This is a genomic window from Roseiarcus fermentans (genome assembly GCF_003315135.1).
Lineage (GTDB): Bacteria > Pseudomonadota > Alphaproteobacteria > Rhizobiales > Beijerinckiaceae > Roseiarcus > Roseiarcus fermentans.
In genome coordinates, this window is record NZ_QNRK01000051.1 from 1 (window position 1) to 45409 (window position 45409).

The 45409-nt window shown below is 68.8% G+C and carries 50 protein-coding genes; 28 read left to right on the forward strand and 22 right to left on the reverse strand.

Annotated elements, in window-relative coordinates; translation table 11 throughout:
• On the forward strand, positions 1-218 hold a 218-nt coding region (locus DFR50_RS32390), incomplete at its 5' end, for a hypothetical protein (RefSeq protein ID WP_170153435.1).
• Between the two features lie 113 nt (positions 219-331).
• Here DFR50_RS32390 and DFR50_RS28810 read toward each other — a convergent pair.
• From DFR50_RS28810 to DFR50_RS28835, 6 genes are all read right to left on the reverse strand, one after another.
• Positions 332-535: a DNA gyrase inhibitor YacG gene (locus DFR50_RS28810; RefSeq protein ID WP_113893364.1), complete on the reverse strand. Its 204-nt coding sequence runs from the start codon at positions 533-535 to the stop codon at positions 332-334.
• Complete coding sequence (locus tag DFR50_RS28815) at positions 532-1167, reverse strand: Maf family nucleotide pyrophosphatase (protein ID WP_245428202.1); 636 nt, start codon at positions 1165-1167, stop codon at positions 532-534. The genes DFR50_RS28810 and DFR50_RS28815 overlap by 4 nt, the downstream gene beginning before the upstream one ends.
• Before the next feature lie 31 nt (positions 1168-1198).
• A complete protein-coding gene (gene infA / locus DFR50_RS28820; protein ID WP_113893366.1) occupies positions 1199-1417 on the reverse strand; it encodes a translation initiation factor IF-1 in 219 nt (72 codons plus the stop codon).
• A 334-nt stretch (positions 1418-1751) separates the two neighbouring features.
• Positions 1752-2561 (reverse strand): CDP-alcohol phosphatidyltransferase family protein, encoded by an 810-nt coding sequence (locus DFR50_RS28825; RefSeq protein WP_113893368.1) that lies wholly within the window; start codon positions 2559-2561, stop codon positions 1752-1754.
• Between the two features lie 6 nt (positions 2562-2567).
• Positions 2568-3266, reverse strand: coding sequence for a phosphatidylserine decarboxylase (locus tag DFR50_RS28830; RefSeq protein ID WP_113893370.1), 699 nt, complete (start codon positions 3264-3266; stop codon positions 2568-2570).
• A gap of 56 nt (positions 3267-3322) precedes the next feature.
• On the reverse strand, positions 3323-5242 hold the full coding sequence (locus DFR50_RS28835; protein WP_113893372.1) for an ABCB family ABC transporter ATP-binding protein/permease: 1920 nt from the start codon (positions 5240-5242) through the stop codon (positions 3323-3325).
• Positions 5243-5738: 496 nt separating this feature from the next.
• Between DFR50_RS28835 and DFR50_RS28840 the strand changes: the two genes are divergently transcribed.
• Positions 5739-6155, forward strand: coding sequence for a Ros/MucR family transcriptional regulator (locus DFR50_RS28840; RefSeq protein ID WP_113893448.1), 417 nt, complete (start codon positions 5739-5741; stop codon positions 6153-6155).
• 164 nt (positions 6156-6319) lie between these two features.
• Here DFR50_RS28840 and upp read toward each other — a convergent pair whose 3' ends face one another.
• The gene (gene upp / locus DFR50_RS28845; protein ID WP_113893374.1) at positions 6320-6955 is read right to left on the reverse strand and encodes a uracil phosphoribosyltransferase; all 636 of its coding nucleotides are present in this window, start codon (positions 6953-6955) and stop codon (positions 6320-6322) included.
• A 170-nt stretch (positions 6956-7125) separates the two neighbouring features.
• Between upp and pgsA the strand changes: the two genes are divergently transcribed.
• The 3 genes from pgsA to DFR50_RS28860 are packed head-to-tail and all read left to right on the forward strand — an operon-like array spanning position 7126 to position 8447.
• Positions 7126-7719: a CDP-diacylglycerol--glycerol-3-phosphate 3-phosphatidyltransferase gene (gene pgsA, locus DFR50_RS28850; protein ID WP_113893376.1), complete on the forward strand. Its 594-nt coding sequence runs from the start codon at positions 7126-7128 to the stop codon at positions 7717-7719.
• A 5-nt stretch (positions 7720-7724) separates the two neighbouring features.
• The gene (moaD, locus tag DFR50_RS28855; RefSeq protein ID WP_113893378.1) at positions 7725-7976 is read left to right on the forward strand and encodes a molybdopterin converting factor subunit 1; all 252 of its coding nucleotides are present in this window, start codon (positions 7725-7727) and stop codon (positions 7974-7976) included.
• A 6-nt stretch (positions 7977-7982) separates the two neighbouring features.
• A complete protein-coding gene (locus DFR50_RS28860) occupies positions 7983-8447 on the forward strand; it encodes a molybdenum cofactor biosynthesis protein MoaE (protein ID WP_113893380.1) in 465 nt (154 codons plus the stop codon).
• A gap of 5 nt (positions 8448-8452) precedes the next feature.
• Here DFR50_RS28860 and DFR50_RS28865 read toward each other — a convergent pair whose 3' ends face one another.
• Positions 8453-8707, reverse strand: coding sequence for a GlsB/YeaQ/YmgE family stress response membrane protein (locus DFR50_RS28865; RefSeq protein WP_113893382.1), 255 nt, complete (start codon positions 8705-8707; stop codon positions 8453-8455).
• Positions 8708-8899: 192 nt separating this feature from the next.
• Here DFR50_RS28865 and DFR50_RS28870 point away from each other — a divergent pair, with 192 nt between their 5' ends.
• The 5 genes from DFR50_RS28870 (at position 8900) to DFR50_RS28890 (ending at position 12202) form a co-directional block, all read left to right on the forward strand.
• Positions 8900-9355 carry a YidB family protein gene (locus DFR50_RS28870; RefSeq protein WP_113893384.1) on the forward strand — a complete coding sequence of 152 codons (456 nt, stop codon included), beginning with the start codon at positions 8900-8902 and terminating at the stop codon, positions 9353-9355.
• Positions 9356-9772: 417 nt separating this feature from the next.
• Positions 9773-10393, forward strand: coding sequence for a PEP-CTERM sorting domain-containing protein (locus tag DFR50_RS28875; RefSeq protein ID WP_113893386.1), 621 nt, complete (start codon positions 9773-9775; stop codon positions 10391-10393).
• Positions 10394-10479: 86 nt separating this feature from the next.
• On the forward strand, positions 10480-11034 hold the full coding sequence (locus DFR50_RS28880; RefSeq protein ID WP_170153436.1) for a 3'-5' exoribonuclease domain-containing protein: 555 nt from the start codon (positions 10480-10482) through the stop codon (positions 11032-11034).
• Between the two features lie 367 nt (positions 11035-11401).
• Positions 11402-11584, forward strand: coding sequence for a hypothetical protein (locus DFR50_RS28885; protein ID WP_113893390.1), 183 nt, complete (start codon positions 11402-11404; stop codon positions 11582-11584).
• 135 nt (positions 11585-11719) lie between these two features.
• A complete protein-coding gene (locus tag DFR50_RS28890; RefSeq protein ID WP_113893392.1) occupies positions 11720-12202 on the forward strand; it encodes a phasin family protein in 483 nt (160 codons plus the stop codon).
• Between the two features lie 76 nt (positions 12203-12278).
• On the opposite strand, the gene DFR50_RS28895 is transcribed toward DFR50_RS28890, so the two are convergent.
• Positions 12279-12581, reverse strand: a complete 303-nt coding sequence (locus DFR50_RS28895; RefSeq protein ID WP_113893394.1) for a hypothetical protein — start codon at positions 12579-12581, stop codon at positions 12279-12281.
• Positions 12582-12771: 190 nt separating this feature from the next.
• On the opposite strand from DFR50_RS28895, the gene DFR50_RS28900 reads away from it, so the two are divergent.
• The 5 genes from DFR50_RS28900 to DFR50_RS33485 all read left to right on the forward strand — a co-directional run bounded on the left by DFR50_RS28900 (position 12772) and on the right by DFR50_RS33485 (position 16519).
• Positions 12772-13800: an adenylate/guanylate cyclase domain-containing protein gene (locus tag DFR50_RS28900; protein WP_113893396.1), complete on the forward strand. Its 1029-nt coding sequence runs from the start codon at positions 12772-12774 to the stop codon at positions 13798-13800.
• 20 nt (positions 13801-13820) lie between these two features.
• Positions 13821-14882, forward strand: a complete 1062-nt coding sequence (locus tag DFR50_RS28905) for an adenylate/guanylate cyclase domain-containing protein (RefSeq protein ID WP_170153437.1) — start codon at positions 13821-13823, stop codon at positions 14880-14882.
• A 261-nt stretch (positions 14883-15143) separates the two neighbouring features.
• On the forward strand, positions 15144-15524 hold the full coding sequence (locus DFR50_RS28910) for a hypothetical protein (protein ID WP_113893400.1): 381 nt from the start codon (positions 15144-15146) through the stop codon (positions 15522-15524).
• A gap of 210 nt (positions 15525-15734) precedes the next feature.
• Positions 15735-15926 (forward strand): hypothetical protein, encoded by a 192-nt coding sequence (locus tag DFR50_RS28915; RefSeq protein ID WP_113893402.1) that lies wholly within the window; start codon positions 15735-15737, stop codon positions 15924-15926.
• Positions 15927-15988: 62 nt separating this feature from the next.
• A complete protein-coding gene (locus DFR50_RS33485; RefSeq protein ID WP_425376099.1) occupies positions 15989-16519 on the forward strand; it encodes an endonuclease domain-containing protein in 531 nt (176 codons plus the stop codon).
• Between the two features lie 868 nt (positions 16520-17387).
• Here DFR50_RS33485 and DFR50_RS28930 read toward each other — a convergent pair.
• From DFR50_RS28930 to DFR50_RS28945, 4 genes are all read right to left on the reverse strand, one after another.
• Positions 17388-19913, reverse strand: coding sequence for an FtsK/SpoIIIE family DNA translocase (locus DFR50_RS28930; RefSeq protein WP_113893404.1), 2526 nt, complete (start codon positions 19911-19913; stop codon positions 17388-17390).
• A gap of 213 nt (positions 19914-20126) precedes the next feature.
• Complete coding sequence (locus tag DFR50_RS28935) at positions 20127-21620, reverse strand: ammonium transporter (RefSeq protein ID WP_425376100.1); 1494 nt, start codon at positions 21618-21620, stop codon at positions 20127-20129.
• Positions 21621-21660: 40 nt separating this feature from the next.
• Positions 21661-21999 carry a P-II family nitrogen regulator gene (locus DFR50_RS28940; protein WP_113893406.1) on the reverse strand — a complete coding sequence of 113 codons (339 nt, stop codon included), beginning with the start codon at positions 21997-21999 and terminating at the stop codon, positions 21661-21663.
• Positions 22000-22298: 299 nt separating this feature from the next.
• On the reverse strand, positions 22299-23285 hold the full coding sequence (locus DFR50_RS28945) for a LacI family DNA-binding transcriptional regulator (RefSeq protein WP_113893452.1): 987 nt from the start codon (positions 23283-23285) through the stop codon (positions 22299-22301).
• Between the two features lie 347 nt (positions 23286-23632).
• Between DFR50_RS28945 and DFR50_RS28950 the strand changes: the two genes are divergently transcribed.
• From DFR50_RS28950 to DFR50_RS28965, 4 genes are all read left to right on the forward strand, one after another.
• The gene (locus DFR50_RS28950) at positions 23633-24610 is read left to right on the forward strand and encodes an ABC transporter substrate-binding protein (RefSeq protein ID WP_113893408.1); all 978 of its coding nucleotides are present in this window, start codon (positions 23633-23635) and stop codon (positions 24608-24610) included.
• Positions 24611-24705: 95 nt separating this feature from the next.
• Positions 24706-26247 carry a sugar ABC transporter ATP-binding protein gene (locus DFR50_RS28955; RefSeq protein WP_113893410.1) on the forward strand — a complete coding sequence of 514 codons (1542 nt, stop codon included), beginning with the start codon at positions 24706-24708 and terminating at the stop codon, positions 26245-26247.
• On the forward strand, positions 26240-27232 hold the full coding sequence (locus tag DFR50_RS28960; protein WP_113893412.1) for an ABC transporter permease: 993 nt from the start codon (positions 26240-26242) through the stop codon (positions 27230-27232). The genes DFR50_RS28955 and DFR50_RS28960 overlap by 8 nt, the downstream gene beginning before the upstream one ends.
• Positions 27229-28227, forward strand: a complete 999-nt coding sequence (locus tag DFR50_RS28965; protein ID WP_113893414.1) for an ABC transporter permease — start codon at positions 27229-27231, stop codon at positions 28225-28227. Before DFR50_RS28960 ends, DFR50_RS28965 begins: the two co-directional genes overlap by 4 nt.
• A 1156-nt stretch (positions 28228-29383) precedes the next feature.
• Here DFR50_RS28965 and DFR50_RS28970 read toward each other — a convergent pair.
• Complete coding sequence (locus DFR50_RS28970) at positions 29384-30022, reverse strand: TetR/AcrR family transcriptional regulator (protein WP_113893454.1); 639 nt, start codon at positions 30020-30022, stop codon at positions 29384-29386.
• A 143-nt stretch (positions 30023-30165) separates the two neighbouring features.
• Here DFR50_RS28970 and DFR50_RS28975 point away from each other — a divergent pair, with 143 nt between their 5' ends.
• Genes DFR50_RS28975 through DFR50_RS28985 form a run of 3 tightly spaced genes read left to right on the forward strand, consistent with a single transcriptional unit; the run spans position 30166 to position 33019 of the window.
• On the forward strand, positions 30166-31092 hold the full coding sequence (locus tag DFR50_RS28975) for an NADP-dependent oxidoreductase (protein WP_113893416.1): 927 nt from the start codon (positions 30166-30168) through the stop codon (positions 31090-31092).
• The gene (locus DFR50_RS28980; RefSeq protein ID WP_113893418.1) at positions 31089-31826 is read left to right on the forward strand and encodes an SDR family NAD(P)-dependent oxidoreductase; all 738 of its coding nucleotides are present in this window, start codon (positions 31089-31091) and stop codon (positions 31824-31826) included. The genes DFR50_RS28975 and DFR50_RS28980 overlap by 4 nt, the downstream gene beginning before the upstream one ends.
• Positions 31823-33019: a TCR/Tet family MFS transporter gene (locus tag DFR50_RS28985; RefSeq protein WP_113893420.1), complete on the forward strand. Its 1197-nt coding sequence runs from the start codon at positions 31823-31825 to the stop codon at positions 33017-33019. Before DFR50_RS28980 ends, DFR50_RS28985 begins: the two co-directional genes overlap by 4 nt.
• A gap of 199 nt (positions 33020-33218) precedes the next feature.
• On the opposite strand, the gene rbsK is transcribed toward DFR50_RS28985, so the two are convergent.
• Positions 33219-34151, reverse strand: coding sequence for a ribokinase (gene rbsK, locus DFR50_RS28990; RefSeq protein WP_113893422.1), 933 nt, complete (start codon positions 34149-34151; stop codon positions 33219-33221).
• A 159-nt stretch (positions 34152-34310) separates the two neighbouring features.
• Here rbsK and DFR50_RS28995 point away from each other — a divergent pair, with 159 nt between their 5' ends.
• Entirely contained in the window at positions 34311-34940 is a 630-nt protein-coding gene (locus DFR50_RS28995; RefSeq protein ID WP_245428205.1) for a hypothetical protein, read from the forward strand.
• Positions 34941-34968: 28 nt separating this feature from the next.
• On the opposite strand, the gene DFR50_RS29000 is transcribed toward DFR50_RS28995, so the two are convergent.
• Positions 34969-35619, reverse strand: coding sequence for a 2'-5' RNA ligase family protein (locus tag DFR50_RS29000; RefSeq protein WP_113893426.1), 651 nt, complete (start codon positions 35617-35619; stop codon positions 34969-34971).
• A gap of 251 nt (positions 35620-35870) precedes the next feature.
• Positions 35871-36953 (reverse strand): zinc-binding dehydrogenase, encoded by a 1083-nt coding sequence (locus DFR50_RS29005; RefSeq protein ID WP_113893428.1) that lies wholly within the window; start codon positions 36951-36953, stop codon positions 35871-35873.
• A gap of 99 nt (positions 36954-37052) precedes the next feature.
• Between DFR50_RS29005 and DFR50_RS29010 the strand changes: the two genes are divergently transcribed.
• Positions 37053-37874 (forward strand): helix-turn-helix transcriptional regulator, encoded by an 822-nt coding sequence (locus DFR50_RS29010; protein WP_113893430.1) that lies wholly within the window; start codon positions 37053-37055, stop codon positions 37872-37874.
• Positions 37875-38095: 221 nt separating this feature from the next.
• Positions 38096-39484, forward strand: a complete 1389-nt coding sequence (locus DFR50_RS29015) for a DegQ family serine endoprotease (RefSeq protein WP_425376101.1) — start codon at positions 38096-38098, stop codon at positions 39482-39484.
• A gap of 238 nt (positions 39485-39722) precedes the next feature.
• Here DFR50_RS29015 and DFR50_RS29020 read toward each other — a convergent pair whose 3' ends face one another.
• The 3 genes from DFR50_RS29020 to DFR50_RS29030 form a co-directional block, all read right to left on the reverse strand.
• Complete coding sequence (locus tag DFR50_RS29020; RefSeq protein WP_281017899.1) at positions 39723-39986, reverse strand: exodeoxyribonuclease VII small subunit; 264 nt, start codon at positions 39984-39986, stop codon at positions 39723-39725.
• Between the two features lie 30 nt (positions 39987-40016).
• A complete protein-coding gene (locus tag DFR50_RS29025; RefSeq protein ID WP_113893434.1) occupies positions 40017-40880 on the reverse strand; it encodes an amino acid ABC transporter substrate-binding protein in 864 nt (287 codons plus the stop codon).
• A gap of 86 nt (positions 40881-40966) precedes the next feature.
• The gene (locus DFR50_RS29030; RefSeq protein ID WP_113893436.1) at positions 40967-41428 is read right to left on the reverse strand and encodes an Lrp/AsnC family transcriptional regulator; all 462 of its coding nucleotides are present in this window, start codon (positions 41426-41428) and stop codon (positions 40967-40969) included.
• Positions 41429-41564: 136 nt separating this feature from the next.
• On the opposite strand from DFR50_RS29030, the gene ald reads away from it, so the two are divergent.
• The 3 genes from ald (at position 41565) to DFR50_RS29045 (ending at position 43455) form a co-directional block, all read left to right on the forward strand.
• Positions 41565-42680 (forward strand): alanine dehydrogenase, encoded by a 1116-nt coding sequence (ald, locus tag DFR50_RS29035; protein WP_113893438.1) that lies wholly within the window; start codon positions 41565-41567, stop codon positions 42678-42680.
• Between the two features lie 256 nt (positions 42681-42936).
• The gene (locus tag DFR50_RS29040) at positions 42937-43212 is read left to right on the forward strand and encodes a ribbon-helix-helix domain-containing protein (protein ID WP_113893440.1); all 276 of its coding nucleotides are present in this window, start codon (positions 42937-42939) and stop codon (positions 43210-43212) included.
• A 9-nt stretch (positions 43213-43221) separates the two neighbouring features.
• A complete protein-coding gene (locus DFR50_RS29045; RefSeq protein WP_342634589.1) occupies positions 43222-43455 on the forward strand; it encodes a type II toxin-antitoxin system RelE/ParE family toxin in 234 nt (77 codons plus the stop codon).
• Between the two features lie 93 nt (positions 43456-43548).
• On the opposite strand, the gene DFR50_RS29050 is transcribed toward DFR50_RS29045, so the two are convergent.
• Positions 43549-43914 carry a gamma-glutamylcyclotransferase family protein gene (locus DFR50_RS29050; protein WP_113893442.1) on the reverse strand — a complete coding sequence of 122 codons (366 nt, stop codon included), beginning with the start codon at positions 43912-43914 and terminating at the stop codon, positions 43549-43551.
• A 62-nt stretch (positions 43915-43976) separates the two neighbouring features.
• Positions 43977-45149, reverse strand: a complete 1173-nt coding sequence (locus tag DFR50_RS29055) for a cell wall hydrolase (protein WP_113893444.1) — start codon at positions 45147-45149, stop codon at positions 43977-43979.
• Positions 45150-45409: the final 260 nt, after the last annotated feature.

Sequence of the window (45409 nt, forward strand, 5' to 3'; positions counted from 1 at the left end):
CGGGCCACAACGCCGACCTGCTGCAGCTGCGCGCCGCCGACTACGCCTATCTCACCCCCGCCATGACGCAGGCCCAGGACGTCGCCGCGGTGCTCGGGCAGTCGGTCGGGACGGCGAATTCGGTTACTGTCTTCGACAGCGTCGGCGACAGCCTTACGCTTCAGGGCGTCACGGCGGCGACGCTGGCCGCGCAGCCCAACGCCGTCCAGTTCGTGTGACGAAAGGTCGTAGAGCGCGCCGCTGAGACCTGAAACCGGAGGTCTGCTTTCGTCCGCTGGAGCCCGAAACCGGGAGCCGCACTTCGGCGACGAAAGCCGCTTCCGGTCGTCGGTCAGACGTCGTCCGGCGGCTCGCCCCGCTCACGCTCCGATCCGGGTATCACGTAGCCGCCCTTGAGCCATTTGTACAAATCGACGTCGGCGCATCGCCTGGAGCAGAATGGGTCGTAGCGCTCGCTCCTGGGCTTTCCGCAGATCGGACAGACCGGCGCCTTCGCCGGCGGCGGCTTCGCAGCATCGCTGTCGTTCGCGCTCATTCGAGAACAGTCCCGCTCCAGAGCCGGTGCGGATGATACCCCTCGCCGTTGAGCAGCGCAGCGGTCTCCGCGAGCGGCAACCCGACGACGTTGGTGTAAGACCCGACGATTCGGATGACAAAGCCGCCGGCGAGGCCCTGGATGGCGTAGCCGCCGGCCTTGCCGCGCCATTCGCCGCTCTGGACATAGGCGTCGATTTCGTCCCGCGACAGGCGCTTGAAGCGCACGCGCGTCTCCACCAGCCTTTTTCGCAGTCTCCCTTCGGTCGCCAGCGCCACGCCGGTGTAGACACGGTGGCCGCGGCCGGAGAGCAGGGCGAGGCAGGCTTCCGCCTGGTCGGCGGTTTCGCACTTGGGCAGAATTCGCCGACCGACCGCGACCACGGTGTCGGCCGCCAGCGCGAGGCAGGCGGCGCGGCCGCCACCTCCGGCGTCGCCTGCAGCGGAGGCCTCGGCCTTTTCCGCCGCGAGCCGCTCGGCCAGCGCCCTCGGCGCCTCCCCGGGTCGCGGCGTCTCGTCGATCTCCGACGGCGCCACGCAGTCTGGGGCGACGCCGATCTGGGCGAGCAGGGCGAGGCGGCGGGGCGAGCCCGAGGCGAGCACGAGCCGCGGACGGGCGGGCGCAATCATCATGTCGTCCAGCGCCCGCGCGCGAGCGCCGGCCTCACTTGAAGCGGTAGGTGATTCGGCCCTTGGTCAGATCGTAGGGCGTCATCTCGACCAGGACCTTGTCGCCGGCGAGCACGCGGATTCGATTCTTGCGCATTTTGCCGGCCGTGTGAGCAATAATCTCGTGATCGTTCTCCAGTTTGACCCGGAAGGTCGCATTCGGGAGCAATTCGACCACGAATCCCGGAAACTCGAGCAGTTCTTCTTTGGACATAGGGCTCCTTCTAGAGTCGGCTCGCAGGCGTTGGCAAGCATGCAGACACCGACGCCGCCCCGAATGTCCGGAGCCGCTCGGCCAATCGCCGGACGACACGCGTCGCCCGGCCCCTTGTCGCAGGAGCCGGGCGACGCCGGCCTTCTAGCGCATTTCGCCGCGAAAGGGAAAAGTACAAAAGGCGCCGCCGCGAGCGCGATCCATGAGGCGGCGGGTCGGCGGTACGCCGGTCCCTCGTCTCCGGCGGGAGCGATCGAGGGAATGCTCCCGCTCCGAGGTCTCGGTGGCGCGCGCGGCTTGCGAAAGGCCCGCGTCCGGTTCGCCGCCGCGCCCGCTAGGTCACGCCGCCGAGGTCGTGCGCGCGGTAGCGCCGAACCGCGAACGGAATCGAGGCGAGGTAGGCGAGGGTGACGGCGATCAGGGTTTCCATCGGGAATACGAAGACGAGCAGGAGCATCGCGGCGACGCCGACCAGAAAGACCGTGAGATACTCCCGCGGCACGCGACCGATCGACTTGCCGGAGAAATGCGGCACCCGACTGGCCATGAGGAACGCGACCGCAACCACGTACACGCTCTCGATCAAGGCGACGCGGGGACTGGTCGAGCCGAGGTCGAGCGCGAAGCGGATGTAGATCGGCAGCAGGACGACGATCGCGCCCGCCGGGGCGGGCATGCCGACGAAGAAGGTCTTTCGCCACGACGGCTGGTCGGGGTCGTCCAGCATGACGTTGAAACGGGCGAGCCTCAGCGCGCAGGCGATGGCGAACAGAAGGGTCACGATCCAGCCGAAGCTCTTGGCCGCGTGCAGATCGGCGACGAACAGGACGAGCGCCGGCGCGACCCCGAAATCGACGAAATCGGCGAGCGAATCGAGTTCGGCCCCAAACCGCGACGTTCCCTTGAGGGCGCGCGCGATCCGGCCGTCCAGCCCGTCGAGCACGGCGGCCCCGACGATCGCGATGACCGCCCACTCGATCAACCCGTCCATGGCGAGGCGGATGGCGGTCAGGCCGAGGCAGAGCGCCAGCAGGGTCACGATGTTGGGCAGCAGGAGCCGCAACGGCACCCTGCGAAAACGGCGCCGCGGCGGCTGGACGGCGGAAGGCGACGGCCCTTCGCTCGGCGAAGTCGACTCGTCCATGGGCCGTCAGCTCCTCTGGAACGGCAGCGGCGCAGTGGCGGCCGAGAGCCGGGCGATCACCGTCTCCCCCGCAATCGCCCGCGATTCGAGGCCGACGACGATCCGGGCGTCGGCCGGAAGGTAGAGGTCGACCCGCGAGCCGAAGCGGATCAGACCGATTCGCTCTCCGGCCGCGAGCCCGGCGCCCTCCCGGGTGAAACAGACGATCCGGCGCGCGATCAGGCCGGCGATCTGCACCACCCCGTACCGGCCCGAGAGCGCATCGATCACGATGCTGTTGCGCTCGTTGTCCTGGCTCGCCTTGTCGAGGTCGGCGCTGAGGAACAGTCCCGGATGATAGACGATCCGCTCGACCCGCCCCGCGACGGGGGCGCGGTTCACATGGCAGTCGAACACCGACATGAAGATGGAGACGCGCTGCAGCGGCCCCAGCCCGAGCCCGAGTTCGGGCGGCGGGGCGGCGAGCCCTGCGAAGCTGACCAGCCCGTCGGCGGGCGCGATCACCAGGTCGGGGCTGACCGGCGTTACGCGCGCGGGATCGCGAAAGAAATACCCGCACCAGAGCGTGGCGATGAGCCCGATCCAGCCGAGCGGTCCCCACAACCACCCGAGAACCAGGCTCGCAACCGCGAATCCCGCCACGAACGGATAGCCCTCGGGATGGATCGGCGCGAGGCTGCGCCGGAGAGAGTTGATGACGCTCATGAACGAGAGACCTGGTTGCTGAGGCTGGCGCTTGATGGCGCCAACGGCTGCAAAAGTCACGGCGCGTCGGGCGAAATGATCGTCTCGGGGAGGGCGAACGCGTCGCGATCGCTGCGCTCGTCGTCGCGATAGCCCGCGCGCTGCAGCGTCTCCTCCGCCGCGTCCGCCTCGCGCTGCCGGCTCCACAGCGCGGCGTAGACGCCGCCCCGCTCGATCAGCGCGTCGTGGGTTCCGCGCTCGACGATGACGCCCTTGTCGAGCACCAGGATCTCGTCGGCGTCGACGACCGTCGACAGCCGATGCGCGATCACGATCGTGGTTCGCCCGCGCGAGACGCGCTCCAGCGCCGACTGGATTTCGCGCTCGGTGAACGTGTCGAGCGCCGATGTCGCCTCGTCCAGCACCAGGATCGGCGGCGCCTTCAGCATGGTGCGGGCGATCGCCACCCGCTGTTTCTCGCCTCCCGACAGCTTCAGCCCGCGTTCGCCGACGGCCGCGTCGTAGCCGTGCGGCAGCGACCGGATGAAGGCGTCGATCTGGGCGTTCTCGGCCGCCGTGTCGACGTCGGCGTCGCTCGCGCCCTCGCGGCCGTAACGGATGTTGTAGAGAATCGAGTCGTTGAACAGCACCGTATCCTGCGGAACCATGCCGATGGCGGCGCGCAGCGAAGTCTGCGTGACCTGCCGGATGTCCTGGCCGTCGATCAGGATGCGGCCGCCGGTCGGCTCGTAGAACCGGAACAGGAGCCGCGAGATCGTCGACTTGCCGGCGCCCGAGGGGCCGACGAGCGCAATGGTCTGTCCGGGCCGGGCCTCGAACGAGATTCCGCGCAGGATTGGCCGTTCCGAGTCGTAAGCGAACTCGACGTCCTCGAAGCGCACGTCGCCCGCGGTCACGCGCAGCGCCTGCGCGCCGGGCAGGTCGTCGATTTCCGGATTCTGGCCCAGGATCGCGAACATCGCCTCGATGTCGACGATCGCCTGCTTGATGTCGCGATAGACCATGCCCATGAAATTGAGCGGCTGGTAGAGCTGAAGCATCATCAGGTTGATGAACACGAAGTCGCCGACCGTCTTGCGCCCCTCCTTGATCTCGGCCACGCACATCATCAGGACGGCGGTCAGCCCGAGCGTGAAGACGATCGCCTGCCCGGCGTTGAGCACCGCCAGCGACACATAGGTTCTGACGCTCATGCGCTCGTAGCGCGCCATCGCCTTGTCGTAACGGGCGGTCTCGCGCGCCTCGGCGCCGAAATACTTGACCGTCTCGAAGTTGAGCAGGCTGTCGATCGCCTTGGTGTTGGCGTCGGTGTCGCTCTCGTTCATCGAGCGGCGGATGCCGATGCGCCAGTTGGTCGCGACCGTCGTGAAGGCCAGATAGGCCGCGACCGTCACGCTGATCGCCACGACATAGCGCCAGTCGAACGAGAACAGCATGGCGCCGACGATCAGCGCGAATTCGACGATCGTCGGGACCGCCGTCAGCATCGAGGTGCGAATGATCGTCTCGATCGCGTTTCGGCCGCGCTCCAGCACGCGCGTCAGCCCGCCGGTCTTCCGTTCCAGATGAAACCGCAGCGACAGGTGATGCAGGTGCTCGAACACCTCGATCGCGAGTTTGCGTACGGCGTTCATCGCGACCGCTGCGAAGAAGGCGTCGCGACCCTGCTGCGTCAGCGCCATCACGATGCGCAGGGCGCCGTACAGCACGGTCAGCGCCCCCGCGCCGACGACGACGTGACCGAGCGGAAAAGGCGTCGACGGGAGGTTTCCCGCCAGCGAATCGGTGACCCATTTGAAGGCGTAGGGAATGGCGATCGTGGCCAGCTTGGACAAGAGCATCATGGCGATCGCGAGCGCCACCCGCACCTTCAGGTCGGTTCGATTCGTGGGCCAGATGTAGGGCCACAGGAGCCTGACGGTGCTCGTCAAGGTGGCCCGTTCACGCCCCCGCGGAGACTGATTCTTCGAGGTCATTTGGCCACGCGTCGGTCTCTGCGGAGACGGTTGATGGATGGGATCGCATATAGTCGTTCAGGCCGGCGCGCGACATCCTCGCCAATCTCTTTTTTGGCTTCGTTCTCCCTTGCGTGAGACGTATTGCCGCAGGATCCCGGCAAATCTCGGCGCGGCGTTCCGTCTCGCTTTCGCCGCGACGGGCAATCGGCGCGAATCAATTCGCCGGTTATCAGCGGCTAACTGAGCGTTGCGCCGAGTCAAGCGATATCGACTGTGTCCGCGCCGCGTCCAACATGGGTTCAGGGAGGGGCGCTGAGTATTCAACCGAAGACTCGCGCTCGCGTAGCTAAAAAAAGTCTGAGAACAACTTGTGCCATGTCTACGGATGCGCTATACGCGAGCGCGCCCAAGTCGCTGCTTGGCCGTAACAAAAGATCAGCGCCGTCCCGGTCAGGCGGCGACAATGACCTGTGAGTTGTTCGCCGGTCGCGTTCGTCTCGGGGCATCCGGAGTCATGATAGAAATGAGCGAATCCAGCAATCACGTCGAGCTCGCAGCGGAAATCGTTTCGGCTTACGTCTCCAACAATTCCGTGCCGGCGAGCGAGCTTCCGACGCTGCTCAACGATGTTCATGCGGCGATCGTCCGAGTGGCCTCGGGCGCGCAGCCGATCGTCGTCGAGGCGGCGAAGCCGGCCGTCCCGCCGAAGAAGTCGATCACCAACGACTACATCGTCTGTCTCGAGGACGGGCGGAAATTCAAGTCCTTGAAGCGGCACCTGCGCACCCAGTACAATCTCTCGCCCGAGGAATACCGGGAGAAGTGGGGTCTCCCCGCCGATTACCCGATGGTCGCTCCGGCTTACGCTAAGGCGCGCTCGGCGCTCGCCAAGCAGATGGGGCTGGGACAGCAACGCCGTCGCCGCAAGTAAGGCCCGACTGGCTTTCTGGGGGGTTATGTCGGGGAAGCAGGCCGCCGCCGTGACCGGCGCGGCGCCTCGGGCGCAGGTCGCGATCGCTGGCCGCGCGCGGTCGGCTGGGGCGAATCCGTCGGGCCCCGCGCGGCGACAACGCCGCGCGGGGCCGTTTCTGGCGGCTATTTGGTTCCAAACATCCGATCGCCCGCGTCGCCCAGTCCCGGCACGATATAGCCGTGGTCATTGAGTTTCTCGTCGATCGCGGCGGTCCAGATCTCGACGTCCGGATGCGCGTTGGTGAGCCTCTCGACGCCCTCGGGCGCCGCCAGCAGGCACACGAAGCGCATGTCCCTCACGCCGCGCCGCTTCAGTCGGTCGAGCGCGGCGATCGCCGAATTGCCGGTCGCCAGCATCGGGTCCATCACGATGACCAGCCGCTCGGCGACGTCGGTGGGCGCCTTGAAGTAGTACTCGACCGCCTCGAGCGTCTGCGGGTCGCGATAGAGCCCGACGTGGGCGACGCGCGCGCTCGGCACCAGATTGAGCATGCCGTCGAGAAAACCGGTTCCCGCGCGAAGGATGGGCGCGAAAACGAGCTTCTTGCCGGCGATGGTCGGCTGCATGGTCTTGGCCAGCGGCGTCTCGACTTCGATCAGTTCGATCGGCAGGTCGCGGGTGACCTCGTAGGCCAGCAGCATCCCGATTTCGTTGAGGAGCTGGCGGAACCCCTTGGTCGAGACCGTCTTGTCGCGCATCAGCGTCAGCTTGTGCTGCACGAGGGGGTGGCTGACGACGTGGACGTTCGACATGGGCAATGCTCCTGGCCATTCTGGCTCGGGCAATTCTAGACCGAACCGGACCGGGTTGCGCCGGGAAAGGCGGCGACGGTCGACCCGTCCCCAGCTTTGAGCCCGGGCGCCGCGCGCTGCGGCCACGTCAACCGGTATTGACGGGGGCCGGACGACGATGTCAGGTGCGTCTGCACATGGCCTCCTCGATGACCCCTCCGATCAGCCGCAACTGGTCCCTGCCCAACGTGTTGACCTACGCCCGGGTCGCCGCGGTTCCGGTCGTCGCCGGACTGCTGTTCTGGCCGCAGGACGCATGGGCCCGCTGGAGCGCGCTGGCGCTGTTCATCGCCGCCGCGCTCACCGATTTCTTCGACGGCTATCTCGCGCGGGCGTGGTCGCAGCAGTCCTCGCTCGGGCGGATGCTCGATCCGATCGCCGACAAGCTGCTCGTCTCCGCCGCGATCCTGATGCTCGCCGCCGTCCAGACGATCTCAGGGGCCACGCTCTGGGCGGCGATCGTCATTCTGTGCCGGGAAATCCTCGTGTCCGGCCTGCGCGAATATCTGGCCGAGCTCAGGGTGCCGATGCCGGTGACGGCGGTGGCGAAATGGAAGACCACCGCCCAGCTCGTCGCGCTCGGCTTCCTGATTGCGGGCCCGGCGGGCGAGGCCGTGCTGCCCGGGTCGGTCACGATCGGCGTCGTCCTGCTGTGGCTCGCCGCGATTTTGACGCTCTACACCGGCTGGGACTACATGAAGGCGAGCCTGGACCACGTCGGCGGCGATTGAGGCCCATGAAACTGATCTATTTCGCCTGGGTGCGCGAACGGGTGGGTAAGGGCGAGGAGGAGCTCGACCTTCCCCCCGACGTCGTGACCGTCGGCGACCTGATCGCCTGGCTGGCGAGCCGCGGCGAGGAATACGCCTACGCCTTCGAGAAGCCGATGGCGGTGCGGGCGGCGCTCGACAAGGTGCACGCCGGCCGCGGGGCGGCGATCGCGGGGGCGAAGGAGGTCGCCTTCTTCCCGCCGATGACGGGAGGCTGACCCGGCATGGCGACGGTCCGGGTCCAGCGCGAGGATTTCGACGCCGGCGCCGAGGCGGCCGCGCTCGCCCGGGGGCGCGCCGATGTCGGCGCCGTCGTCAGCTTCGTGGGCTTTTGCCGCGACGACGGCGGGAGGCTGGCCGCGCTCGAACTCGAACACTATCCCGGCATGGCGGAAGCGGAGATGGCGCGGGCCGCGGCGGAGGCGGAGGCGCGATGGCCGCTCCTCGGCGTGACCGCGATCCACCGTTTCGGCCGGATCGCGCCCGGCGAACAGATCGTTCTGGTCGCGGTCGCCTCCGCCCATCGCGGCGAAGCGTTCGCGGCGGCGGAAATGCTGATGGATTTCCTGAAGACCCGGGCGCCGTTCTGGAAGCGCGCGCTGATGCGCGACGGAACGGTCGGCGGCTGGGTCGAGGCCAGGGAGGCCGACGACGCGTCGGCAGCGCGCTGGAGCGCCGCCGACCGCTGAAGAGGTCAGACGCGCCGGCCGGCGAACCGGTCGTAGAGCCAGACGACGACGATGGCGCCGATCACGGAGACGATGATGCTCCAGATGTTGATCCCGGTGACGCCGGTCCCGAAGACCGCGCTGGCGAGGAACCCGCCGACGACCGCGCCGATGACGCCGAGCGCGAGATTCTGAAATATTCCGGAGGTCGGCTTGTTGACGAACCACCCGGCGAGCCAACCTGCGATCAGCCCGAGAATGATCCAGCTGATGACGCCCATGGCAAACACTCCTTCCGCGGGCCCGGGCAAGGTCCGCAATCCCCGATCGCGGCCCGGGCGCGCGGATTGTTGCGGGATGGACGCGGAAAACGCAAGCCGGTAGGCTGGCGCGTCTTTACCTGGGCGTACGCGACATCACATGGCGGCGACGGCGCCGCAGCGGGCGCGGCCGGCCTCATTGAGGAGGAAGCGATGGGAATGTTTGACGATACGGTGAAGAACTCGGTGCCCGGCGGCAGCCTGGCGACGCCGATCGCGGTCGCGGTCGGCGCCCTGATCCTCGGCAAGCTGTTCGGCGGGAGCTCGTCGCAGGCGTCCGCGCCGCCCCAGCCGATTCCGGCGCAGATCCCGGTCAACCCGCCGACGACCAGCGTGGTCGGCGGCCTCGGCGATCTGATCGGCAAGCTGACCAACGGCGGGCTCGGTCAGCAGGTCAATTCCTGGGTCGGCCATGGGCCGAACGAGCCGGTCCAGCCCGGCCAACTCGGCGGCGCGCTCGGCGGCGGCATTCTCGACCAGCTTTCGAAAAGCACCGGCCTTAGCCAGCAGGAACTCCTGAACCAGCTCGCGCTCGCCCTGCCGGCGGTCATCAACGGTCTGACCCCGAAGGGCCGCGTGCCGACCGTCGCCGATCTCGAGCAGAAGTAAGCGCCAGGGAGAGGCCCTTCACGCCCGTCCGCGAGCGCGCCGCGTTTCCCCGCGGCGCTGGGCATTGCGATCGCGCGTGGAAGGGAGGGGCCGCCGTCGACGGCGACGCTCAGCCTTTTCGTGTGCTCCGAACGGCGGCGCGGACGCCCGGGGTCGGCGGCGGCTGTGCAAGCAGACACGGCGCCGTCGGGTTCATGATCATCGCGACCGCCGCCCTGCGGCGCGCGGCTCGCGACGCGACGCGCCGGCGGGGACGAGCGTCGGCCCGTCCAGCCCGCCCGCGCCCCCTCCAAGAAGCCGCGCATTCGCCTCAATTGGGCGCTCAACTCGGCCAACGGGACAGGAGTGGCAGGAGCGGCGCAAGTCGGCGCCCGCCGGCCGGAACGGAGCCGCGGGGGGCGCAACCCGAGGTGTGACATGCGCAGTGTCCTTCTGGCGACCGCCGCCCTGTCGGCCTTCGCGGCGGCGGGCGTCGCCCGCGCCGCCACCATCGATGTGTTCGATTTCACCCAGGTCGGTTGGGCCCTCGCGTCCGTCGACCCCACGACCCGCGCAGTGTCGGTCGGCGCAGCCGTGCCCGGCGGCGTTCTGTCCGGTTCGTTCACCGGCGTCGTCGGGGCTCGCGGCCTGATCGACCTCGCCGACCTCAGCGCGTTCTCCGCGACCTTCAGCGATACGCGCGGCGACACGATCCGGCAGACCCTGATGTCGACCACCCTGTTCTCCTACGACACGACGGGCGGCGCGCCGTCCCTCGCCATCGGGGGAATCGGCGGCCGCGAGCAGACCTGCGTCGGCGACGGCGTTGCGCTCGCCGCCGGATGCTCGCAGAATTTCGACATCGTCTATCCGTCGGGAATCCTCGGCGCGGCGCTTTTCCCGTTGGGGCCGTACGCCGTGACGATGGATCTGCCGACAGTGACGCTGGTGTCCAGCACGCCGGCCGTCCCCGAGCCGCCCACCGTCGCGCTCGTCCTCTCCGCCCTGGCCGCGGCCCTCGGCTTCGCCCGATGGAGGCGTCCCGCCGCCGCCGTCTAGGCCCGCCCGGGCCCGGAAACGCGCGGTTGCCGCCGAGGGCGTTCGCTGCGAACATTCGCCCCCGCGCCTATGCGCCGGGGGCCCCCATGAAATACTGGATCGACACCGAGTTCATCGCCAAACCCTTCACCATCGACCTCGTCAGCGTCGCCGTCGTCGCCGAGGACGGGCGCGAGTTCTACGTGGAAAGCGACCAGGTCGACTGGTCGAAGGCGAGCCCGTGGACGCTCGAACACGTGCGTCCGCAGCTCGCGGGCGGGGGCATGAGCCTGGAAACCATGAGTTACGCGCTGATGGACTTCACGCATGGCGACGAGCATCCCGTGTTCTGGGGCTATTTCCCGGCCTGGGACTGGTTCGCGCTGGTCGGGCTGTTCGGCGGGCTGGAAGAACTGCCGTTCCACTATCCGCAGCTCTGCCTCGACATCAAGCAATGGGCGATCGAACTCGGGGACCCGTCGTTGCCGGAGCAGACGAGCCCGCTTCATCACGCGCTGAACGATGCGCGCTGGACCAGAGACGCGTGGACGTTCCTCGCCACTCTGCATCCGGAAGGCGCCCCGCGCCGCGCCCACGGCCGCAAGCATTTCGGCCCGCTCGCCGCCGCGCCGAAGGGCGCGCCGCCGGAGGGCGTCCTCTGACGTCGGGGCGGTTTTCGAGGGCGCGGGGGGTGAAAGATTTTGCAACGCGCTCGACGCCGGGGCCGCTGCCCGGGCGCCGACGCCCCGGCAGCGGCGTTCGCTGAGCGCGGACGACGCCCCGACCGACCGCCTCCACGCCGGCGTCCGCCCGAAAGCCTCTGAAGAAAGCGACATTCAGACGACGGGATCGAAGCAAGGGCGAAGAGGCCGGGACGCGGCCCCGCCGGGTTCGCGCAGCGGCGGGCCGGCGTGCGACGGCGGAATGCCCCGGCCCGGCCCACTCGCGCCGCGATCTTCGGCTATCTGTGCTGCGCCGCGCGAGCCCGGCCGGGGTGTCGGTTGGGCGCCAAGCGCGGGGAGGTCGCCCATGGAAGAGACCGCGATCATCGAATACGCCCGGCAACTCATGGAGGCGCACGGCGAATCCGCGCTCGCCGAGGCGGCGCAGCGCGCCGTGCGATGCGAGCGCGACAACGACAAGGAAGGCGCCGAGACCTGGCGGAAGGTCGAATCCGCGCTTCAGACCCTGCGCGGGCCGCGGGCGACCTGAACGGCCGGCGTCTCTCCGAGCGGGACGAGGGCGCCCGACATCGGCCGCGCGTTCCTCTCCCGACCGCCGGGACCCGCGGACCCCGGGCGGCGCCCTGGCGTTTTGTCCATCACCGGCGGCGGCAGGAGGTCCATCATGGCGCAAGAAGTCGACAACGCTGCAAACGCGACCGAGCAGGCCGCGAACGTCGTCGCCGAGACGGCGAAGGCGGGCGAGGCGGCCGGCGAGCGGGCGGCGAAGGCCGGCAAACGCTACGCGGTCGAAACGGCGAAGGCCGGCGGTCAGGCGGGGAGGGTCGGCGAACGATTCGTCGCCGACACGGCGGAACGGATCGAGAGCGCCTCGAGGACCTACGGCGGCGCCGTGGAGGCCGTGTTCAAGGCCGTGCAGGACTACAACGCGAAGCTCCTCCAGATCTTCCAGAGCAACGCGGAGGCCAATCTGCGCCTCGGGCAGACGCTGATGCAGGCCCGCTCACCCGCGGATTTCGTCGAGACCATGGGCAGGGCCATGCGCGACGGCGTCGAACTCGTCGCCGGACAGGCGAAAGATCTGGCCGCGATCAGGCGCGATGCGGCGCGCCGGGTGATGGAAGCGATGACGACGTCGGGGCGGTGAGGTCGGCGTCCCCCTCCGGCTTGCCGGGGAAGGCGAACCCGCGACCCGGAGCGTGTCCGGGTCGCAGCGCCAGGCGCTAGTCGGCTTCGACCGGCACGCCTTCGCCGTCCTCGACGGTGTCGAGGTCGTCGTCCCTGTCGTCGCCTTCGACATAGGCGACGCGGGTGCGCTCAGCGGCCAGACGTCGCGCGAGATCGGCCCAGGTTCCCTCGTGGTCGTCGATCACGCCCTGATAGTCCGCGTGCGCCTCCAGCAGGTCGAGCGGCTCGCCGCCGACCAGCGCGAGTTCGGCGTTGAGCGAGCGGGTGAAGCGTTTCAGGCGCTCCATCCGTTCGTCGGTAAAGCCCTTGATCCTGATCTCGTGTCTGCCGTTGCCCATCGGGCGCCTCAAAATTCGAACCGTTTTCCTGCTTTCGCCGTGAGGGTGAGAGCCAAGTCTGAACCGCCGCGTTCGTCAATGGCGCGCGGTGTCGCACGGGAATCGGGCGAGGCGCGCCCGAACGGCTGTCGGGCGGGGAGTCGCCGGTGTTTTTCGGGGATATCGCCCGCCGACCGGCTATGATGCGGCCATGACCCGAGCCTCCGCCGGATACGCCATCGTTCGGATCGCCGCCGCGGCCGCCGCGGTCAGCGCGATCTACAGCGAGATCGCCCACGGCGAATTCCTGCCCGGCGCGGTGATCGGCTTCGTCAACGGGGCGACGATGTCCTGGGTCGAACTGGTCGTGATCCGCGCCTGGGCGGAGCCGGTTCTGCGGCGGCTGCCGTTCCTGGTCACGCTCTGCGCGCGCGCCGCGCTGCTGTTCGCCGTCGCCCTTCTCGTCAACGCGATCTTCGTGCCGCTGTTCAACGGCTTCTCGCTGGCGCAGGTCGCGGAACTGCGCGACATCGTCTTCGCGCTGTCGGTCAGCCTCGTCCTGAGCGTCGTCCTCGGCGTCGCCGACCTGCTCGGCCTCGACGTGCTGCTCGGCATCGTCGTCGGCCGCTACCATCGGCCGCGGCTGGAGGAGCGCGCGCTGCTGTTCATCGACCTGTGCGCCTCGACCGCGACCGCCGAGCGGCTCGGCGGACCCCGGTTCCTCGATTTTCTCAACGCTGTCTTCGCCGATCTCTCGGGCGCGATCGTCGACAACGGCGGCGAGATCCACAAATACGTCGGCGACGAGATCATCGCCGCCTGGCGCCTCGCCCCCGGCCGCAACGAGCCGCGCATCCTGCTCGCCTGGGCCGCCGCGCGGGCCCGGCTCGCCGCGGGCGCCGAACGCTACCGCCGCGACTTCGGGCTCGCCCCCGATTTCCGCGCCGCGCTGCACGCCGGCGAGGTCGTGGTGGGCGAACTCGGCTCGCGCAAGAAGGAGATCGCGCTGATCGGGGACCCGATGAACACCGCCGCCCGCATGCTCGACGCCTGCCGCGATCTCGACCGGCCGGCGCTCGCTTCCATCGCGCTGATGGAGCGGCTCGCCGCGCCGCCCGGGGGCTTTCAGACCGAGACGATCGCGCCTCTGCCCTTGCGCGGCAAGGCCGTTCCGCTCGCCCTCGTGTCGTTGGCGCTCGAGGGTGCGCCCGCGGCCGTCGTCGCTCCGGTCTGCGCCTGATGCGAGCCCGCCCTTCCCATATGGGGCCTGCGGTCGGCGAACGCGGCGCTCCGACCTGGCTCACCCCGCGCCTCGTCCGCATCGCGCTCATCAGCGCCGCTCTCAGCGCCCTCTCCGGCGCGACCTACGGTTATCTGGTGCATGACGCGCTCGCGACCGGCCTCCTGTTCGGCGGCGGGTTGGGCGCGCTTCTGGCTTTGCTCGAGGGCGGCGTTTTTCACGGCGTCGCCGGCGCGGGGCTGCGCCGCGCGCCATTCGTCGTCTATTTCGGGGTGAGGGCGGGCGCCTATGTGGTCCTCATCGTCGCGACGCTCGGGCTGGTGGTGTGGCTCCTCAACGGTCCGGCGGCCCTCCGCGCGATCAGCGCCGTCGACATCCTTTTCACCATGCTCGCTTCCGTCGTCGCCAACCTCGGGTTCGCGATTTCCGATCTGCTCGGTCCCGGGGTGCTGTTGTCGTTTGCGGCGGGGCGCTACCATCGTCCGCAGCGGGAGGAGCGCGCGTTTCTGTTTATCGACCTCAAGGGCTCGACCGCCCTGGCCGAGCGTCTTGGCGAAGCGGGTTTCCTGCGCTTTCTCGACGCCTTCATTGTCGACGTGTCGCGCGAGATCGTCGACCACGGCGGCGAGATCCACAAATATGTCGGCGACGAGATCATCGCGACCTGGCGACTGAAGCCCGGCCGCAACGATGTCGGGATCGTGCGCGCCTGGGCCGCCGCCTCCGGGCGGCTCGCGGACCGCCGCGCGGCCTACCAGCGGGAATTCGGCGACGGCGCCGAGTTTCGCGCCGCGCTGCACGCGGGCTTCGTCATGGTGGGGGAGATCGGCTCGTTCAAGAAGGAGATCGCCTTGATAGGCGATGCGATGAACACCGCCGCGCGCATGCTCGACGCCTGCCGGGCGCTCGGCCGCGTCGCGCTCGCTTCGGCGGCGCTGATCGATCGGCTGCCCGCCTTGCCGGACGGCGTCGAGCTCGCGCCCATCGCCTCGCTGCCCCTGCGCGGCAAGGCCGAGGCGCTCGCGCTCGTTGCGCTGGCGCTCGCCCAGGAAACGCCCCGCCCGCTGGAGGCCGCAATTTAGGGCGTGGGCGCCTGCGCCGGGTGCGCGCTCGCCTGCAATTTCGTCAAGGATCGCCATGCGCGCGCCGCGGGTTCCGCTGAGATCGGCAGGATCGCTGGGAAAGGCGCGGGTCGACGCTTTCCGCCCACTATCGGCACGGATCTTGCGTTGGGCGAGTGGGTCGCGGTCGCTCTGCGGCAGGCGGGTTGGTGACAGCGCGGTTCAAAGGGTTCGGTCTGGAGAGGAAGGCGACGAGCGGGCGTCCGGTCGAAGGAGGTCCTCATGACGAGCATGCGTGTGCTGGCGATCGCCGCCGCCCTGACGTCCCTGTCGCCGGCGGCTTACGCGAATGACGCGTCCCGCTGCGTCGACGTCTCCGTGCCCAGGAAGGCCGTCGAGGCCGGCAAGGGCCAGTGGATCGAACTGACCGCGGACCAGTGGGAGTTTCTTCGCGGGGTGTACGCGATGAATCCGTTGACGCCGCCGGGCCTTCCTTACGGAGACAAGGCGGCGCTGGCGAGGGTCGAGGGGAACGACGGCGGGCTCGTGTTCTTCCTCGACGGAAATTTGGCCTGCACGCCGATGGCGGCGCCGAAAGCGCTGCTGGCCCTGCTCGACGCGGTGGCGACGGCGACGATCGCCCATGAGGGCAGCGGGCTGTGACGAGCTCGAGCGCGGCAGGGAGACGTTCGCGAGCGCAAGAGGGGCGTTCGCGAACGAGAACGGCGGTCTCCCGGCCGCGCTCGACCCAAAGGCCGACGGGTCGCGCATGTCGAGACTTGATTCCACGATTCCCCGGCCCCTTGCTGCATTCGCCCGGCGTGACATTGTAAGGTCGCAGTCCAGCGCCGAGTCGGCGCGGAGGGGCGGCGCATGCGGTCCGTCGATAATCCGGTCATCACGTCGCCGGTTGATCGCAAGCACGTCGCCGAATGGCGCAAACTGCCGCCGGGGCAATGGGGTGTCACGCCGGAAACGCAACGCCTCCTCGAGCAATCCTCGCCGAATGCGGCCCACGAATCCCTTCTCCCCTTGCGGGAGAAGGTGGCGCGAAGCGCCGGATGAGGGGTTCGCTCGCTCCGTCGCGTTATCCCGTTTCCCCAACCGCCAAGGCGAACGCCCGCGCGATGCGCAAGGCGCCGACGGAGGCGGAACGGGCGCTTTGGCATATGCTGCGCAGCCGGCGTCTCGCGGCGATGAAATGGCGCCGCCAGGTCCCGCTCGGTCCGTTCATCGTCGATTTCGTCTCGTTCGAACACCGGCTGATCGTCGAGTGCGACCGCGCCCAACATGCGGACAATCCGCATGACGCCGCCCGCGACGCGTGGCTGCGCGCGCAGGGCTTCGCTATCCAGCGTTTCTGGAACCACGAGATTCTCCAGCAGGCCGCGCACGTGGCCGACACGATTCTCGCTCGCTGCGGGTTGCCGTGGTGCGCGGCCGACCCCTCATCCGTCGTCGCTTCGCGACGCCACCTTCTCCCGCAAGGGGAGAAGGGATGCGCCGCCGAGACGGCGTGGGAGGAGGTCAACTCAACTTTCTCCGTCCGTTCGCGAGGCCCGACTCCAGCCGGATTTGCATCAAGGTCATCAACCACTTCGGCGACGAGGTGCAGAAGGTTTTTCGGGTGTGAGGGTTCGCCTCAGGCGGTCCCCTGACATCTCCAATCGAGGACGAATGAATTCTCTTTATCAGAACATTTCCTTGCCGATATTCTTCAGTTCCCGTATTCTCCCTGTCTGAACGCCCGACAGGAGAAGCCCCATGCCCGAAATCGCCGACCGCCCGACCGTCCTCCCCGGACCGATCGCATGCGGCGCAGGAACCAGGTCGACCGTGAGGCGCGGGTGGGCGGCCTGCTCAACCGCGGCAACTGCGTGGCGAAAATCACGGACTGGGAATGCGTGTCGCTGATGCGCATGCGCAACTGCGTCCGGGAATTGCTCGAGCGGCGCGCGCGGCAACCCCCCGCCGGGACGCGTCGCGGTATGGTACTATTAGACACTAATGGAATGTCTTAAATGCCGAGCTACGGCCTCCCTCTCCCATATGGGAGAGGGAAAGCCGGGCGAAGCCCGGCAGGGTGAGGGTCCGGAACACCGACGGTCGGCGTGGCGAACCCTCACCCGGCCGCTTCGCGGCCTGCCTCTCCCCAAGAGGGGAGAGGGGAATCAGCGCGGCTGGCGGCTACAAAGTGAAAGCGTGATGTAACTCCCAAGCCGGCAGCGAACAGCGCCGTCATCGCGAGCGAAGCGAAGCGATCCAGGGCCGCTGGGCCGCTGTTGCGCCCTCTGATCGTCCCGCCGCCCTTCGTTGCGAGCAGAAGACGGAGCGATTTTTTCCGCAGGAGGCAAGCGGCGGCATGGGTTGCTTCGTCGCTTCGCTCCTCGCAATGACGGGGTTGGGAGTAACAACGTGACAGGTTTGGGCGCCCAAGTCCTTGAAAGGATGCGTCGCCTGCCAGACCTGGCAGGCTGGACCCGGAGGGCGCGACCGACAGGCGGGCCCGCGCTCCAGGCGCCGCCCTCAGTCCTCTTCGAGGTCCTCGAACGCGCCGCGGTCGCCCTCGGCGCCGACCAGAATCTCGCGTTTCCCCGAATGGTTGGGGGCGCTGACGACGCCCTCCTTCTCCATCCGCTCGACCAGCGAGGCCGCCTTGTTGTAGCCGACCGACAGGCGGCGCTGGATGTAGCTGGTGGAGACCTTTCGGTCGCGCAGCACGATGGCGACCGCGCGGTCGTAATAATCGGCCGATTCGTCGGCGTCCATCGAGCCGGGGGCGGCGGGCGGGCCGTCGTCGCTGTCCTCGGGCTCGTCGTCCTCGGTGATGGCGTGCAGGTATTCCGGGGCGCCCTGCTTCTTGAGGTGGGCGACCACCTTCTCGACCTCGGGGTCGGACACGAACGGCCCGTGGACGCGGGAGATGCGGCCGCCGCCGGCCATGTAGAGCATGTCGCCCTGGCCGAGCAGCTGCTCGGCGCCCTGTTCGCCGAGAATGGTGCGGCTGTCGATCTTGCTCGTCACCTGGAACGAGATCCGGGTCGGAAAGTTGGCCTTGATCGTGCCGGTGACGACGTCGACCGAGGGGCGCTGGGTCGCCATGATCAGGTGGATGCCGGCCGCCCGCGCCATCTGCGCCAGGCGCTGGATCGCCCCTTCGATGTCCTTGCCGGCGACCATCATCAGGTCCGCCATCTCGTCGACCACCAGCACGATGTAGGGCAGCTCCTCGAGCGCCAGCTCCTCGCGCTCGTAGACGGCCTCGCCCGTTTCGCGGTCGAAGCCGGTCTGAACGGTGCGCGACAGCATCTCGCCCTTGGCGCGCGCCTCGCTGACCCGGGCGTTGAAGCCGTCGATGTTGCGAACGGACACCTTCGACATCTTCTTGTAGCGGTCCTCCATCTCACGCACCGCCCATTTGAGCGCGACCACCGCCTTCTTCGGGTCGGTGACGACCGGCGTCAGAAGGTGCGGAATGCCGTCGTAGGTCGAGAGTTCGAGCATCTTGGGGTCGACCATGATCAGCCGGCACTGCTCGGGCTTCAGCCGGTAGACGAGCGACAGGATCATGGTGTTGATCGCCACCGACTTGCCCGATCCCGTGGTGCCCGCGACCAGGAGGTGCGGCATGCGGGCGAGGTCGACAATGACCGGCTCGCCGCCGATGGTCTTGCCGAGCGCGATCGCGAGGCGGTGCTTCGACTTCTCGAAGTCCTCGCTTCCCAAGAGCTCCCGCAGGTACACCATCTCGCGCCGCTGGTTCGGCAGCTCGATGCCGATCGCGTTGCGCCCCTGCACGACCGCGACGCGGGCCGAGACCGCGGACATCGAGCGCGCGATGTCGTCGGCCAGACCGATGACGCGCGAGGACTTCACCCCCGGCGCCGGCTCGAGCTCGTACAGGGTCACGACCGGTCCGGGGCGAATGTTGATGATCTCGCCCTTGACGCCGAAGTCGTCGAGAACGCCCTCGAGCATGCGGGCGTTCTGCTCGAGCGCGTCGTTGGAGACGCGCCCGACCTGCTTCTTCGGCTCGGCGAGCACGGCGAGCGGCGGCATGGCGTAGTCGCCGCGCGGCGAGAGGGCGAACTTGAGCTGCGAATCGGCGGCGGCGCGCGGACCGGGTTTCAAAGGCCCTGCGGGCGCGGCCACGCGCGGCCCGGCGGCGGGCGGCTCGGGCGCGGATTGCGCGGGCGGCGCCGGCGTGGGTCTCGGGCGCGGCGCGTAGGCGGATGGATTGGTCAGCCCGCCATCGTCGGCCTGGAGCCCGGACCACGCCGGCCGGGGCTCCGCCGGCCGGGCCTTGCCCGCTGGCTTCGCCGGCCGCCGGACGAGGCGCCGGATGGCGGCCCGCGTGGTCAGCAGCGCGTGGAGGACGGCGCCGATCGACACGATCCCGAGGCCCGGCCGGTCCTCGCCGTCTTCGTCGTCCGCGCGCCCAGGCGAACGGCCCGCCGGTTTGGGCTTCTCCGGCGCCTCGTCGGCGTTCGGCTGTCCCGCGACGCCGGCGGCCGCCGTCAGCGCGAGAATCGCGACGGCGGCGAAGGCCGCGGCGGTCGCGGCCATCCCCCAGCCGGCGGTGGCGCCGACCCGTCGCGGCAGGGCGAGCAGCGCGTCGCCGACGACTCCGCCGAGGCCGGTCGGCAGAGGCCAGCTTCCGGGCGCGGGCAGGAGCGAGGCGAGCGCCGCCGTCGCCGCGACCCCGACGAGATAGTAGGCAGCCTTACGGTGCGCGTTGGCGAGCCGGCGGTCGGTCAGGAGCCGCCAGCCCCAGAAAGCGGGCGGCAGGAGCGTTGCGACGCAGGCGAGGCCGAGCATCTGCATGACGATGTCGGCGGCGACCGCGCCAGGTCCGCCGAGGAGATTGTGGACGCGCGCGCTGGTGGCGTGGGTGAGGCTCGGATCCTCGACCGACCAGGTGAGGAGGGCGAGGCCGAGGCCTCCGACGCCGGCGAGCGCGGCCAGGCCGAGAATCTCGGCCGCCCGGCGTTGCGGAAACTCCCGCAGCGCGCTGGGCAGGTAGTCGAACACCGAGAAGGTCGTGGTACGCATCGCTCGCTCGCCCGGTCGCGCGGCGAGGTCCGCGCGCCGCTCTGGTGGAGACCCTATGAGGCCCGAGTTAATGCGCGCCTAACCATACCGGCCGGCCTCGGGCGACCGGTCGGCGCGGCTGGCGCCGCGCAAAAAAGAGGGCGCCCCGAGAGGCGCCCAGTTTCCACGGGAGGAAGAGGAAACCGGCGGCGCTTGCGCCGCCAGGAGATCATGTCATTGAACGACCTCGCCGTGCAGGGCGTAGTCGAGACCGTCGCGCTCGACATCGTCGCTGACGCGCAGGCCGATCGTCGCCTTGATGACGGCGAGGATGATGATGGTGACGATGGCGTCGTAGACGATGACGGTGCCGACGCCGATGCACTGGTTGATGAACTGGCCCGCGTTGCCCTCGAGCACGCCGGCGGTGCCGCCGTATTGCTGGACGGCGAACACGCCGGTCAGCAGCGCGCCGATGATGCCGCCGACGCCGTGGACGCCGAAGCAGTCGAGCGCGTCGTCATAGCCGAACGCCTTCTTGAGCGCGGTGGCGCCGAGGTAGCAGCCGACGCCGCAGGCGACGCCGATCACGAACGCGCCGAGCGGACCGACGAAGCCCGAGGCCGGGGTGATGGCCACGAGACCGGCGACCGCGCCCGAGCAGATGCCGATGACCGTCGGCTTGCCGTGGTGCGCCCATTCGATGAACATCCAGGTCAGGGCAGCGACCGCGGTCGCGATCTGGGTGACGGTCATCGCCATGCCGGCCTGCACGCCCGCGCTGACCGCCGAGCCCGCGTTGAAGCCGAACCAGCCGACCCACAGCAGGCCAGCGCCGATGAAGGTCAGGACCATGTTGTGTCCCGGGCCGCTGTCGCGCCGCTTGCCGACCATGATCGCCGCGATCAGCCCCGCGACGCCCGCGTCGATGTGCACGACCGTGCCGCCGGCGAAATCGAGAACCTTGAACCAGGCCGCGTCGTTGGCCGAGTTGAAGATGCCGTCGGGTCCCCACAGCCAATGCGCGACCGGGGCGTAGACGAGGATCGACCACAGGCCCATGAACCACAGCATGGCAGAGAACTTCATGCGCTCCGCGAACGCGCCGGCGATGAGCGCGGGCGTGATGATCGCGAAGGTCATCTGGAAGCACATGTAGACGGTCTCGGGGATCGTCGGCGCGAGTGCGTTCGGGTTGCCGATGCCGCCGTTGTTGACGTCGCTGAGGATGCCCTGCAGGAACGCCCGGCTCAGGCCGCCGATGAAGGGCGTGCCGCCGGTGAACGACAGCGAGTAGGTGACGACCGCATAGATGACCGTCACCAGGCAGGTGATGGCGAAGCTGGTCATCACGGTGTCGCCGACGTTCTTCTTGCGCACCATGCCGCCGTAGAAGAGCCCGAGGCCGGGGATCGTCATCATCAGCACGAGGGCGACCGAGGTCAGCATCCACGCCGTGTCGCCGCCGCTCGGCGTGCAGTTGGTCAGGACGGCGGGAACCGCGGGAACGGCCGCGTACTTGTCGGTCTCGGGAACGGCAGCGACTGCGGCCGCGCACGCCGGGGTCGCCGGCGGGGCGGGCTTCGCTGCCGGGGCGGGCGCCGGGGCTGCGGCCGGGGCTGCGGCTGGCGCGGCGGGCGTGTTTTGCGCGTAAGAGGCTCCGGGCGCGGCGAAGCCGACCAGTGCGGCTATCGCCAACGCCGGAGCGAGGCGGGAGAAAATACGTATCATTGGACAGGAACTCCGATTGGAAAGGATAGCGCGCAGGTCAGAGGGCGTCTTTGTCCTTCTCGCCCGTGCGGATGCGGACCGCCGAGTCGAGGCTGTAGACAAAGATCTTGCCGTCGCCGATCTGGCCGGTGCGCGCAGCCGCGACAATCGCGTCGACGACCTTGTCAGCGACGTCGGCGTTGACCGCGACTTCGATCTTCAGCTTCGGCAGAAAGCTGACCGCGTATTCCGCGCCGCGATAGATTTCCGTATGGCCCTTTTGACGGCCATATCCCTTGACTTCCGTGACTGTCAGGCCGTGCACGCCGATGGCGGTCAGCGCGTCGCGCACCTCCTCCAGCTTGAACGGCTTTATGATCGCCATGACAATTTTCATCGGCCTCGCCCCAATTGCACGCAGGACGGCAGGCGTGCTGCCGTCCGCTGTCTGCGGTGAAGTCGGAGCGCTGGGGCGCCCCGCCGACGTCCGTCTTACAAAGCGCGTGCCATGGCGAGATCGGCGCGAAAGACGCGGCGACTCGCCGGATTGTCTCGCAATCCCGAGCGATTTCCGCGGCCTCGAGGGACGCTCCGACAGATCTGCTCAAAAACAGGGCGCCCAGAAAATGACCGATTCGACTGATTGTGTTGCGGCGCCGCAGAGCAGGCCGACGACGACCGGGTTCGTCCTCGCGGCTACACCGACTTCCTGGCCACGATCGGACACTCGACCTTGACCTGTCGCGGTCGCAGCGGCGCGCCGCCGGCTGCGTCGATCAGCCATTCCGCGGCGACGGCGCCCATTTCGAGATGCGGCAGCAGCACGGTCGAGAGCGGCGGGTGCAGGTGCTGGGCGATCTCGCGGTCGTCATAGCCCATCACGGCGACATCGTCCGGGATCTCGAGGCCGAGCTCGCGCAAGGCCTCGTAACACCCGACCGCCATCAGGTCGTTGGCGCAGAAGATCGCGGTCGGCGGCGTCGCGAGCGCCATCAGCGCGCGGGTCGCTTCGTAGCCCGACGACGCCTGCCAGTTGCCCTCGCGCAGGAGTTCTGGATCGAACGGCAGGTCCGCCGTGGCGAGCGCCTGGCGGTAGCCGCGCAGCCGATGGCGTGCGGCCTCCATGGCCGCTTCGCCGTTGATGTAGCCAATGCGCTTGTGGCCGGCACGGATCAGGACGTCGGCGGCCGCGTGGCCGCCGGCGACCTCGCCGGGAACGACCGATGCCAGCGTCCCGCCGGGGGCGTGGCAGTTGAGAAGCACGATCGGCGCCGGCGACCGCCAGACGGGCGGTTCGATCAGCCGCGTGTTGATCGTCGCATAGACCAGCCCGGCGATCGGCAGCGAGGAAAGCTGAGCGAGCGCCGCGGCCTCCATGTCGGCGTCGCCGCGCGTCGCCATGACCGTCACCGTCAAGCCGTGCGCCCAGGCCTTCTCCCGCACGCCGTCGAGGGCGATCGCGGTCCAGGGGTCGGTCGAGATCTCGTCGCAAATGAAGCCGATGGTGGCGGCCGCCGAGACGGCCGCCCCGCCGCCCCGCCGCGCCTGCTGATAGCCGAGCTTGGCGGCCGACTTGATCACGCGCTGGCGGGTCTCGTGCGACAGGCGCGCGCCGTCGGCGTGGTTGAGCACCAGCGAGACCGTCGTCTGCGACACGCGCGCCTCGTTGGCGACGTCGTTCATGGTCGGGCGCCGCGCCGGCGCCTTGCGCCGACCCCGCTTTTGCGTCGAGGCGCGGTTTGGCGAGCCTCCGGCGGCGCTGTCTTCGTCCTGCATCCCTCCCCTCGAGATGGCGGCCATGCAAATATTATTAGCAGGGCAACATCCTGAAAACCATCCAAAAAGTCAATTTGCTTCGGTTTCCCCATTGACAAGCTTTAGCGCCTTATTATCCTCCGGCGCGCTCGGGTTCAAACGTGAGGAAGGGCGCGGCGTCATCGCCGCGGGGAACCGTCCCGCGCCTGGAAGCCGAACGGCAGCCGCACCGCGACGCGTCTACGACGCGCGGTCGCGGGGAGGAGGAAACACATATGCTCATTACACGCAGACACGTGCTGATCGGGACGGCCGGCGCCGCCGCCTTCGGGATCGTTCCGGCCTTCGGACAGGTCCCGCCGCTGAAGAAGAAGGACCACTACAAGGTCGGTTTCGCCCAGACGGAAAGCAACAATCCCTGGCGGCTCGCCCAGACCGCGAGCATGAAGGACGAGGCCGCCAAGCGCGGGGATCAGCTCGTCTATACCGACGCCGCGGGCTCCGCCGCCAAGCAGGTCGCCGATGTCAACAGCATGATCGCGCAGGGCGTCGATTTCATTTTCCTCGCGCCACGGGAGGAGAAGCCGCTGGCGACCGCCGTCCTGAACGCCCGGAGGGCCGGCATCCCGGTGCTGGCGATCGATCGCGACCTCGATCAGGCGATCGCCAAGAGGGGTCAGGACTACCTCGCGTTCATCGGCTCGAACTTCATTCAGGAGGGCCAACGGGTCGGCGACTGGACGATCGCCAAGACCGGCGGCAAAGGCAAGATCATCGAACTCGAAGGCACGATCGGGTCATCGCCGGCCAACGACCGCAAGAAGGGCTTCGACGACACGATCAAGGCCAAGGCGCCCGACATGGTGATCCTCGCCAGCCAGTCCGGCGACTTCGCCCGCGACAAGGGCCGGCAGGTCGCGGAGACGCTGTTGCAGGCGCATCCGGACGCGACCATCGTCTATGCTCACAACGACGAGATGGCGCTCGGCGCGATCGCCGCCATCGAGGCGGCCGGCAAGGTCCCCGGCAAGGATATCCTCGTGGTCTCGATCGACGGGGAAAAGGACGCGCTCCAGGCGATCGTCGACGGAAAGCTCGGCTGCTCCTGCGAGTGCAATCCGCGCTTCGGGCCCGCGGCCTTCGACATCCTCTACAAGTACGCCGCCGGCGAGACGATCCCGCCCTCGATCATCAATCCCGACCACTTCTACGACGCCAGCAACGCGGCCGCCGCCCTGCCAACCGCCTACTGAACCGTCGCTTGCCCAGTCCCCTCCCGCCTGCTTTGATGTCGGCGGGAGGGGCGCGGCGCACCGCGCGCGAGCCGAAACCGGAGCCAAAGAACGCAATGCCGACGTCGGCGCCGCTCCTCGTCATGCGCGACATCGAGAAGCGCTTCCAGGGCGTGCACGCCCTCGCCAAGGCCTCGCTCGAGGTCCAGCCCGCCGAGATCATGGCGCTCGTCGGCCAGAACGGGGCCGGCAAGTCGACGCTGATCAAGGTGCTCACCGGCGCCTACGGCCGCGACGCCGGCTCGATCGACTTCAGCGGCCGGCCGATCGCCTTCGCTTCGCCCCAGGAGGCGCAGCGGGGCGGCATCAGCACCATCTACCAGGAGATCAATCTCGTCCCGTTCCGCTCGGTCACGGAGAACATCTTTCTCGGCCGCGAGCGCCGGCGTTTCGGCCTCCTCGACTGGAGCCGGATGAACGCCGAGGCCGCCGATCTGCTGCGGCGATTCGACATCGCCATCGACGTTCGCCGGCCATTGATGGATTATTCGACCGCCATCCAGCAGATGGTCGCGATCGCGCGCGCGGTATCGTTCAAGGCGCAACTCGTGATCATGGACGAGCCCACCTCTTCGCTCGACGAGCGCGAGGTAGAGGTTCTGTTCGACGTCATGCGGCGTCTGAGAGCCGAAGGCGTCGCAGTCGTTTTCATCACCCACCGCCTCGACGAACTCTACCAGGTTTGCGACCGGGTGACCGTGATGCGCGACGGTCGCACGATCGCGACGCGCCCTATGGCCGAGGTCGACAAGCTGCATCTGATCGCCGCCATGCTCGGGCGCGACGTCGAGGCGGTGCGCGGCCACGCGACCGGCTTCACCGCCGCAGCCGGCCCCGCGGGCGACGAAGTGCTGTCGGCCGAGGGCCTCAGGATCGGGCGGCGCGTGCGCGACTCGCGCCTCGACGTGCGAGCGGGCCAGATCGTCGGCCTCGCGGGCCTGCTCGGATCAGGCCGGACCGAGACGGCGCGCGCGATCTTCGGCGCCGATCCGCCCGACGCGGGCTCGATCCGGCTGATGGGCAAGGCGATCACGCCGCGCGAGCCCGCCGACGCGATCGCCATGGGCGTCGGCTATTGCAGCGAGGACCGCAAGGCGGACGGCATCGTGCCGGACATGTCGGTGCGCGAGAACCTGACGCTGGCGATCCTGCCGCGACTCGTCGCTATGGGGGTGGTCGACGAGGGCCGCCAGCGCGCGATCGTGGAAAAATTCATGAAGCGCCTCGCCATCAAGGCGTCGGGCCCCGAGCAGAAGATCCGTGAGCTCAGCGGCGGCAACCAGCAGAAGGTCTTGCTCGCCCGCTGGTTGTGCGCCGATCCGAAGCTCCTGATCCTCGACGAGCCGACCCGCGGCATCGACGTCGGCGCCAAGGCCGAGATCCAGTCCCTGATCCGCGAACTCGCCGACCAGGGCCTCGGCGTGCTGATGATCTCGTCGGAGCTCGAGGAGATCGTCGAGGGCGCCGACCGGGTGTTCGTGCTGAGCGACGGCCGGACGGTCGCGGACCTGCCGCACGCGCAAGCCTCCGCGCGCGCCATCATGGCGGCGATGGCGCACGAGGACGCCGCCGCGACCGGGGAGGTCGCCCGTGGCTGACGCGCCGAGCCTGACCCGCGGGCGCGCCGGGCCCGACGTCGCCGCTTTTTTCCGCCGCTACGCCGCGCTGGCCGCGCTGATCGTGCTGCTGGCGTTCAATTTCGCGGTGACGCCGCATTTCGTCAGCCTCCAGACCCTCAACGTCAACCTGACCCAGGTGGCGACCATCGTCATCGTCTCGGTCGGCATGACGCTGGTGATCGCGACCGGCGGCATCGACCTGTCGGTCGGGTCGCTGATGGCGATCGCCGGGGCGCTCGCGCCGCTTATTTTCCTCAGCCCGTTCGGCGTCGCCCATCCCGCGCTCGGCGACCTCCTCGCCTTCGTCCTGCCCGTCGCCGTCGTCGGCCTGCTCGGGGCGTTCAACGGCTGGTTCATCACCCGCTTCCAGGTCCAGCCGATCGTCGGCACGCTGGTGATGTTCATCGCCGGCCGCGGCATCGGCCAGGTGCTGACCAACGGCAATTTGCAGGTGTTCCACAACCCGACGTTCCAGTTCATCGGGCTCGGCCGGGTGCTCGGCGTGCCGTTCCAGGTGATCGTCATGCTGGTCATCGTCGGGCTCGCCGCCTGGACGGTGCGGCGCACCCTGTTCGGCCGCCACATTCTCGCGGTCGGCGGCAACGAGCGGGCGGCGCGCCTCGCCGGCGTTCCGGTCGCCCGGGTCAAGCGCTGGGTCTACGCGATCAGCGGCCTGTGCGCCGGACTCGCGGGGCTGGTGGTCGTGTCGATCAATTCGTCGAGCGACGCCAATCTGGTCGGTCTCGGCATGGAGCTCGACGCCATCGCCGCGGTCGCGGTCGGCGGCACGCCGTTCACCGGCGGCCAGGCGAGCGTGATCGGAACGCTGATCGGGGCGCTCCTGATCCAGCTCCTGCGCTACACCCTGCTCGCCAACGGCGTGCCGGACGCAGCCGCGCTGGTCGTCAAGGGCGTGATCATCGCCGGCGCGGTCTGGTCGCAGCAACGGGGGCGAACGGCATGAGCCTCGAGTCCGCAGTCCCCGCCGGACCGGCGCGTCCCGGCGCCATCGCCTGGGCGGCGCAGCAGCGGGTGCTGATCGCGCTCGCGGCGCTGATCGCCTTCGGCGCGCTGCGCTACGATCACTTCCTCGGCGCCTACAACGTGCTTTCGGTGTTGCGCTACAATTCCATGTTCGCGCTGACCAGCCTCGGCATGGCCTTCGTCATCATGACGGCCGGCATCGACCTGTCGGTCGGCACGACGGCCGCCTGCGCGAGCGTGGTGTCGGCGCTGCTGTCGTCCTACGGCCTGGTTCCGGGGCTCCTCGGCGGCCTCGGAGTCGGCGTTGCGGTCGGCGCGATCAACGGCTTCATGGTGACGCGGATGCGTATCCTGCCGTTCATCGCCACGCTCGCCGGCATGCTGATGGCGAGCGGGACGGGCCTTCTGCTGGCGCACAACCAGTCGGTCTCGGTCTCCTACGACACCGCCTTCATCTGGCTCGGGCAGGGCGACGTTCTGGGCTTTCCCGTCCCGGCCTGGATCGCGCTCGCGGCCTATGTCTACGGCTCGGTCGTGCTCAACTTCACCAGTTTCGGCCGCTACGTGCTCGCGGTCGGCGGCGGCGAGGACGCCTCGCGGCTGATGGGCCTCCCGGTCGACCGGGTGGTGTTCTGGACCTATGTCCAGTCTGGCGTGTTCGCCGGCCTCGCGGGCGTCATCCTGGCCGCGCAGTTCGGCGCCGGCCAGCCGGCGGAGGGCGTCGGCTGGGAATTGTTCTCGATCGCCGCGGTCGTGGTCGGGGGCACGCTGCTCACCGGCGGCGTCGGCTCGGTCGCCACGACCCTCGCCGGCGTGCTGCTGCTCGGCCTGATCTTCAACGTGCTCAATTTCGAGAACGGCCTCGGCTGGATCAGCCTCAGCGCCTACTGGCAGTCGGTGGTGCGCGGCGTGTTTCTGATGGCGGTGGTGATGGCGGGCTCCGGCGCCGCGCGGCGGGCGCTCCGGACGGCGTGAGGCGAGACCGCGCGAGCCTGGCGCCGCAGGAGGCGTTTCAAGGGCTTGGGCGCCCAAACCTGTCACTTTGTAACTCCCAACCTCGTCATTGCGAGGAGCAAAGCGACGAAGCAATCCCTGCCGCCGCTTGCTTCCTGCGGAAAAAATCGCTCCGTCTTCCGCTCGCAACGAAGGGCGGCGCGACGACCAGAGGGCGCGACAGCGGCCCAGCGGCCCTGGATCGCTTCGCTTCGCTCGCGATGACGGCGCTGTTCGCTGCCGGCTAGGGAGGGAGTCGCACTCCCTCTCCTCTTCGGCGCAGGCTGAGCGGGCGCCGAACCAAGGCGGCGCCAAATCAGGACAAGCGCCGGCGGCTCCCGTTTTGTGGTTTTTCAAGAGGTTGCGCGCGAATTGAGTTCCGGTCGCGTCTCCCGAGGCGGTTGCGCGCGCGGAACCGGCGGGCGCGCCCCCGGAGGGGCGGCGTCCCGCCGCCCGGGCGCCCGCCCGTTGCGCCTCGCGGCGATTCGCGCCTGGCGGAGCCGCCGCCCGGCAAGCCGCTTCCAACGCCGTTCCGCCGTCTTCCGAGCGACGAGACGCAACCGGGGCGGATTTCCGGGCAACAGGACAATCCGTCATGGCCTGGCTTGTCCGGTCCAGCCCGGCCATGACGCCCGAGCGCGGCCGCCCGGCAACGTGCCCCTGGTACGGCGAGACGAGGATGGCGGCGAAGGGCATGCGGGCGCGGTCTCGGGTCGAATGGAAACATCGTAGCCGTGATTCTGATTTTTGCAACACAATGTAGATATATTTCACCCAGAGTGAAATCCTGGCGCGGTGGCGAGCTTGCGGACGCCGCCGCGAACGGCGCACGTGCATCGGTAAGCAGCCATTGCCGATACCTGTGGCATCCGCCAGAAGCGCGCGTCCATCGACGCTCAAATTTGTGGGTGGCGGCTTGCCTTGTCTGGAATGGGCGCTGCCGTCCGGGCATGGGCGGCGGTTGGTGTCCATCATGACGAACCGTCGGAACACGTCCCTCGACCTCCCGAGCCTGAGCGAGCGGGCGCGTCCGATGGGGATCGAGGCTTCCACACCAGGCGAGTCGTTTTTCGGCGGGCAGCCAACTCAGGGTTTTTCGCCGCAATCCGCCTGGAGCGGGCGTTCCCGGTCAGACCGCTCAGGCGTAAGGCGTACCCGCCATTGCGGCCTTCAGACCGACGGAACCCTTATCGACAATGGCGAGCAAGACGGCTTTCGCCTCCTCTGCATCTCGCCTCAGTCGAAAGGTCTGGTGAGCCAGGATGAAGGCCGAGGTCCACGTCGCCAGGAGGAGACCGGCCGCCAGACGGGCGTCAGGATCGCCGGGATCACGCCCAACGCTTTCGGAAAGCGCCGCCGTCACGACTTGCGCGATCTCGTCCCGTATCGCCCGGGCGCGAGCCTTGAGGGTTTCGCTGCCTTCGACCGTCCGCACGAAGTCCAGGCTGCCATCGGAGAATTGAACGAAAGGCGCCTGCTCCGCGACGAGACGGTGGCCGAGTCGGCGCAGGGTCTCGATCGGCGAGACGCCGGGATCACGCCGTCGCAAGGTTTCTTGCAGGATTTCGCGACCCTCCTCATCGCGATCGAAGAACATGTCCTCCTTGCGGGCGAAATGATTGAACACCGTCATCCGTCCGACGTCGGCGGCCTCCGCGATCTCATCCACCGTTACGTGGTCGAAGCCTCGCTCCCGGAAAAGGCGGTCGGCGGCCAGCGAGATCGCGCGCCGCGTCGCGAGGCGCTTCCGGGATCGGCGGTCGGATGGCTCTGGCATGGCGCCATCCATTAGCATTTCTTCGTACTCAGTACAGTTTTTCGTTGACGGAGCCCCTCCGGGCGCATAGTTGTGTATCCAGTACATGATAGTATCAGGTACGGATTTGAATTTTCCTCCAGAGAGGGACCTGACGAGAGGCCATGAAAGCGGTTCAGTTCAGCGAATATGGAGGCCCGGAAGTCCTGCGCGTCGTCGAGGTCGATGCGCCGCATGCCGGCCCCGGCCAGGTGCGGATCGCGGTGCGGGCCGCCGGGGTCAACCCCTCGGACTGGAAACGTCGGGCCGGACTCTACCGCGATTTCGAGGCGGTGACCTTTCCCTCCGGCATCGGCGTTGAAGCATCGGGCGTCGTGGACGAGGTCGGCCCGGGCGTTTCCGACGTCTCGATCGGCGCGGCCGTCTTCGGCTTCGGCGAAGATACGATGGCCAAATATGCGGTTCTTACGCACTGGGCTGTGAAGCCGGACGAGCTGTCGTTCGAGGTCGCCGCCGGGCTTCCGGTCATCGTCGACACAGCGACGCGCGCCCTTGACGAAGTGGGGGTGAAACCCGGTCAGACGCTTCTCGTCAGCGGCGCCGCAGGCGGAATCGGGTCGGCCGTTCTCCAGTTCGCTCGCCTGCGTGGAATACCCGTCATCGGCACGGCGAGCGTGGCGAAGCATGATTATCTGCGCGGGCTCGGCGCCATCCCGACGATCTACGGACCTGGACTGGCGGAGCGCGTGCGAGCGCTCGCGCCGGGGGGCGTGGACGCCGCCCTCGACCTCGCCGGTTCGGGGATCATCCCGGAATTGATCGAGATCGTCGGCGATCCCGCGCGCGTTCTCTCCGTCGCTGATTTCGCCGCCGAGCAATACGGCGCGAAGTTCTCCCGTGGGCCCCCAAACAATCCGGAGCGACTCTTGGACGATGTGGCTCGGCTTTGTTGCGAGGGCCTTTTCCGTTTGCGCGTCGACGAGACGTTTCCGCTCGAGCAAGTGGCGGCGGCGCAGGAACTGAGCGCCGCGGGCCACGTGACCGGCAAGCTCGTCATTTCCATCGCTCGGGGGACAAAGGCTCGAAAATGACAGTCAATATCGCGCTGATCACCGGCGCGAGCCGCCCGCTCGGCCTCGGATTCGCGGTCGCCCGCCAACTCGCCCAACAGGACTACCACGTCATCCTGACCGCGCGGGACCTCCACCGGGCGGAAGAACGGGTCTTGGAACTTCGCCGCGCCGGCCTCACCGCCACCGCTCTGCGCCTCGATCTCGCTGATCGGACCAGTATCCGCGAAATTGCCGATCACCTCACCAGGACTGTCGACCACCTCGATGTGCTGGTGAACAACGCGAGTTCTATGCCCGACTTCCACGCCCGGTCGGCCCTCGACGTTGATTGCGATGCGCTCCACGCGGCCTTTGCGGTCAACGTGTTCGGATGCTGGGGACTCATCCAGGCTCTGCTGCCGCTGCTTCGGCGGGCTCCGGCAGCCCGTATCGTCAACGTCTCGAGCGCCGCGGCGCAGCAGATCGGAAAGCGCGGCGACGGCCTTCTGTTCTCGCCAGCCTACTCGCTCGCCAAGCACACCCTCAACGCCCTGACCGCCACCCTCGCCGTCGCGCTGGCCGACACGCCGATCCTGATCAACGCCGTCGACCCAGGACGAGTCGCCAGCCATCCCGAACGGGGTGACGACGCCGCCGATCGTTCCCCCGCCGAAGCCGCTGAGGGCGTCGTCTGGGCTGCAACCCTAGAATCCGGCGGCCCCTCCGGCGGCCTCTTTTTTGACAGGGAGCGCGTGAGTGCAGCCGAACCATGAACAGACCGCTTGTCCTTATCTACGCAACGATTTGCCTCGACGCCGTAGGGCTGGGCGTCATCTTCCCTATTCTTCCGCGGCTGCTCGAGGAGGTGACGCACGCCCGGAATATCGCGCCTGCGATCGGGATCATGACCGCGCTCTATGCGGTCATGCAGTTCATATTCGCGCCCGTGCTCGGCTCGTTGAGCGACTCCCTCGGCCGGCGTCCCGTTTTGCTCATTTCGCTCGCGGGCGCGGCGGTCAATTATGTCGTCATGGCGTTCGCGCCGCAGCTTTGGATGCTGCTCCTCGGACGCGCCGTCGCCGGCCTCACCAGCGCCAACGTCTCTGTGGCGACTGCCTACATCACCGATATTTCGCAGGAGGACCAGCGCGCCGGGCGCTTCGGCCTGTCCAACGCCATGTTCGGAATCGGCTTCGTCATCGGGCCGGTACTCGGCGGAATCCTCGGCGACGCCTGGCTGCGACTCCCTTTCATCGCCGCCGCCGGGCTGAACGCAGCCAACCTCTTGTTGGCCTTTTTCATCCTGCCGGAGTCTCGCGTTCCGGCCCGCCAGATGATCGATCTGGCGGGGCTCAACCCGCTTCGGCCGCTGCTTTGGGCTGTCTCGATGAAGAATATATTACCGATCGTATGCATGTTTTTTATCTTGAGCGGCGCCGGCGAGGCCTATGCGGTCTGCTGGGCGCTGTGGGGTTCCGACGCCTTCCAGTGGAATGGCCTCTGGATCGGCCTCTCGCTCGGCGCGTTCGGGGTCTGCCAAACGCTCGTGCAAGCGTTCCTGCCCGGCCCGGCGACCAAACTGTTTGGCGACCGTGGGGCGGTTCTCGTCGGGATCGTCTGCTCCTGCATCGCTCTTGTCGTCATGGCTTTCGCCAACCAGGGCTGGATCGTCTTCGCCATCATGCCGATCTTCGCGCTCGCGGGCATTGGCGCGCCGGCGCTTCAGGCCCTGGCCACCCGGCAGGTCGACGCCACCCGCCAGGGTCAGTTCCAAGGCGTGCTGGCGTCGGCGGTAAGCCTGGCGTCCATTGTGGCGCCGCTCGCTTTCTCGACGTTCTATGGTGTCGTCCAGAAGGCGTGGCCCGGAGCCATCTGGCTCTCGGTGGTCGCCATCTATGCCGTTGCGGTCCCGCTGATCTTCGTCGGCGACCATTCCGCGCCTGGCACACGGCCCGGGAGCGTGTAACGTGCGATCCCCAAACCTTTACGGGCCGGCGCAAGGGTTCTGGTTGAAACCGTCGAGAAGAAATCTCCGTAGCGGGACCGACCGGCAACGGCGGCAAAGAGGCGCCTCTCTCGCGATCCTCGGACTGTCCGTCAAGTGGCGCTCCTCGCGCAGTCCGGCCATTCCAGCCGGTCGCCAGCTGATTTCCGAACGACGAAACTCAGTCCCTCCGCACCAGCCGCTCGAACTCCGCTTCGGTCGCGTATGACTTCTGCGCCCCGCGCTTCGTCACCGAGTCGGCGGCGTAGCGGGTCGCCTTCTCGAGCGCCGCGTCGAGGCCGACGCGGCCTGCGTAATAGCGGGCGAAGGCGCCGAGGAAGGCGTCGCCGGCGCCGGTGGTGTCGACCGCCTCGACCTTTGCCGGCGGGACGCGCCTCAGCCCCGCGGGCGAGGCGACCAGCGCGCCGCGCGCGCCGAGCGTCACGATCACCGTCTCGACGCCGTCCGCCAGCAGGCGCTGCGCCGCGCGCGCGACCTCGTCCTCGCTTCCGACGGGCAGGCCAGTCAGAATCGCGAGCTCGGTCTCGTTCGGCGCGACGAAGCTCGCGAGCCTGACCATCGCCCGGTCGAGCGTCGTGACCGCCGGAGCCGGGTTCAGCACGGTCTTGACGCCCCGGCGCCGGCCGAATTCGAGCGCCGCGGTGACGGTCTCGAGCGGCACCTCGAGCTGCAGCAGGATGAGGTCGCAGGTTGCGAGATCCGCCGCCGCCGCCTCGACGTCGGCGGGCGTCAAGTCGCCGTTGGCGCCCTTGACGATCAGAATGAAATTCTCGCCGGCGGGGTTGACCAGAATGGTCGCGGTTCCGGTCGATTGGTCCGCCACCCGGCCGACATGCCGCGCATCCACGCCGAGCGCGGCGAAATTGGCGAGCACGTTGGCGCCGAGCGCGTCGTCGCCGACCTTCGACACCATCACGACGTCGGCGCCGAGCTTCGCCGCCGCGACCGCCTGGTTCGCGCCCTTGCCGCCGAAATTCATCTCGAACCGCGGCGCGGCGATCGTCTCGCCCCAGGCCGGCATGCGCTCGACATAGGTGACGACGTCGACGTTGCTCGAGCCGACGACGCCGATGCGCGGACGCTGTTGCGACATGACGATTGTTCCCCCCGCGCGCGACGCTTGCGGAGCCTTGGGTTCGCGCTGACCCCATGCTCCCGACGAGCAGGGCAGCATACACGATCGCCGGGAAACTGGAGGGGCTGCCGCGGACGGAGGGTTTGGCGGCGGCGCGCGCCTTGCGCCGCAATCCATTTGACCGAGAGGGTTCCGATCGGCCTCGGGGTGGGCGCCCGAGCCTGCGCCACCGCGCGCGAGCGGCAGGCGGGCCTTGACGTTTCGGCCGGGCCCCGGTGGATACCGGTTGAGCGGGAGGCTATCCGGCATGGGGCCGGAATCGCCGGCGTTGCCTTTGTCTCGGAGCGGGATGTGAATCCAGCTTATGTCTCCGCGTTCGCGGCTCTCGCGGGCGCAATCATCGGCGGCCTGACCTCGTTCGCGACGTCGTGGTTCACGCAGAAGGAGCAGCTTCGGCATGCGAGCCGCGAGGCGCGGACGGCCAAGCTGGAGGCGCTCTACAACGAGTACATCACCCTGGCGGCAGGCCTCTATGCCGACGCGCTTTCGCACCAGACCGAGGAACTGTCGAAGATGGTGCCGCTCTACGCGCTGGGAAGCCGGATGCGGCTGGTGTCGTCCCGAGCGGTGACCGATGCGGCCCTGCGTATCGACGACACCATCCTCGACACCTACCTGGCGCCGAACCGCAGCCTTCAGGAGGCGCGGTCGCTGGTCCGCGAGGGCGAGATCAAGACTTTGCTGATCGCGTTCAGCGAGGCTTGCAGAGAGGACCTCGCCGCCCGCGCCGTGACAAGGCGGCGATAAGCCCGGGGCGACCACGCTCCCGCCGGCGTTACGGCTTCGCGTCGAGTTGCGCGAGCTTCTTCGCCGCCGTGCCGAACGGGCCGAGTTGATAGACGGCGGCCCCGGCGGGCGAGAAGGTGAACGATTCGAACGGTTCGGCCAGCATCCGGTCGAGGTCGCCGGTGGGCGCGACGCCGATCGTGACGTGCGGGTTGTAAAGCGCGCCCGACCGCTTCGGAACGAAGGTCGCCACGTAGTCGATCAGGCCCGGGTCGATGACGGGATCGTCGGGCGTGGTCACGAACGCCGCCGACTCCCCGGTCGCGACCGTGAACGGGGCCACCGCTGCGACCACCTCCGCTTGCAGTTCGACGAGTTCCGGGGTCGGCCTCGCCACGATGCCGGCGACGCCGACGCCGGCCATCGGGAGGTAGTAATACTGGAAGGCTTGCAGTTTCATGGCGGTGACGTCGGCGCGGGCGAGCACCCGATCGAGCGCGGCGGTGATCGTGTCGAGATCGTCGGTGCGGACGAAGCGCTGGACGAGCGTGATATGCGGTCTGTGCGTCGCGTCGAGGGCGAAGCCCGCGGGGTAGAGCTTCAGCAGGCGGGCGTTATTGGCCGCCGCGCGCTGGAGCATGGTCGCGTCCGGCTCGAGCAGAACGTCGATCGCGGTCACGTCGCTCGCCTGGTGTCCCATGGCTTTGGCTTCCTCCCTGCATTCGCCGCCCGGCGGGGCGTCCGCCAACCGCGGCGCGGTTCGTCCCGCGCCGCGTCGACACGGAGCCTCGGGGTTCGGCGCGCCCGGCGCCCGACGATCGGGGCAGCATACACGATCGCCGGGCCGCGGAGTCGCGCGCGGCGCCGGGCCGGCGGGTCTCGATCCGAGCGAAGGGTCAGGGGACGACCTTCAGCGGCCAGGCGCCGCTCGCGACCCTCGCGTACGCGCGCTCACGGCTGCACCACGGTCAGGGAAAACGGGCCCGCGTTGGCGGCGGCGTGGTCGATCGCGGCGTTGATCTCGGCGAGGGGAAAGGTCGTCACTTCGCGGCGGCCGAGGTCGATCAGGCCGGCGTTGACGATGCCGATCATCCGCGCAACCGCCTCGCGCGGGCACATCCACTGCCCCTGGATCCTGATGTTGTTGCGCATGATCCATCGATAGGGCAGTCCCAGATCCTCTCCGCCCTGCATGCCGACGCCGCCCATCAGGGAGACACGGCCATTCGGCCGCACCGTGAGGAGTGCGGCGCGCACCTGGGCAGGCGTCGCCCGAGGCGGGAGGATGTCGAACACGCAGTCGATCGGCCCCGAAGCGGTCTTGAGGATGGCGGCGCGGTCGGCCTCCTCGTCGCCCGCCATGACGACGGGGCGCACCCTCGGCCCGAACCGGCGGCCGAGTTCCTCCAGCACGGCCGGGTTGCGGCCGGTGGCGACGACTCGGCCGGCGCCCATGGCCAAGGCGACCTCCACCGCGGCGCTGCCGAATTTTCCGGTTGCGCCATTGACGACGAGGGTCTCCCCGGCCCTCAACGCGATCGACGACAGACCGCCGTAAGGCACGAGCAGGCTCGCCAGTCCGCACCATTGCGCCGCCTGGGCGCCGTCGAAGTCGGGGATGCGCGCCACGTTCTCCGTCGGAGCGAGCATCTGCTCGGCGTAAGACCCGTCATGATAGTAACGTTGCAGGCGCAGGCCGCCTTCGGCGTTGCCGGCGGAAAGGCCCTGCAGGGTGATGTCCGGCGCAATCGCGTCGTCGCGAGAGCGGACGATCGGATCGCAAAAGACCCAGTCGCCCACGGACAAGCGGGTCGCGTCGGGCCCGAACGCGCGCACCCTGCCAATGCCGCCTGCCCCCGGTACGACAGGCGTCTCCAGAAGGTACGGCCTCTGGCCGCTGAAGACCTCCTTGGCGTAGCTCAGAACGCCGGCGGCGACCACGTCGACGATCACCTCGCCCGTCCCGAGGACCGGCGCCGGCACGTCCTCGATGACCAAAGGCGATCCGAAGGCTTTGAGAATGGCGGCTTTCATGGAGGACCTCCCGAGCTGGGCAACCATCATGCCGCGCTTGCCGCGCCTCCGGAAGGACTGGTACTGTCCTGGGTCTGAGAAGCCCGGGACCGAGAAGGCATGTCGCAGCCGAGACGCAAGGAACTGGGCGACTTCCTGAGATCGCGTCGCTGCCGCATCACGCCCAAGTCTGTCGGACTTCCCGCGACCGGTCGCCGCCGCGCGCCCGGACTGCGCCGGGAGGAGGTGGCCCAGCTCGCCGGCATCGGCGTCGACTGGTACGTGCGGCTGGAGCAGGGGCGCGCGGTCAACCCCTCGATCGCCACCATCGACGCGCTCGCCAGGGCGCTCCGTCTCGGCAAGGTGGAACACGCCCATTTGCGGGCGTTGGCCTCGTCGCCGGATCGCCGGCTGTTCGTCGCCGAGGTTGTGCCGCCGACGCTTCGCCGGGTGGTGGAAAGCCTCGACCAGCCCGCTTACGTCACCGGGCGGCGGTGGGACGTGTTGGCCTGGAACGACGCGGCCGACGAGATTTTCGAGTTTGGCCGGCTCGCCGACGGCGATCGCAACACCCTGGTCATGGTTCTGACCGACGCCCACGCGCGGCGTTTGTTCGGCGAGCGCTGGGGCGAGGAAGCCCGGCGCATGGTCGCCCAGTTCCGGGCCAGCCACGATCTATGGGCCGGCGACCCCGCCTTTCTCGATCTGCTGGAACGGCTGCGCGCCGGTTGCCCCGAGTTCGAGCGTTGGTGGGAGGCGCACGACATCGGCCAGGCCCGATCCGGGCGCAAGCACATCATTCACCCACGAAAGGGCGCACTCGAGTTCGTATACGCCACGTTCCAGTCCAATGACGACGTTGGCCTCAAGCTCGCCATCTACACGCCTGCCGCTCGAGGAGCGGACCCTGGGGAAGAACGGAGACCTCTTGCAGGGGCGTAGCGGCGAACAGGGGGTGACCGCGCCGGCGTGAACTGCAGACGTTCCGGCAGATCGGCGTTCGCAGGACGGACGGATCGCGTTCGGCCGTGGCGAGCGCGCGGCTCCCAGAAAAACGGGATGGGGCGACGCGCCGGCGCGAAGATCGGTTCTCCGCTTTGCAGCGGGACGGCCGTGGCCCTATATCCCGCTCCGCCCGTCCATCGCCCGGAGTTCCCGATTTGATCCGCCTCGTCTTGGTTTTTCTGCTCGCGCTCGGCGGCGCCGCCCTCGCCGACACGGCCAGGGTCGCGCCGCAGACTCCCGCGCAGGTCCGCCTGTCCTTCGCGCCGGTGGTCAAGAAGGCCGCGCCGGCCGTGGTCAACGTCTACGTTTCGCACGTCGAGCGCATGCCGCGGAACCCGCTGTTCGACGATCCGATCTTTCAGCGCTTCTTCGGCGGCGGCGGCGGGGAGGGCGAGCGGGTGCAGAAGGCGCTCGGGTCCGGCGTGCTGGTCGATCCCTCGGGCCTCGTCGTCACCAACTATCACGTCGTCGAGAACGCGACCGAGGTGCGGGTGGCGCTCGCCGACCGGCGCGAATTCGAGGCCGAGATCGCGCTGCGCGACCCGCGCACCGACCTCGCGGTCCTGCGCCTCAAGAGCGAGGGCGAGACCTTCCCGACCCTCGAGATGGGCGATTCGGACGCGCTCGAAGTCGGCGACTTCGTCATCGCCATCGGCGATCCGTTCGGCGTCGGCCAGACCGTGACGCAGGGCATCGTGTCGGCGCTCGCGCGCACCCAGATCGGCGCGAGCGACTACGGCTTCTTCATCCAGACCGACGCCGCCATCAATCCCGGCAATTCCGGCGGCGCGCTGGTCGACCTCGACGGCCGCCTGGTCGGCATCAACTCGATGATCTATTCGCGCTCCGGCGGCAGCATGGGACTCGGCTTCGCCATTCCCGTCAGCATGGTCAAGGGCGTGGTCGCGGCGGCGCTGCACGGCGGCAAGTCGGTGAAGCGGGCCTGGCTCGGGGCGACGCTTCAGAACGTGTCCAAGGACATCGCCGACAATCTCGGCCTCGACCGGCCGACCGGCGCGCTCGTGGTCGAGGTCGACAGCGCCGGACCGGCCGCCGCGGCGGGGCTCAAGCGCGGCGACGTGATCGCGGCGATCGACGGCCAGCCGGTGGACGACGCCCAGAGCGTCGGCTTCCGCCTCGGCGTCAAGCCGCTCGGCGGGACAGCGCGGCTCGCGACCCTGCGCGACGGCAAGACGCTCGACCTGCCGCTGAAACTCGCTTCCGCGCCCGAAACGCCGCCGCGGGACGCGCTGACCATCCACGGCCGTTCGCCGTTCGACGGCGCCCTGGTGATGAACCTGTCGCCCGCGGTGGCGGAGGAGCTTTCGCTCGACGGCGCGCATCAGGGGGTGGTGGTCGCCGCGGTCGGCGAGAATTCGACCGCGGCGCAGGTCGGGGTGCAGAAGGGCGATATCGTGCTGGCGGTCAACGGCGCCGCCATCGCGTCGACCCGCGACCTCGAGCGCGCCTGTGCGGAACGCAGCCGGTGGTGGGACCTGACCATTTTGCGCGGCGGCGAGACGATCCGCACCCGGCTCGGGGGCTGAAAAAAGAGGCAGGGCGCCTCGGAGGGCGTCCTGCCAGGAGGCCGCGCGAGTGGGAGGAGCCTCGGGCGGATGTCGGGTTGTACGGAGCGCGGCGTCCGGCGGATCTCTTTCGGGCCCCGTCGCGGCCCGGGCGAAAGGGCCGGGCGGGCCGCGAGGGACTGTTCACGAGGGTCGATTCGACGCTGGTTTCGTTAACGAACCGTTATCGCGTCGCCTCGCGGGCCGGAGCCGCGCGCAATTATTTCAGGTCGCCGTCGAGCGGCGCGACGCCCTTGGCCGCGCCGTCGGCCGAGAGCGTGATCTTTTCGATCCGCATCTCGGCGTTGCGCAGAAGGTCGTCGCAACGCTTCTTCAGGGCTTCGCCGCGCTCGTACAGCCGGATCGAATCGTCGAGCGACACGGCGCCCTTCTCGAGCTGGTCGACGATCCGCTCGAGCTCGTGCAGCGCCGCCTCGAACGGCATCGCTGCGACGTCCGGCGCGCCCGGGTCGGCTTCGGTCACGGCGTTCTCCAGGGTTCGTCGGCCGCCCGCTCAGTCGGGCAGGGCGGAGACGAGGTACAGCGTCTTGATGGTCTCGCTCGGCTGCATCTGCGGGCCGAAGGTCTTGGCGAACACCAATGCGATCCCGCCGCCGTTGTAGATGTGGCTGAGCGCCCGGTCCACCGCGAGACGGAAGTCGCTGTCGCCGCGCGGCAGCGCCAGCGCATAGGGCTCGATCGACAGATAGTCGTTGGCGAGGCGGAGTTTCGAAGGGTCGGACGCCTTCGACGCGAGCCAGGCGAGAATCGCCCGGTCGGCGAAATAGGCGGCGACGGCGCCGTCCTCGAGCTGCTTGATCCCGTCTTCGTGCGTGGCCGCCGGCACGACCTCGGCGTTGATCTTGAGGGTGGCCAGCGTGTCGCGCAGGCCCTTCTCGGTGGTGGTGCCGCCGAGCACGCCGACCTTCTTGCCGGCGAGCGCGGCGAGGTCGCTCGGGCCCTCGCCCTTGACCAGCAGGCTCGCCCCGTCGACGAAGGTCGGGATCGAGAAGTCGACCTTCTCGCGCCGCGACAGGGTCGCGCTGGTCGGTTCGCACAAGAGGTCGGCCTTGCCGGTCTCGATCGCGTCGAAACGGTCCTCCGCCGTGACCGGCACGAAAACGACCTTCAACTGGTCGAGGTTGAGCTGGGCGGCGAGGCCGGTCGCCACCGCGCGGCAGAGATCGACCATGAAGCCGGCGGGTTCTCCGCCGACGTCGCGGTAGGAGAACGGCGGCGCGTCGGCGCGCACCGCGAGCCGGATCGTCTTGTCCTGACGCACCGTGTCGAGCGTTCCCGCCGCGGCCGCGCCAGCGCCCGTCGCGGCGAGCGCGGCGGACAGCGCCAGGATTTTCGCGAAATGTCCAATCGAAGCCATGTCGACCCCCCGTTTCCAACTGTCTTCGCCATAGCGGGCGTTCGCCGCAGTCCTAACAGACCCGTCCGCCCGGGCAAGGGGCGGCGTCAGATCGGCAGCGCGGTCGTCTGCTTGACGGTGCGCAGCGGCAGGGTCGACTGCACCCGCGAGACGCCCGGCAGCTGCGTCAGAATCTCGGTGTGGATCCGCTCGAAGTCGCGCGAGTCGCGGAACACCACCCGGAGCAGGTAGTCGGCCACCCCGGCCAGCAGATGGCATTCGGTGATCTCGGGGTGGCGGCCGACGTCGCGCTCGAAGGCGTCCAGCATCGCCCGGCCCTGCTGCTCGAGGGTGACGAACACGAAGGCGGCGCCGGCGAGACCGGCCTTGTCCGCGTCGATGAGCATGACGTAGCCGGCGATCACGCCCATTTCCTCGAGCGCGCGCACCCTTCTCAGACAGGCGGACGGCGACAGGTGGATGCGCTCGGCGAGATCGGCGTTGGACATCCGGCCGTCGCGCATCAGTTCGCGAAGAATCGCCCGGTCGAAATCGTCGAGATCGTCCATGCGCACGAAGACACTGCCCGCCTGCGGTTTCGGCGCAATCTTATGCGAACACGCGCCGGGGTGAAGCCGAAAATCGGCGAAAACGTGCGCAGCGAAGGCGCCATAGTGTCGGACGATGGTCAAGGAGGCGTGAGCGATGCTGGTCGGAGTTCCCAAGGAAATCAAGGACAATGAGTTTCGCGTCGGCTTGACGCCGGCGGCGGTCGCGGAACTCGTCCATCACGGCCACCAGGCGATCGTGGAGACGGGCGCCGGCGTCGGGTCCGGCTCTCCGGACGAGCTTTACGCCCGCGCCGGAGCGACACTGGTCGATTCGCCGGCCGAGATCTTCGCCCGCGCCGACATGATCGTGAAGGTCAAGGAGCCGCTCGCGGACGAGCGGAAGCGGCTGCGTCCCGGCCAGATTTTGTTCACCTACCTGCATCTGGCCCCCGATCTGGCGCAGACCCGGGACCTGATCGCCTCGGGCGCCGTCTGCATCGCCTACGAGACGGTGACCGACCGGCACGGCCAGTTGCCGTTGCTCACCCCGATGTCGGAGGTCGCCGGCCGTCTCGCCCCGCAGGTCGGGGCGCATGCGCTGGAGAAGGCGCAGGGCGGGCGCGGCGTTCTGCTCGGCGGCGTGCCGGGCGTCGCCGCCGCCAGCGTGGTCGTTCTCGGCGGCGGGGTTTCCGGCACCCACGCCGCGACCATCGCCGTCGGCATGGGCGCGACCGTCACGGTGGTCGACCGTTCGCACGAGGCGCTGCGGCGCCTCTCGGCCCAGTTCGGATCGGCGCTGAAAACCGTCTATTCGACCCGCGCCGCCATCGCCGATCTCGTCAGCGAGGCCGATCTGGTGATCGGGGCGGTGCTGCTGCCCGGGGCGGCCGCGCCCAAGCTGATCACCCGGCCGATGCTGAAGACCATGCGGCCGGGCGCGGTGATCGTCGACATCGCCATCGATCAGGGCGGTTGCTGCGAGACGTCGAAGCCGACCACCCATTCCAACCCGACCTATGTGGTGGACGGCGTCGTCCACTATTGCGTCGCCAACATGCCCGGCGCGGTCGCGCGCACCTCGACCTTCGCGCTCAATCACGCGACGCTGCCCTTCACCCTGGCGCTCGCCGACAAGGGCTGGCGGGAGGCGCTGAAGGAGGACCGGCATCTGCTCGCCGGCCTCAACGTGTGCGAGGGCAAGCTGACCTGCGCGCCGGTCGCCGAGGCGCATGGCCTCGAATCGGTCAGCGCGGAGTCGGCGCTCGGTTAGGAGAGCTCCCTGGCCAGCCCAACGGGCTTCGCGGAAAATGGCGGGGGCGGCGTCTCGCCGCCCTGGGCGCCCGAGACGGGCCCCCTCCCGCCCAAGCCTGCTCAGGCGAAACGGCGACTCACTGGGTCGAGCCGCCCTCCGGGTTGCTCGCGATGCAGCGTGAGGGGCGGCCTCGAACCCCGTTCGCATTTGTCCAGTAGGATTCCATCCCATCCCATCCTGTGTCACGATGCGCACAGCGAGAATGGATTCCCGTATGCGGACGACGCAACAATTCAGCATCACGCTGCCGCACGATATGGCTGCAGTCGTTGAAGCAAAGGTCAAGTCCGGGGCGTATGCGTCGGTCAGCGAGGTCATGCGCGACGGCGTGTGCGCGCTGATGGAGCGCGAGGCGGCGGTCGAGCGCTGGCTGCGCGAGGAAGTCGTCGCCGGTCACAACGAATATCTCGCCGATCCGAGCAAGGGAGTCCCCGGCGACGCCATCCTGGATCGGATCAAGGCCCGTCGCCGCGCCGAGCGCGGCGCGTAGCGCGACGCCGTGCAAGTCACGCCCCGCGCGGAACGCCAACTCGATGCGCTGCACCGGTACATCGCGGACCATGGCGGTGAACGACGCGCGGATGGATACATTGCGCGCATCGTCGATTTCTGCATAGGGTTGACGACGTTCCCACTGCGGGGGCAGGCGACGATCTGCTCGAGGGGCTGCGCACGACCGGTTTCGAGCGTCGCCTCACGGTCGCATTCGTTGTCGCCGAGGACACGGTTGTGATCGAAGGTGTCCTTTACGGCGGGCAAGACTTCGAGGCGGCGTTCGCGGACGACGCGTGACTCGAGCGCCGCGCCCTCCGGGTGAAACCGCGGCTCACTGCGTCGAGCCGCCCTCCGGCGGGCCGCGCAGGGCGTCGACGTAGACCCAGGCTCTCAGCCCCGAGGCGAGCGGCGCCAGCACTCGCCGGTAGGCGTCGACCTCGTAGGCGTCGGCGCGCTCGAGGTCCTCGTCGTCGATCTCGAACACCGTGCCCTTGACGCGGTCTTCCTGCCAGCCGGTGTGGACGACGATCGGGTGATGCGACCGCCCGCTCTTGGCGGTGACGGTCGGGTCTTCGATCTTGATTAGCTCCTGGGCATAGCCGACGAGTTCGTCGGGTTTTCCGGTGAGCAGCCTGCCGAAGGTGGCGCGTTGCACGCCGTCCTGTTGCAGCGTGCCATACGAGAAGAGAAGCGGCATCGAAGAGGGTCCCCGGTCGAAGCCGCGAGTGTAGCCGGGCGGCCGGCGCGGCCGCAATCGGTTTACGGGCGGTCGCCGTGGCCGTTGAGCGCCCCCGGCGCCCAGACCACGCCGTCGCGCATGGCGTAGAAGATGTGCAGGCCGATGCGGTCGACGCGCTTGAGGTAGCCGACCCAGAACGGCGCGACGTAGGCGGCGTGGTAGTTGACCGCCTCGGCGACGTCCGCGTTGTAGTTGCGGCCGCTGACCACCTCGTCGGCGATGCGCGTCGCCGTCGCCCACGGCCCCGGCTCCTCGATCCGCAGCGACTTGCCCTCGCAGGCGAAGGAGAACTGGCAGGCGAACGGGCGGTTGCGGTCCTGGTACACCACGCTGCACACCGTCGTCGGGTAGATGCCGCTGCGGACCCGGTTGAGCACCACTTGCGCGACCGCGGCCTGTCCGGCTTCCGGCTCCGAGCGCGATTCGAAGTAGATCGCCTCGGCGAGGCAGCGCATCTGGCGGGCGCTGTCCTTGGGGTCGATCAGCGCGGCATAGTCGGGCTTTGCGCCGCCGAGCGGGGACTGGGCGGCGATCGTTGTCTGGGCGGGGACCGAATCGCCCTGGATCTCGACCACCACGCCGTCGGTCGGGGTTGGCGATTCGGCGTTGAGGGCGAATTCCAGCGGGACGGCCGGCGTCGCGCCGTCGCTGACCGATGCGGTCGCGCCGGGGGGTTGCGCGGGCGTGTCCGATCCGGGAGGGCTCATGGTGTGATCGGGGTCGAATTCGGCCGCGCGCGGGCTGCGCCCGGATGCGTCGCCGCGCGCGAACGAGTCGAAAGCGATCGGTCCGCTGCGCCTGCGGGCGTCGAAGCCCGGCCTCGGACCGATGAACGGATTGCCCTTGACGCGGCGGTCGACGTCGGGGAGAGCGCCCGAACCGTCCTTCAGGGCGCGGTTCGGCTCGATTTCGTCCGGGTCGCCATCGTCGTCCGGGTCGCCGATCACCAGGCGGCTCTCGATCAGCGGCGACGGCGTCCCGTCGACCCCGACCGCCTGATAGCGGCTCGCGGCCTCGATCGCCCGGCGCAGGGGGGAGTCCGCCGCCGGCGAGCCGGCGCGGCCGTAGGCGCTGGCGTAGGGGGCGCGCTCCTGCTCCGCTTCCGCCGTGATCGACAGCAGCACGCCGATCGCGAGGCACCACGGGGCGACCGTCGATGCGGCCCAAGTTAAAGGCGAGCGACCCATACGCATTCCACGCGCTTCACCCTGTCGCCGTCAGCGCGAGTCCCGGGCAAGCCGGCGCGCGCAATATGAACGGTTTGGTTATCGCCGCTTAAGGTTGCGCGCGGGTTACCGGAGGGAAGGGCGGGACGTCCCGGTTTGGGACGGGGGCGCGGCCCGCAGGGCCGCGGCAGTCGGCAGTCGGCAGTCGGCAGTCGGCAGTCGGCAGTCGGCAGTCGGCAGTCGGCAGTCGGCAGTCGGCAGTCGGCAGTCGGCAGTCGGCAGTCGGC

Coding starts and splice junctions, on each gene's coding strand:
- DFR50_RS28810 (WP_113893364.1), bottom strand. CDS start 535: ATGAGCGCGAACGACAGCGATGCTGCGAAGCCGCCGCCGGCGAAGGCG.
- DFR50_RS28815 (WP_245428202.1), bottom strand. CDS start 1,167: ATGATGATTGCGCCCGCCCGTCCGCGGCTCGTGCTCGCCTCGGGCTCG.
- infA (WP_113893366.1), bottom strand. CDS start 1,417: ATGTCCAAAGAAGAACTGCTCGAGTTTCCGGGATTCGTGGTCGAATTG.
- DFR50_RS28825 (WP_113893368.1), bottom strand. CDS start 2,561: ATGGACGAGTCGACTTCGCCGAGCGAAGGGCCGTCGCCTTCCGCCGTC.
- DFR50_RS28830 (WP_113893370.1), bottom strand. CDS start 3,266: ATGAGCGTCATCAACTCTCTCCGGCGCAGCCTCGCGCCGATCCATCCC.
- DFR50_RS28835 (WP_113893372.1), bottom strand. CDS start 5,242: ATGACCTCGAAGAATCAGTCTCCGCGGGGGCGTGAACGGGCCACCTTG.
- DFR50_RS28840 (WP_113893448.1), top strand. CDS start 5,739: ATGATAGAAATGAGCGAATCCAGCAATCACGTCGAGCTCGCAGCGGAA.
- pgsA (WP_113893376.1), top strand. CDS start 7,126: ATGGCCTCCTCGATGACCCCTCCGATCAGCCGCAACTGGTCCCTGCCC.
- moaD (WP_113893378.1), top strand. CDS start 7,725: ATGAAACTGATCTATTTCGCCTGGGTGCGCGAACGGGTGGGTAAGGGC.
- DFR50_RS28860 (WP_113893380.1), top strand. CDS start 7,983: ATGGCGACGGTCCGGGTCCAGCGCGAGGATTTCGACGCCGGCGCCGAG.
- DFR50_RS28865 (WP_113893382.1), bottom strand. CDS start 8,707: ATGGGCGTCATCAGCTGGATCATTCTCGGGCTGATCGCAGGTTGGCTC.
- DFR50_RS28870 (WP_113893384.1), top strand. CDS start 8,900: ATGGGAATGTTTGACGATACGGTGAAGAACTCGGTGCCCGGCGGCAGC.
- DFR50_RS28875 (WP_113893386.1), top strand. CDS start 9,773: ATGCGCAGTGTCCTTCTGGCGACCGCCGCCCTGTCGGCCTTCGCGGCG.
- DFR50_RS28880 (WP_170153436.1), top strand. CDS start 10,480: ATGAAATACTGGATCGACACCGAGTTCATCGCCAAACCCTTCACCATC.
- DFR50_RS28885 (WP_113893390.1), top strand. CDS start 11,402: ATGGAAGAGACCGCGATCATCGAATACGCCCGGCAACTCATGGAGGCG.
- DFR50_RS28890 (WP_113893392.1), top strand. CDS start 11,720: ATGGCGCAAGAAGTCGACAACGCTGCAAACGCGACCGAGCAGGCCGCG.
- DFR50_RS28895 (WP_113893394.1), bottom strand. CDS start 12,581: ATGGGCAACGGCAGACACGAGATCAGGATCAAGGGCTTTACCGACGAA.
- DFR50_RS28900 (WP_113893396.1), top strand. CDS start 12,772: ATGACCCGAGCCTCCGCCGGATACGCCATCGTTCGGATCGCCGCCGCG.
- DFR50_RS28905 (WP_170153437.1), top strand. CDS start 13,821: ATGGGGCCTGCGGTCGGCGAACGCGGCGCTCCGACCTGGCTCACCCCG.
- DFR50_RS28910 (WP_113893400.1), top strand. CDS start 15,144: ATGACGAGCATGCGTGTGCTGGCGATCGCCGCCGCCCTGACGTCCCTG.
- DFR50_RS28915 (WP_113893402.1), top strand. CDS start 15,735: ATGCGGTCCGTCGATAATCCGGTCATCACGTCGCCGGTTGATCGCAAG.
- DFR50_RS33485 (WP_425376099.1), top strand. CDS start 15,989: ATGCGCAAGGCGCCGACGGAGGCGGAACGGGCGCTTTGGCATATGCTG.
- DFR50_RS28930 (WP_113893404.1), bottom strand. CDS start 19,913: ATGCGTACCACGACCTTCTCGGTGTTCGACTACCTGCCCAGCGCGCTG.
- DFR50_RS28940 (WP_113893406.1), bottom strand. CDS start 21,999: ATGAAAATTGTCATGGCGATCATAAAGCCGTTCAAGCTGGAGGAGGTG.
- DFR50_RS28945 (WP_113893452.1), bottom strand. CDS start 23,285: ATGAACGACGTCGCCAACGAGGCGCGCGTGTCGCAGACGACGGTCTCG.
- DFR50_RS28950 (WP_113893408.1), top strand. CDS start 23,633: ATGCTCATTACACGCAGACACGTGCTGATCGGGACGGCCGGCGCCGCC.
- DFR50_RS28955 (WP_113893410.1), top strand. CDS start 24,706: ATGCCGACGTCGGCGCCGCTCCTCGTCATGCGCGACATCGAGAAGCGC.
- DFR50_RS28965 (WP_113893414.1), top strand. CDS start 27,229: ATGAGCCTCGAGTCCGCAGTCCCCGCCGGACCGGCGCGTCCCGGCGCC.
- DFR50_RS28970 (WP_113893454.1), bottom strand. CDS start 30,022: ATGCCAGAGCCATCCGACCGCCGATCCCGGAAGCGCCTCGCGACGCGG.
- DFR50_RS28975 (WP_113893416.1), top strand. CDS start 30,166: ATGAAAGCGGTTCAGTTCAGCGAATATGGAGGCCCGGAAGTCCTGCGC.
- DFR50_RS28980 (WP_113893418.1), top strand. CDS start 31,089: ATGACAGTCAATATCGCGCTGATCACCGGCGCGAGCCGCCCGCTCGGC.
- DFR50_RS28985 (WP_113893420.1), top strand. CDS start 31,823: ATGAACAGACCGCTTGTCCTTATCTACGCAACGATTTGCCTCGACGCC.
- rbsK (WP_113893422.1), bottom strand. CDS start 34,151: ATGTCGCAACAGCGTCCGCGCATCGGCGTCGTCGGCTCGAGCAACGTC.
- DFR50_RS29000 (WP_113893426.1), bottom strand. CDS start 35,619: ATGGGACACCAGGCGAGCGACGTGACCGCGATCGACGTTCTGCTCGAG.
- DFR50_RS29005 (WP_113893428.1), bottom strand. CDS start 36,953: ATGAAAGCCGCCATTCTCAAAGCCTTCGGATCGCCTTTGGTCATCGAG.
- DFR50_RS29010 (WP_113893430.1), top strand. CDS start 37,053: ATGTCGCAGCCGAGACGCAAGGAACTGGGCGACTTCCTGAGATCGCGT.
- DFR50_RS29025 (WP_113893434.1), bottom strand. CDS start 40,880: ATGGCTTCGATTGGACATTTCGCGAAAATCCTGGCGCTGTCCGCCGCG.
- DFR50_RS29030 (WP_113893436.1), bottom strand. CDS start 41,428: ATGGACGATCTCGACGATTTCGACCGGGCGATTCTTCGCGAACTGATG.
- ald (WP_113893438.1), top strand. CDS start 41,565: ATGCTGGTCGGAGTTCCCAAGGAAATCAAGGACAATGAGTTTCGCGTC.
- DFR50_RS29040 (WP_113893440.1), top strand. CDS start 42,937: ATGCGGACGACGCAACAATTCAGCATCACGCTGCCGCACGATATGGCT.
- DFR50_RS29050 (WP_113893442.1), bottom strand. CDS start 43,914: ATGCCGCTTCTCTTCTCGTATGGCACGCTGCAACAGGACGGCGTGCAA.
- DFR50_RS29055 (WP_113893444.1), bottom strand. CDS start 45,149: ATGCGTATGGGTCGCTCGCCTTTAACTTGGGCCGCATCGACGGTCGCC.